General features: G+C 73.8%; 50 protein-coding genes (1 of these 50 running past the window's edge). 30 read left to right on the forward strand and 20 right to left on the reverse strand.

Annotated elements, in window-relative coordinates:
• Positions 1 to 379: 379 nt before the first annotated feature.
• From ACYVOM_RS12710 to ACYVOM_RS12720, 3 genes are all read right to left on the reverse strand, one after another.
• A complete protein-coding gene (locus tag ACYVOM_RS12710) occupies positions 380 to 1,111 on the reverse strand; it encodes a DUF7873 family protein (RefSeq protein WP_460303516.1) in 732 nt (243 codons plus the stop codon).
• 65 nt (positions 1,112 to 1,176) lie between these two features.
• A complete protein-coding gene (locus tag ACYVOM_RS12715; RefSeq protein ID WP_460303517.1) occupies positions 1,177 to 2,973 on the reverse strand; it encodes an ABC transporter ATP-binding protein in 1,797 nt (598 codons plus the stop codon).
• Positions 2,970 to 4,643 carry an ABC transporter transmembrane domain-containing protein gene (locus tag ACYVOM_RS12720; RefSeq protein WP_460303518.1) on the reverse strand — a complete coding sequence of 558 codons (1,674 nt, stop codon included), beginning with the start codon at positions 4,641 to 4,643 and terminating at the stop codon, positions 2,970 to 2,972. Before ACYVOM_RS12720 ends, ACYVOM_RS12715 begins: the two co-directional genes overlap by 4 nt.
• 313 nt (positions 4,644 to 4,956) lie before the next feature.
• Between ACYVOM_RS12720 and ACYVOM_RS12725 the strand changes: the two genes are divergently transcribed.
• Entirely contained in the window at positions 4,957 to 5,811 is an 855-nt protein-coding gene (locus ACYVOM_RS12725; RefSeq protein ID WP_460303519.1) for an alpha/beta fold hydrolase, read from the forward strand.
• Here the strand turns inward: ACYVOM_RS12725 and ACYVOM_RS12730 are convergent.
• The gene (locus tag ACYVOM_RS12730; RefSeq protein ID WP_460303520.1) at positions 5,808 to 6,719 is read right to left on the reverse strand and encodes an NmrA family NAD(P)-binding protein; all 912 of its coding nucleotides are present in this window, start codon (positions 6,717 to 6,719) and stop codon (positions 5,808 to 5,810) included. The genes ACYVOM_RS12725 and ACYVOM_RS12730 overlap by 4 nt on opposite strands.
• A 103-nt stretch (positions 6,720 to 6,822) precedes the next feature.
• Between ACYVOM_RS12730 and ACYVOM_RS12735 the strand changes: the two genes are divergently transcribed.
• On the forward strand, positions 6,823 to 7,410 hold the full coding sequence (locus tag ACYVOM_RS12735) for a TetR/AcrR family transcriptional regulator (protein ID WP_460303521.1): 588 nt from the start codon (positions 6,823 to 6,825) through the stop codon (positions 7,408 to 7,410).
• 30 nt (positions 7,411 to 7,440) lie between these two features.
• On the opposite strand, the gene ACYVOM_RS12740 is transcribed toward ACYVOM_RS12735, so the two are convergent.
• Together ACYVOM_RS12740 and ACYVOM_RS12745 are read right to left on the reverse strand one after the other, a co-directional pair.
• A complete protein-coding gene (locus ACYVOM_RS12740; RefSeq protein ID WP_460303522.1) occupies positions 7,441 to 8,862 on the reverse strand; it encodes a DHA2 family efflux MFS transporter permease subunit in 1,422 nt (473 codons plus the stop codon).
• A 167-nt stretch (positions 8,863 to 9,029) separates the two neighbouring features.
• Positions 9,030 to 9,257, reverse strand: coding sequence for a hypothetical protein (locus ACYVOM_RS12745; RefSeq protein ID WP_460303523.1), 228 nt, complete (start codon positions 9,255 to 9,257; stop codon positions 9,030 to 9,032).
• Between the two features lie 339 nt (positions 9,258 to 9,596).
• Between ACYVOM_RS12745 and ACYVOM_RS12750 the strand changes: the two genes are divergently transcribed.
• The 12 genes from ACYVOM_RS12750 (at position 9,597) to ACYVOM_RS12805 (ending at position 24,093) form a co-directional block, all read left to right on the forward strand.
• On the forward strand, positions 9,597 to 10,073 hold the full coding sequence (locus ACYVOM_RS12750; protein WP_460303524.1) for an MBL fold metallo-hydrolase: 477 nt from the start codon (positions 9,597 to 9,599) through the stop codon (positions 10,071 to 10,073).
• A gap of 37 nt (positions 10,074 to 10,110) precedes the next feature.
• A complete protein-coding gene (locus ACYVOM_RS12755) occupies positions 10,111 to 11,505 on the forward strand; it encodes a sensor histidine kinase (RefSeq protein WP_460303525.1) in 1,395 nt (464 codons plus the stop codon).
• Between the two features lie 222 nt (positions 11,506 to 11,727).
• Positions 11,728 to 12,783, forward strand: a complete 1,056-nt coding sequence (locus tag ACYVOM_RS12760; protein ID WP_460303526.1) for an endonuclease/exonuclease/phosphatase family protein — start codon at positions 11,728 to 11,730, stop codon at positions 12,781 to 12,783.
• A 199-nt stretch (positions 12,784 to 12,982) separates the two neighbouring features.
• Positions 12,983 to 14,182, forward strand: coding sequence for an ROK family protein (locus ACYVOM_RS12765; protein WP_460303527.1), 1,200 nt, complete (start codon positions 12,983 to 12,985; stop codon positions 14,180 to 14,182).
• 190 nt (positions 14,183 to 14,372) lie between these two features.
• Positions 14,373 to 15,452: a Gfo/Idh/MocA family protein gene (locus tag ACYVOM_RS12770; RefSeq protein WP_460303528.1), complete on the forward strand. Its 1,080-nt coding sequence runs from the start codon at positions 14,373 to 14,375 to the stop codon at positions 15,450 to 15,452.
• Positions 15,449 to 16,369: a sugar phosphate isomerase/epimerase family protein gene (locus ACYVOM_RS12775; RefSeq protein ID WP_460303529.1), complete on the forward strand. Its 921-nt coding sequence runs from the start codon at positions 15,449 to 15,451 to the stop codon at positions 16,367 to 16,369. The genes ACYVOM_RS12770 and ACYVOM_RS12775 overlap by 4 nt, the downstream gene beginning before the upstream one ends.
• A 63-nt stretch (positions 16,370 to 16,432) precedes the next feature.
• A complete protein-coding gene (locus tag ACYVOM_RS12780; protein ID WP_460303530.1) occupies positions 16,433 to 17,686 on the forward strand; it encodes an ABC transporter substrate-binding protein in 1,254 nt (417 codons plus the stop codon).
• 33 nt (positions 17,687 to 17,719) lie between these two features.
• Positions 17,720 to 19,735 (forward strand): ABC transporter permease, encoded by a 2,016-nt coding sequence (locus tag ACYVOM_RS12785; RefSeq protein ID WP_460303531.1) that lies wholly within the window; start codon positions 17,720 to 17,722, stop codon positions 19,733 to 19,735.
• Positions 19,732 to 20,499 carry an ABC transporter ATP-binding protein gene (locus ACYVOM_RS12790; protein WP_460303532.1) on the forward strand — a complete coding sequence of 256 codons (768 nt, stop codon included), beginning with the start codon at positions 19,732 to 19,734 and terminating at the stop codon, positions 20,497 to 20,499. The genes ACYVOM_RS12785 and ACYVOM_RS12790 overlap by 4 nt, the downstream gene beginning before the upstream one ends.
• Positions 20,496 to 21,224, forward strand: a complete 729-nt coding sequence (locus tag ACYVOM_RS12795) for an ABC transporter ATP-binding protein (protein WP_460303533.1) — start codon at positions 20,496 to 20,498, stop codon at positions 21,222 to 21,224. Before ACYVOM_RS12790 ends, ACYVOM_RS12795 begins: the two co-directional genes overlap by 4 nt.
• A gap of 26 nt (positions 21,225 to 21,250) precedes the next feature.
• Complete coding sequence (locus tag ACYVOM_RS12800) at positions 21,251 to 22,792, forward strand: GMC oxidoreductase (protein WP_460303534.1); 1,542 nt, start codon at positions 21,251 to 21,253, stop codon at positions 22,790 to 22,792.
• Positions 22,793 to 22,797: 5 nt separating this feature from the next.
• Positions 22,798 to 24,093, forward strand: coding sequence for a C-glycoside deglycosidase beta subunit domain-containing protein (locus ACYVOM_RS12805; RefSeq protein ID WP_460303535.1), 1,296 nt, complete (start codon positions 22,798 to 22,800; stop codon positions 24,091 to 24,093).
• Positions 24,094 to 24,234: 141 nt separating this feature from the next.
• Here the strand turns inward: ACYVOM_RS12805 and ACYVOM_RS12810 are convergent, their stop codons facing one another.
• Entirely contained in the window at positions 24,235 to 26,475 is a 2,241-nt protein-coding gene (locus ACYVOM_RS12810) for a hypothetical protein (protein WP_460303536.1), read from the reverse strand.
• Between the two features lie 4 nt (positions 26,476 to 26,479).
• On the reverse strand, positions 26,480 to 28,264 hold the full coding sequence (locus ACYVOM_RS12815; RefSeq protein ID WP_460303537.1) for an HSP90 family protein: 1,785 nt from the start codon (positions 28,262 to 28,264) through the stop codon (positions 26,480 to 26,482).
• A 533-nt stretch (positions 28,265 to 28,797) separates the two neighbouring features.
• On the opposite strand from ACYVOM_RS12815, the gene ACYVOM_RS12820 reads away from it, so the two are divergent.
• On the forward strand, positions 28,798 to 30,267 hold the full coding sequence (locus tag ACYVOM_RS12820; RefSeq protein ID WP_460303538.1) for a serine/threonine-protein kinase: 1,470 nt from the start codon (positions 28,798 to 28,800) through the stop codon (positions 30,265 to 30,267).
• A gap of 5 nt (positions 30,268 to 30,272) precedes the next feature.
• Here the strand turns inward: ACYVOM_RS12820 and ACYVOM_RS12825 are convergent, their stop codons facing one another.
• Positions 30,273 to 31,238: a GlxA family transcriptional regulator gene (locus tag ACYVOM_RS12825; protein WP_460303539.1), complete on the reverse strand. Its 966-nt coding sequence runs from the start codon at positions 31,236 to 31,238 to the stop codon at positions 30,273 to 30,275.
• Between the two features lie 97 nt (positions 31,239 to 31,335).
• Here ACYVOM_RS12825 and ACYVOM_RS12830 point away from each other — a divergent pair, with 97 nt between their 5' ends.
• From ACYVOM_RS12830 to ACYVOM_RS12840, 3 genes are all read left to right on the forward strand, one after another.
• Entirely contained in the window at positions 31,336 to 32,175 is an 840-nt protein-coding gene (locus ACYVOM_RS12830; protein ID WP_460303540.1) for a dienelactone hydrolase family protein, read from the forward strand.
• Positions 32,176 to 32,366: 191 nt separating this feature from the next.
• A complete protein-coding gene (locus ACYVOM_RS12835) occupies positions 32,367 to 34,094 on the forward strand; it encodes an MFS transporter (RefSeq protein WP_460303541.1) in 1,728 nt (575 codons plus the stop codon).
• Positions 34,095 to 34,224: 130 nt separating this feature from the next.
• The gene (locus ACYVOM_RS12840) at positions 34,225 to 34,962 is read left to right on the forward strand and encodes a carotenoid oxygenase family protein (RefSeq protein ID WP_460304359.1); all 738 of its coding nucleotides are present in this window, start codon (positions 34,225 to 34,227) and stop codon (positions 34,960 to 34,962) included.
• Here ACYVOM_RS12840 and ACYVOM_RS12845 read toward each other — a convergent pair.
• A complete protein-coding gene (locus ACYVOM_RS12845) occupies positions 34,943 to 35,482 on the reverse strand; it encodes a hypothetical protein (RefSeq protein ID WP_460303542.1) in 540 nt (179 codons plus the stop codon). The genes ACYVOM_RS12840 and ACYVOM_RS12845 overlap by 20 nt on opposite strands.
• 333 nt (positions 35,483 to 35,815) lie before the next feature.
• Here ACYVOM_RS12845 and ACYVOM_RS12850 point away from each other — a divergent pair, with 333 nt between their 5' ends.
• Positions 35,816 to 36,406 (forward strand): TetR/AcrR family transcriptional regulator, encoded by a 591-nt coding sequence (locus ACYVOM_RS12850; protein WP_460303543.1) that lies wholly within the window; start codon positions 35,816 to 35,818, stop codon positions 36,404 to 36,406.
• 68 nt (positions 36,407 to 36,474) lie between these two features.
• Here the strand turns inward: ACYVOM_RS12850 and ACYVOM_RS12855 are convergent, their stop codons facing one another.
• The gene (locus ACYVOM_RS12855) at positions 36,475 to 37,077 is read right to left on the reverse strand and encodes a GNAT family N-acetyltransferase (RefSeq protein WP_460303544.1); all 603 of its coding nucleotides are present in this window, start codon (positions 37,075 to 37,077) and stop codon (positions 36,475 to 36,477) included.
• 186 nt (positions 37,078 to 37,263) lie between these two features.
• Between ACYVOM_RS12855 and ACYVOM_RS12860 the strand changes: the two genes are divergently transcribed.
• From ACYVOM_RS12860 to ACYVOM_RS12870, 3 genes are read left to right on the forward strand one after another with little or no spacing between them, the layout of a single operon-like run.
• Complete coding sequence (locus ACYVOM_RS12860; protein WP_460303545.1) at positions 37,264 to 37,941, forward strand: phosphatase PAP2 family protein; 678 nt, start codon at positions 37,264 to 37,266, stop codon at positions 37,939 to 37,941.
• 9 nt (positions 37,942 to 37,950) lie between these two features.
• Positions 37,951 to 38,655, forward strand: coding sequence for a response regulator transcription factor (locus ACYVOM_RS12865; protein ID WP_460303546.1), 705 nt, complete (start codon positions 37,951 to 37,953; stop codon positions 38,653 to 38,655).
• 31 nt (positions 38,656 to 38,686) lie between these two features.
• A complete protein-coding gene (locus ACYVOM_RS12870; RefSeq protein WP_460303547.1) occupies positions 38,687 to 39,973 on the forward strand; it encodes a sensor histidine kinase in 1,287 nt (428 codons plus the stop codon).
• 17 nt (positions 39,974 to 39,990) lie between these two features.
• On the opposite strand, the gene ACYVOM_RS12875 is transcribed toward ACYVOM_RS12870, so the two are convergent.
• Together ACYVOM_RS12875 and ACYVOM_RS12880 are read right to left on the reverse strand one after the other, a co-directional pair.
• Entirely contained in the window at positions 39,991 to 41,145 is a 1,155-nt protein-coding gene (locus ACYVOM_RS12875; RefSeq protein ID WP_460303548.1) for an RNA polymerase sigma factor, read from the reverse strand.
• Positions 41,142 to 41,549, reverse strand: a complete 408-nt coding sequence (locus ACYVOM_RS12880) for a YciI family protein (RefSeq protein ID WP_460303549.1) — start codon at positions 41,547 to 41,549, stop codon at positions 41,142 to 41,144. Before ACYVOM_RS12880 ends, ACYVOM_RS12875 begins: the two co-directional genes overlap by 4 nt.
• Positions 41,550 to 41,767: 218 nt before the next feature.
• Here ACYVOM_RS12880 and ACYVOM_RS12885 point away from each other — a divergent pair, with 218 nt between their 5' ends.
• The 4 genes from ACYVOM_RS12885 (at position 41,768) to ACYVOM_RS12900 (ending at position 45,178) form a co-directional block, all read left to right on the forward strand.
• A complete protein-coding gene (locus tag ACYVOM_RS12885; protein WP_460303550.1) occupies positions 41,768 to 42,580 on the forward strand; it encodes a crotonase/enoyl-CoA hydratase family protein in 813 nt (270 codons plus the stop codon).
• Between the two features lie 185 nt (positions 42,581 to 42,765).
• Entirely contained in the window at positions 42,766 to 43,491 is a 726-nt protein-coding gene (locus ACYVOM_RS12890) for an ABC transporter ATP-binding protein (RefSeq protein WP_460303551.1), read from the forward strand.
• Positions 43,488 to 44,447, forward strand: coding sequence for an aliphatic sulfonate ABC transporter substrate-binding protein (locus ACYVOM_RS12895; RefSeq protein WP_460303552.1), 960 nt, complete (start codon positions 43,488 to 43,490; stop codon positions 44,445 to 44,447). Before ACYVOM_RS12890 ends, ACYVOM_RS12895 begins: the two co-directional genes overlap by 4 nt.
• Entirely contained in the window at positions 44,444 to 45,178 is a 735-nt protein-coding gene (locus ACYVOM_RS12900) for an ABC transporter permease (protein WP_460303553.1), read from the forward strand. The genes ACYVOM_RS12895 and ACYVOM_RS12900 overlap by 4 nt, the downstream gene beginning before the upstream one ends.
• 37 nt (positions 45,179 to 45,215) lie before the next feature.
• Here ACYVOM_RS12900 and ACYVOM_RS12905 read toward each other — a convergent pair whose 3' ends face one another.
• The 4 genes from ACYVOM_RS12905 to ACYVOM_RS12920 form a co-directional block, all read right to left on the reverse strand.
• Positions 45,216 to 45,716: a peptidylprolyl isomerase gene (locus tag ACYVOM_RS12905; protein ID WP_460303554.1), complete on the reverse strand. Its 501-nt coding sequence runs from the start codon at positions 45,714 to 45,716 to the stop codon at positions 45,216 to 45,218.
• 88 nt (positions 45,717 to 45,804) lie between these two features.
• Complete coding sequence (locus tag ACYVOM_RS12910) at positions 45,805 to 46,662, reverse strand: phytanoyl-CoA dioxygenase family protein (RefSeq protein WP_460303555.1); 858 nt, start codon at positions 46,660 to 46,662, stop codon at positions 45,805 to 45,807.
• The gene (locus ACYVOM_RS12915; protein WP_460303556.1) at positions 46,659 to 47,273 is read right to left on the reverse strand and encodes a TetR/AcrR family transcriptional regulator; all 615 of its coding nucleotides are present in this window, start codon (positions 47,271 to 47,273) and stop codon (positions 46,659 to 46,661) included. The genes ACYVOM_RS12910 and ACYVOM_RS12915 overlap by 4 nt, the downstream gene beginning before the upstream one ends.
• 111 nt (positions 47,274 to 47,384) lie before the next feature.
• On the reverse strand, positions 47,385 to 48,212 hold the full coding sequence (locus tag ACYVOM_RS12920) for an SAM-dependent methyltransferase (RefSeq protein ID WP_460303557.1): 828 nt from the start codon (positions 48,210 to 48,212) through the stop codon (positions 47,385 to 47,387).
• 120 nt (positions 48,213 to 48,332) lie between these two features.
• Here ACYVOM_RS12920 and ACYVOM_RS12925 point away from each other — a divergent pair, with 120 nt between their 5' ends.
• Both ACYVOM_RS12925 and ACYVOM_RS12930 read left to right on the forward strand, forming a co-directional pair.
• The gene (locus ACYVOM_RS12925; RefSeq protein WP_460303558.1) at positions 48,333 to 49,220 is read left to right on the forward strand and encodes an oxidoreductase; all 888 of its coding nucleotides are present in this window, start codon (positions 48,333 to 48,335) and stop codon (positions 49,218 to 49,220) included.
• A gap of 15 nt (positions 49,221 to 49,235) precedes the next feature.
• Entirely contained in the window at positions 49,236 to 50,498 is a 1,263-nt protein-coding gene (locus tag ACYVOM_RS12930; protein WP_460303559.1) for an NADH:flavin oxidoreductase/NADH oxidase family protein, read from the forward strand.
• 31 nt (positions 50,499 to 50,529) lie between these two features.
• Here ACYVOM_RS12930 and ACYVOM_RS12935 read toward each other — a convergent pair whose 3' ends face one another.
• The 3 genes from ACYVOM_RS12935 to ACYVOM_RS12945 all read right to left on the reverse strand — a co-directional run bounded on the left by ACYVOM_RS12935 (position 50,530) and on the right by ACYVOM_RS12945 (position 53,396).
• Positions 50,530 to 51,714, reverse strand: a complete 1,185-nt coding sequence (locus ACYVOM_RS12935) for an NAD(P)/FAD-dependent oxidoreductase (protein ID WP_460303560.1) — start codon at positions 51,712 to 51,714, stop codon at positions 50,530 to 50,532.
• A 128-nt stretch (positions 51,715 to 51,842) separates the two neighbouring features.
• Positions 51,843 to 52,790, reverse strand: coding sequence for an RNA polymerase sigma factor SigJ (gene sigJ / locus ACYVOM_RS12940; protein WP_460303561.1), 948 nt, complete (start codon positions 52,788 to 52,790; stop codon positions 51,843 to 51,845).
• A gap of 81 nt (positions 52,791 to 52,871) precedes the next feature.
• Positions 52,872 to 53,396: a CGNR zinc finger domain-containing protein gene (locus tag ACYVOM_RS12945; protein WP_460303562.1), complete on the reverse strand. Its 525-nt coding sequence runs from the start codon at positions 53,394 to 53,396 to the stop codon at positions 52,872 to 52,874.
• 25 nt (positions 53,397 to 53,421) lie between these two features.
• Between ACYVOM_RS12945 and ACYVOM_RS12950 the strand changes: the two genes are divergently transcribed.
• Complete coding sequence (locus ACYVOM_RS12950) at positions 53,422 to 54,366, forward strand: DMT family transporter (RefSeq protein WP_460303563.1); 945 nt, start codon at positions 53,422 to 53,424, stop codon at positions 54,364 to 54,366.
• 222 nt (positions 54,367 to 54,588) lie between these two features.
• Positions 54,589 to 56,357: the 5' portion of an ATP-binding protein gene (locus ACYVOM_RS12955; RefSeq protein WP_460303564.1), read on the forward strand. Its footprint extends 508 nt past the window's final position; only the first 1,769 of its 2,277 coding nucleotides appear in the window; it begins with the start codon at positions 54,589 to 54,591; its stop codon lies beyond the right edge, outside the window.

The following is a 56,357-nucleotide window of genomic DNA, read 5'->3' on the forward strand; positions in this document are numbered from 1 at the left end:
GCGGTGGGCCCCGGGGTTCTACCCAGCCCCGGGGCCCTTCGGTCCGCCCGTGTCCGCCGGCGGATTCGTGGCCGGGGATCAGTCGTAAGGACGGTGTGCTCTGCCTTTGAGCTACCGCGCCAGGTGGAGGCGCAGACCGGACTCGAACCGGCATCCCACCGTGCAGTGTCCCCGATCGGCGACCGGCGGTGAGCGGTGCGTGCTGAGACTGGAGCGAGAGCCTGAGCTTGACGGGGCTGCCTCTGCCACTGGGCTACCCCGGCATGGGTGCCGGGGACGGGAATCGAACCCGCGCTGTCACCGCCTTCAGACTGAGCATCATCCTCAGCTTCTCCGGGCTTGCGCCCGGACCCCCGCGCTCCAGCGGGGGAGTCCTTGATCAGTCGAGCAGGTAGCGGAAGACTGCGTCGCCGACGCGGCGGTCGGTGACGTCGACGCCGTTGGCCTCCTCGCGGGCGTACTTGACGGCGGCGGTCAGCCGCTCGGCGCGTTCCTTGAGCTCGTTGACGCGCCGGGCCGGGAGGGCGCCGGAGAAGCCGACCTTCGTCCAGGTGCCGACGACGACGTCCTCGGTGTAGGTCTCGACCTGGGCGGGGTGCTTGTCCGTCGCCTCGTACAGGACGTGGGCGCGCGGCACCTTCTTCGTCCGGGTCGTCCGGACGGGCTCGGTGCGCCACTGGTCGGCGGAGTCGTCGAACGTCCACGTCTCGGCGGCGTCCAGCACGGGCAGCTTCCCGAGGAAGGCCTGGAGTTCGGTGAGCTGCTTCTCCAGGAACAGCAGGTAGGTGACCGGCACGTCGGACAGGACGGTGTTCCCGTCGACGACGACGTCGGCACGGGCCTCGCAGTTCGCCCAGTCCTTGGTCGCGACGACGTCGAACAGCCGCGCCAGCGACGCGCCCGCCTCGCGCAGCACGTCCTCGGCCCGCACCTGCACCTTGGTCGACTCCGCGGGCAGCGTCTCGCCCTCGTCGTCGTTCGGCTGGTAGGTCCGCGAGATCCCCGACAGGAGCACCGGCTTCTGGAGCCGGCCGTGCGCGTCCGCGAGATCACGCTGGGCCCGGGACTTGGTCCCCTTCTCCACCGCGATGATCTGATTCAGCTTGGTCACATCCCGGACGATACGGAGCCGGCCCCGCCCGTGTCGCCTCATTTTCCGGTCGGGGGCCGGCGGCGTCACGGGGACGGGGCCGCGGACTCCTCGGTCGGGGACCAGGCCGACCAGAGGGCGGCGTAGCGGCCCCGGAGGGCGAGGAGGTCGGTGTGGGTGCCGGATTCGACGACGGCGCCGGCGTCCATGACGACGATGCGGTCGCAGTCGCGGGCCTGGGTGAGGCGGTGGGCGACGACGACCGCGGTGCGGCCCCGGACGAGGGCGGTCGCGGCGCGCTCCAGGTCGCGGGCGCCGGAGCTGCCCGCTTCGGCGGTGGCCTCGTCGAGGACGATGACGGGCGGGTCCCGCAGGAGGAGCCGGGCCAGGGCGAGCTGCTGGACCTGCGCCGCGGTGAGGGGGTGCTCGCCTTCGCCGACGCGGGTGTCGAGGCCGTCGGGGAGGGCCGCGGTCCAGCCTGACGCGCCGACCTCGGCGAGGGCGCCCAGGATCTGCGCGTCGGTGCTGCCGGGGGCGGCGAACCGGACGTCGTCGCGGAGCGTGCCGGTGAAGACGTGGGTCTCCTGGGAGATGATGCCGACCCAGTCGCGCAGGCGGTCGGGGTCCACGTCGCGGACCTCGACGGGGCCCTGCCCGTCGGTGAGGGTCACGGTGCCCTGCGCGGCGGGGAAGGCGCCGCCGAGCAGCCCCGCGAGGGTGGTCTTGCCCGCCCCGCTCGCGCCGACGACGGCGAGGGACGTGCCCGCCGGGACGTGGAGGTCCACTTTCCGCACGACAGGTGCGCCGCCGTCGTAGGTGTGGCCGAGCCCTGCGCAGGAGAGGGCGACGGGCCCCTCCGGCGCGCGCACGACCGGCGCCTCCACCGGCGGGATCATCGCGACGCCGACCACCCGGGCCAGCGCCGCGCCCGCCCGCTGGACGTCGTCGAACGACATCAGCAGCATGCCGAGCGGGGAGAACAGCCGGTGGAACAGCAGCGCCGCGGCGGTCACGTCGCCGACGCTGACGGCGTCGGCCCGCACGAGGAAGAACCCGGTGGCCAGCAGCGCGCTGAGCCCCGCCGCCTCGGCCCCGTTCATCGCCATCCCGAACCGGGAGAACAGGCCGAGCGACCTGAGCGCGTCGTCCGTCGAGCGCTGCGACGCCTCCCGGACGCGCTCGGTCTGCAGCGCGTGCATCCGGTAGGCCCGGACGGTGCCGAGCCCGTGCAGCGAGCCGAGCAGCACCCGCGACCGCTCCGCCGACGACCTGCGCTCCGTCGCGTACAGCGGCCCCGACCGCGCCAGGTACCACCGCAGGGCCAGCGCGTGGATCGGGAAGACGACGCAGAACGCCAGGGCGAGCCGCCAGTCCAGCGACAGGAAGCCGAGGAGCGCCACCGCGACCGTCACCAGCGCGGTGAACACCGCGGCGCCCAGCGGCACCGACTCGACGAACTTCTCTACGTCGTCGGTGACCCGCGAGGCCACGTCGCCGCCGCCCGCGCGCTCCAGCACCGCCGCGTCCATGCGCAGGGCGCGGTCCAGGGTGTCCTCGCGCAGGTCGGCGGCGACCTGGACGCCTAGGCGTTCGGCCGCGCGCTGGGCGAGCGCGGTGAAGACCGCGGTGAGCAGCACCGACAGGCCGACCGCCGCCATGATCCGGACGAGGACCTCGGTCCCGGCGTCCGTCCGGTCGACGAGCAGGCCGAGCAGCAGCGGACTCGCGACGACGCCCGCGCTGGACAGCAGGGTGAACCCGAGCGCGGCCGCGGCCTTGGCCCGGTGGGCGGCCGCCGCGCGCAGCAGGGCGCGCCACGTCGGGCCGGGCGCGGCGATCGGGAGGATCTCCCGCTCGGTGCTTCTGGGGGCCGGGACCGTCATCGGATGACCGCTTTCGTGTAGTCCGCCAGCCGCAGGAGGTCGGTGTGGCGGCCGGTCTCGGCCCTGCCGCCGGCGTCGAGGAAGACGACGCGATCGCACCGGCTCAGCAGCGGCGGGGAGGAGGTGACGACGACCGTGGCGCGCGCCGAACCGGGATGCAGCGCGGCCAGCGCCTCGGCCACCGCGTCCTCGGTGACCGCGTCGACCGCGGTGAGCGGGTCGTGCAGGACGAGGACCGCGGGCGCGGCCAGCAGGGCACGGGCGAGGGCGACGCGCTGGCGCTGGCCGCCGGACAGGTTCGTGCCGTGGTCCTGGAGCGCCGCGTCCAGGCCGGACGAGCGCAGGACGTCGCCCGCGCCCGCGGAGGTGAGCGCGGCGGCCTTCGCGGCGTCCGAGGCGGGCACGGGCTCGGTGTCGAGGGCCTCGCCGAGGGTGCCGCCGAGCAGGTGGACGGCGTGCGGCTCGACGTGCAGGGCGCGCCTGCGCGCGTCCGGGTCGAGCCCCGCCAGCGGCGCGTCGCCCCAGGAGACCGTGCCTTCGGAGGGAGTCCGGGAGCCGTCGAGGAGGCCGACGAACGCCGCCGCGCCTTCGGGAGTGGCCGCCGCGACGCCGATCAGGGCGCCCGGTTCGACGTCGAGGTCGAGATCGCGCAGCGGGCCAGCGGACACGCCGCGCAGGCTCAGCCGTCCGGGCGGAGCCTCCTGCGGGGAGGCGGACGGGGCGTCGAACTCGGCGTAGAGGGCGGCGAGCCTGCGCGCGCTCGCGCGGGACACCGCGAGCTGCTTGATCGCCTCGGAGATCCCGCGCACCGGGTCGGCGAGGAACGACGCCATCGCGACGACCACGACGAGCTCCCCGAGCGTGATCCGCCCGGAGACGGTGAAGGAGACCGCGACGCCCGCCGCGCCGAGGAGCACCACGCCGGTCGCCAGCAGGCCCGACCCGACGACCACGGCGTGCGCCGAGGCCGCCTCGCGCGCCGCCGCCAGCGACGCCCGGCTCTCGCCCCGGTACCGGCGGATCGCCTCCGGCACCCCGCCGAAGCCCCGCAACGGCCGGAGCGCGCCGACGAACTCGGCGGCCGCCGCGGCCGCCCTGCCGCCCGCCTCCTGCCGCCCGTGCACGCGGCTCTCCAGCCACGGGCCGAGCCTGTCCAGCCCGAGCACGAGCACCGGGAGCACGATGAGGAGCCCGAGGCCGAGCGCGAGGTCGATCCGCAGCAGCACGACCGCCGACACCACGAGCCCGGCTCCGGCCGACACCATCCACGAGATGATCCGCACGACGGCTCCGGTCGCGGTCGCGTCCGAGGTGGCGGCCGCCAGGACGTCCCCGGCGCGCCTGCTCTGCTCGCCGCGCGTGTCGCCGAGCACCCTGCGCACCGTTTCGACCCGCAGATGGTGCGCTTCGCGCAGCGACGCCGCGTCGACCATCCAGTATCCGACGGCACCGCCCGTGGCGAGGAAGCAGAACAGCACGATCACCCCGGCGATCGCCCAGGCGAGCCGCTCGGGATCGCCTCCGGCGACCGCAGTGTCGATCGCCAGTCCGATCGCGACCGGGACGAGCGCCTCGCACGTCTGGTGCACGACGGTCGCCGCGCCGCCGATCGCCGCGGGCCTCGCCTGCCTGCGCAGCACCCCCCGGATGAGCACGCCTTCGGCACTCATGACCGCATTCCCCCGACCCTCTCGCGAAGACGTCCCCGAGCCCCGGCCCGTCCGGACCTCGCCCTGCGCGCCAGGTCACCGGCACCGCCCGTCCCCGCCCGCCGAAGGGCCGCGCCACCCTAGCCGATCCACCGCACCCGCCCCAAACGATTTTCCGCCGTCCGGCCCGGCCTCCCCCTGATCGGCTGGGCCCGACCCGCAGGGGCGGCCCGCTTCCGTTCGGCGGGCTTGCCGTCCAGCGGGAACCCCATGGCAGGACGAGGCTCGGTGCGATAGACAGCGGTGGAGTCTTCCGAGCGCGAAGGGGCGGCCGATGTACGCGCGGGTCCGGGGCACGAGCCTGTATTTCGACGTCGAGGGCGCGGGGCTCGTCCGTGAGCGGGGGGAGATGCGGGAGAAGCCGGTCCTGGTGGCGCTGCACGGCGGGCCCGGCGGCGAGCACTCCGCGTACAAGCCGGTGCTCTCCGGCCTCGCGGACAAGGCGCAGATCGTCTACCTGGATCATCGCGGCAGCGGCAGGTCCGCGCGCGGGCCCCGTGCGACGTACACGCTGGAGAACAACGTCGAGGACCTGGAGGCGCTGCGCCTCCATCTGGGTCTGGAGAAGATCGCCCTGCTCGGCGCGTCCTACGGCGGGATGGTCGCGCTCTCCTACGCCGCCCGCTACGGCGCGCACCTGTCGCATCTGGTCGCGGTCGCGACGACCGCGAGCCACAGGTTCCTGCCGCGCGCCCGGGAGATCCTCGCCGAGCGCGGCACGCCCGAGCAGCGGGCGGCGGCCGAGCCCCTGTGGTCGGGCACTTTCGAGAGCGAGGACCAGGTGCGCGAGTACTTCGAGATCCTCGGTCCCCTCTACTCGCTCACCTACGACCTGGCCGAGGCCCGCAAGAAGCCCCGCATCCACAGCCCCGAGGCGCTGAACGAGGGTTTCGGTGGCTTCCTGCGCACCTACGACGTCACCGCCGACCTGCCGCGCATCACCGTGCCGACGCTGGTGATCGGCGCCCGCCACGACTGGATCTGCGCCCCGGAGTTCTCCGTCGAGATCGCGCACGGCATCCCCGGCGCGGACCTGCGCCTGTTCGAGCGCAGCGGCCACAGCATCCTGTCCGACGAGCCCGAGGCGTTCACCGACGCGGTCCGCGGCTTCCTCACCTACAACGCCTAGCCCAGGTTCTCGCGGGCCCATTCCTCGAACGAGGTGAGCGGGAGGCCGAGGGCACGGGCGAACGCGGGGCGGCCCGGCTGCGGCGAGGCGTTGAGCCACTCGTGCGACGCGCCCATCGCGGGCATTCCGGCGGCCAGTGCCTCGGCCTCGGTCATGTCCGGCGCGGACAGCGGGACGCCCATGACGCGGGAGAGCACGTCGGCGACCTCCGTCAGGGACAGGTGGTCGCTCGCCAGCTCCAGCTCGACGCGGTCGAACCGGTCGGGCTCGGTGACCGCGGCGGCGGCGGCCCGCCCGATGTCCGCGACGGCGACGAGGGACAGCTTCACGTCCGGACGCAGGACGCTCACCAGGCCGCCGTCGACGCCGCGCGGGAACAGGAACGCCATGGACGGCAGGAAGTTCTCCATGAAGAAGCCAGGCTTGAGCAGCGTCCAGCGGGGGAATCCGGCGGCGCGCAGATGATCCTGGATCGCGGCCTTCGCGCCGAGCGCGGGCTCCACCGCCCAGCGGCCTTCGGCCCAGTGCGGCGAGCGCGTGTGCTGCCCGGCGCCCGTGACCGAGGTGTGCACGAACTGCCGCACCTGGGCGGCCTTCGCGCCTTCGATGAGGTTGACGCCCTGGGCGACCTCCGCGTCGAAGTCGAAGCCGTCCGCGGTGTAGGGCGCCTGCTGGACGGAGAAGACGGCGCGGACGCCCGCGGCGGCCCGGATGACGGAGTCGCGGTCGTGCAGATCGCCCGGCACGAGTTCGGCGCCGAGCGCCGCGACGGCCCTGGCCGGGGCGGCGGACGGGTCGCGCACCAGCGCCCGGACGGGCACGCCCGCCGCGAGCAGGGCGCGGGCGGTCGCCCCGCCCTGCCTGCCGGTGGCGCCGGTGACGAGGACGGGTGCGGAAGCTGCGGACATGGTTCTCCTCGGGTCGTCTCCCCAATAAGTGGCGGGGCCCGCCACTTATCTTCCGGTACGATATGGCGGACCCCGCCGTTTAGCAATCCCTGGAGGAGACGCCATGTCCGAAGGACGGCGCGCGGACGCCCGCCGCAACTACGCGCGCATCCTCGCCGTGGCCGAGGCGGAGGTCGCCGCCCACGGCTACGGCGCCTCGCTGGAGCAGATCGCCCGTGTCGCGGGCGTCGGCTCGGCCACCGTCCGCCGCCACTTCCCGACCCGCCGCGCCCTGCTGGAGGCCGTCTCCGCCGAACGCGTCACCGCCCTGTGCGCCCGCGCCGAGGAACTCGACCGCCGCGGCGACGGCCGGAACGCGCTCCTCGAATGGCTGGCCGAGGTCGTCACCTACTGCGTCGACGCCCGGGGCCTCGCCGCCGCCCTCTCCTACGACGGCGACCCCTTGGGTGAGAACAGCTGCGCCACGGCCATGGAGAAGGCCGGCGCTCCCCTCCTGCGCCGCGCCGTGGCCGACGGGACCGCCGCCCCGGACGTCACCGTCGCCGACCTGATCGCCCTGATCGTCGGCATCGTCCTGGCCACCGAGCACCACCCGGCGCCCGCCGCGCAGGCCCACCACCTGTTCCGCCTCGCGACGACCGGCCTGGCCCCGCGCCCGGTGACCGCGCCGGACGCGGCGGCCCCGGCCTAGCGCGCCGCCCCGGGCACCGGAGTCGGCGGTCTACGCGGCCGGGCTCGGCATCGCGTCGTCCGGCTCGCGCGACGGGGCGGGGACGCGGGCGACGAGGAAGGCGCAGGCGAGGGCCGCGAGGGCGAAGAGCCAGAAGCTGAGGCGGTAGCCGGAGAGCAGCGTCTCCCGTACCGCTTCCGCCGGAAGGTTCTTCGCGCTCGCGTACAGGACGTGCCGGTCGTCCGGGGCGAGCCGGGAGGAGACGACGGCGAGGCAGATCGCGGGGCTGAGCGAGACCCCGAGGAAGTGGACGGTGAGGCGCACCCCGTTGACGACGCCGAGCCGCTCGCTCGGCACGCCCATGATGAGCACCGTCGTGTTCGCCGTGTAGAAGATCCCGGCGCCCGCCGAGACCAGCACCATGCCCGCGGCGATCAGCGGATAGGGCGTGTCCTCGGCCAGGCCGAGCGCGAGCAGCGCCAGGCCCGCGGAGGCCGCCGCGGTGCCCCACACCGCGATGCGCTGCGGGGCGAAGCGCGCGCCCAGCCGCCCGCCGACGGGCGCGGCGATCGTGCCGGCGATCGGTCCGGGCAGCACCGCGAAGCCCGCCTCGACGGTCGACATGCCCTGCACGTTCTGCAGGTACAGCGCGATGAGGAACCCCGTGCCGACGATGCCGACGGCGCTCAGCGGCGCGGCGAGGTTGCCGAGCACGAACGCGCGGGCCGCGAACAGATCGGGGTCGATGAGCGGCGCGGGGGAGCGCCGCTGGTGCACCGCGAACAGGACGAGCACCAGCGGGCAGAGCAGCAGCGGCACCAGGCGCGGCGCGGCGAGCCAGTCGCCCGAGCCCGCCTGCGAGACCACCAGGACGAGGAGGGCGAGCCATCCGGTGAGCAGCGCGGCGCCCACCGCGTCGATCGGGTCGCGGGACGGGTTCGCGGCCTTCGGCAGGCAGTACGCGCCCCACGCCAGCGCGGTGAGCCCGACGGGGACGTCCAGGAGGAACACCCACTGCCAGCCGAACGTGTCGGCGAGGTAGCCGCCCAGAGAGGGCCCCAGCAGGGGCGCGGCCCCGAGCGCCCCGAGGTAGATCCCCATGCTCTGGCTGAGCCGCTCCTTGGGCACGGCAGCCGCGATGAGCGCCGTCCCGTTGGCCATGGCCATGGCGGCGGCGACGCCCTGCAGCGTGCGCAGCGCGATGAGCACCTCGATGCTCGGCGAGAGCGCGGCGGCCAGGCTCGCGACGGTGAACAGCGCGAGCCCCGTCAGGTAGACCTTGCGCCGGTCGAACCGGTCGGCGAGCCGTCCGCAGACCACCAGCAGCGACGTCTGCACCAGCATGAAGCCGAGCACGACCCACGTCGCCGCGAGCGGCCCTGCGTCGTAGTGCGCGGCGATGAGCGGCAGCGCGATGTTGAGCACGGTCCCGCTGAGCACGAGCATCGTCGTGCCCAGGCTGACCGTGGCCACGATCTGCCACGACGCCTTCGGGGCGCCATCGAACGCGGAGACCAGCGGACCCTCCTGGGTGACGTCGCACCCGGTGCGGGGGACGAGGTTTCCTGGACCGTTCTAGAATAGCGTTCGGGTTCCCTGTCGACCAGATCCCCGGGCGGACCGTGGGGGCGTCTGCGTCGTCAGACGAGCCGGTCGATGATGCGGTGCAGCTGGGCCCGGAACCGCGCCGCGTCCAGTCGGTACGCGGGGGCGCGCCGGTTCGCGTGCCGGAAGAACCTGTCGTTGACGTAGGCGCTCACCGGCCACATGATCGTCCAGCCGACGGAGGTCAGGTCCACGTAGGGCGCAGCCCAGCGGTCCCGTCCGGCGCCTCCCGCGCGGCCCGCTCCATGCACTAGATCGCGCACCCCGCCACCCCCTTCTCCTTCCTCTTCAACGACGGCCGCGCCCCGCGAGGAGCCGGCGAAGAAGAAAGCCTTGGAACGGATCCGACCATCCGCGCCCACCCTCCCGAGTGATGCACATCATGGTTCGGGTCCGTCCGGGTCGGCGGTCCGAACGCGGTCCGTGCGCACGGGGAGGGTTTCCGGCCTGCGGAAACGCATCGACCACGGGGTCGGGGCGCGCGCCTAGGTTTCTACGGGCCCGGCCCGGCCGGAGGACTGCCGCCCGCCTTCGGCGCGGGCTCCTCGCCGACCACTTCGCCGGAAGACCCGACGCCCGGCCTCGCGGGCCTCACCGACCACGTGTGCGCCGCCTTCGCCTACAGCACGAACGTGTTCATGCGCGACTCGGGCGTCCGCGAGACCCGCGCCCTCGCGGACGTCCACGAGATCGACCTGTCGGGCACCGGCGCCACCTACCGGAACACCGCCCCCGACATGAAGCCGTTCGTCGTCATGGAGGACGACCGGGTCCGCGTCAGCGCGGTGCCGGTCCCGCACGGCCCGGCCTTCCCCGCCTTCGGCTACTGGTTCGACACCGCATACGGATCGGTCACTTTCTCGGGCGACACCACCTACAGCACGAACCTCGAACGCCTCGGGGCACGGACGGAAAGGCAAAGAGCATCGGGCACGGGACGGGTCACGCCGCCGCACGTGTCCGGACGGGCCCTGGCGACCGCGTACGGCGGTCGCCAGGGCCACCCGCGCGGGGGGGCGTCGGTCGGGTTTGGTCAAGTGGCGGTGTGGTCGGTGGGGATGGGGTGGGGGGCGGTCTAGAAGTGGGGGTGGAGGCGGGCGACGGGGGAGCGGGGGCGTGGGGGCAGAGGGCGGGGAAGGGCGGCTGAAGCGGCGGCTGGCCCTCGTGTTCGTGTCGCTGCGGGGGCGGATCACACTGCTCTCGCTCGCGGTGTCGGCGATCATCCTGGCGGCGTGCCTGTTCCTGGTGCTCGCGCTGTTCCGGCAGGAGACGCAGTCGCAGGCGGCGCAGGAGGCCGCGCGAACCGCGGTGCGGGTCGCGTCGGAGGTCGTCAAGGCGCCGCTGTCGCAGGAGCAGTTCACGGACGGCGCAGACTACGTGCAGGTCGTGGCCGACGACGGGACGGTCCTGGCGGCCAGCGAGCCGCTGAAGGGCAGGCCCGCGATCACCAGGGCCAGGTCGGACGATCCGGCGGATCCGCGGGCGGACGTCACCGACTGCTCCAACGGCCTCGGCTCCTGCGTCTACATCGTGGGGCTGCGCGTCCGTAACAACGCCTACGGGCAGCCGGTCACGGTGTACGCGGCGGCGCGGGTGGCCGGGGTGGTGGGGGACGAGGCGTCGCCGGTCGGGTTCCGGACGACGGTGATCCTCATCGGCGTGCTCGTGCTGATCGGCGTGCTCACGTGGCTGTCGGCCTACTCGTCGCTGCGCCCGGTCCGGCAGATCACGCGGGAGCTCTCGGACATCACGGCGTCGGATCTCTCCCGGCGCGTCCCCGTCCAGTACAGCGGCGGGAGCGAGCTGCAGGAACTCGCCGAGACGATCAACGACACGCTCGCCCGGCTGGAGGAGGCGACCGACCGGCAGCGGCGGTTCGTCGCCGAGGTGTCGCACGACCTGCGCAACCCGATCGCGGGACTGCTGACCCGCCTTGAGGTGCTGGACGCCGAGGACGAGGACTTCCCCTGGAAGGAGGACGTCCACCACGCGGTCGGCGACGTCGAGCGGCTCAGCTCGATCGTCGAGGACCTGCTGGAGCTCGCCCGGCTGGAGTCCGGGACGCCGCCGCCCACCGAGCGGCTGGACCTCGGCGAGCTCGTCGCCGCCGAGCTGGCGCGCCGCCCGCCCGGCCGCCTGCCCGTCGCCGCCGACCTCACCGCCGACGTCCGGGTGGACGCGGGCAGGCTCCGCGTCGCCCGTCTGCTCGGCAACCTCCTGGCCAACGCCCAGCGCCACGGGAGGACCCGGGTGGACGTCACGGTCGCGGTCGAGGACGGCCTGGCCGTCCTTCGGGTGGACGACGACGGCGCGGGCTTGGCCCCCGAGGACACCGAGCGGATCTTCGAACGCTTCGCCCGCCTCAAGGAGTCCCGCGAACTCGACTCCGGCGGTACCGGCCTCGGCCTGCCCATCGCCCAGGAGATCGCCCGCAACTACGGAGGCACCCTGACCGCCTCCCCAGGGCCCGGCGGCCACTTCACCCTCCGCCTTCCCCTCTCCCCGGGCTGAGCGCGGCGTCGTCGGCCAGGTCGTCCCTTCGCAGGGCGGCAGGGTAGGGGGCGGTGCCTATCGTCGGCGTATTGAAATCCGCATACGCCGGGGCGACGCCGGGTGGTGTCGGATGGTGCGGAGGGCCGAACGCGCCCCGGGGCGGCGGGCGCGGCCCGCGCGTCACGGGGCGGTGCGCCGTGGAGCCTGGGATTCGGCGGTGGCCGGGGGAGTGAGGGAAGAATGACGGAACGGGTGGCGACGGTCGAGGCCGGGCAGGGCGGTGCGGGGCGAGGCGGTGCCGAAGCGACGGCCTCGGGAGAGCGCCGGGCGTGGGCCTGGCGGCGCGGGTCGGTGCTCGCCGGGGCTGCGGTGGTGCTCGGGCTGGTCATGCCGCTGCACGGGTGGATCCCGAATCGGGTCTGGCACCTCGGGAGCCTCGTGGAGACGGTCCTGCCCTGGTCCTGGCTGTTCGTGCCGGTGCTGCTGGCCGGGGCGCTCCGGCGGCGGTCGGCGTCGGCGGTCGTCGCGCTGCTGCTGCCCGTCGTGGCCTATCCGGCCCTCTTCGGCGGGGCGCTCGGCGACAGGTCGCACGGGGGCGGCGACCTCATGGTGGTCGGCCACAACGTCGGCGCGGGCAATCCGGATCCGGCCGGCACCGCCCGCGCGCTGGCCTCCTCCGGGGCCGACGTGCTGGCGCTGGAGGAGGTGACCGAGCAGACCAGGGGCGTCTACGAGGAGGAGCTGGCCGACGGGTACCCGTATCACTCGGTGCAGGGCACGGTCGGACTATGGAGCAGGCTGCCCCTGTCGGACGTCCGGGCGGTCGACACCGCGATGGACGCCGGACCGCTGGGGGACGCGAAGCCGCTCGACGTCAAGCTGCGGTACAACCGGGCGCTGCGCGCCACCGTGGCCACGGCTCACGGCCCGCTGGCGGTCTACGTGGCCCATCTGGGTTCCGTGCGGGTCGACCTGAAGGCCGGTTTCCGGACGGAGGGCCGCGACAGGAACGCCCGGGCCCTCGCCGAGGCCGTCGTCGCCGACCCGAACGAGCGGCTGGTCGTGCTGGGCGACTTCAACGGCACCACCGACGACCGCGCCTTCGCCCCCCTCACCTCCCGCCTGACCTCCGTCCAGGACGAGGCCGGCGCCGGGTTCGGCTTCACCTGGCCTGCGGCCTTCCCCGTCGTCCGCATCGACCAGATCCTGGTCAAGGGCATGATCCCGACCAAGTCCTGGGTCCTGCCCCCCACCGGCAGTGACCACCTGCCGATCGCGGCCCGCATCGCCTGGTGAGCTGAGCGCGTCCGGGGCGCTTGGAGTCCTGCGGCGGGCCTCGATACGGGTTCCGCTGGTGGGGAGAGGGCTTCTTATGCTCATCGGAGGAAGTTCTACACTTGCGGTCCGAGCCCCTACCAGAGGAGTGCCCCCGGTGGCCACCGAACGCATAGACAGTCTCGCCGCGGTGCTCGCTGCCGTTCGGAGTGGGGAAGGTGTGACGCAGCCTTGGCTGACCGGACGGGTGGGTCTCGGGCGCAGCGTCGTCGCGGCGAGGGTCGCGGAGCTGGAGAAGACCGGGCTCATCGTGCAGGACGGGCTTGCCGCGTCGACCGGAGGCAGGGCCGCGCGCCTGCTCAGGCTGCGCCCGGACGCCGGGTCCGTCGTCGCCGTGGACCTCGGCGCCACGAGCATCGCGGTGGGGATCGCCGACCTGCACGGCAGGATCCTGGCCCGGCGCGCGGAGGAGGCGGACATCGGCGCCGGCCCGCAGGAGGTGCTCGGCAGGGTCGAGAAGCTCGCCGACGAACTGCGCCGCGACCTCGGGAACGCCCCGCCAGTCTGGGGCGTCGGCGTCGGTGTGCCGGGTCCCGTCGAGTTCGAGACGGGGTTGCCGATCGCCCCGCCGATCATGCCCGGCTGGGACGGCCACCCGATCCGGGACCGGCTCTCCGAGCGGTTCCGCGCGCCCGTATGGGTCGACAACGACGTGAACCTGCTGGCCATCGGCGAACTGCGCGGCAATCCGGCCGCCGCCCAGGCCGGCGACATGCTCTACGTGAAGATCGGCACCGGCATCGGCGCAGGCCTGATGTCCCGGGGGCGCCTGCACCGGGGGGCGAACGGATGCGCCGGGGACATCGGCCACGTGGCGGCCGCGGAGGCCGAGGGCGTGGTGTGCCGGTGCGGGAACATCGGCTGCCTGGAGGCGGTCGCCGGCGGCGCGGCGCTCGCCCAGGACGGCCGGCGACTGGCCGAGAGCGGCGCGAGCCCGCTGCTGGCCGAGCGGCTCGCCGCGACGGGCAGGGTGCGCGCGCAAGACGTCGTGGCGGCCGCGGACCGGGGCGACGCGGCGGCGCGCGCGTTGCTGACCCGGGCGAGCCGGCTCGTGGGCGCGACGCTCGCGACGCTGGTCAGCTTCTACAATCCCCGCCTCGTGGTGCTGGGCGGAGGGGTCGTCGCCGGCGGCGATCACGTGCTGGCGGCCCTGCGCGAGTCGGTCTACCGCAGGTCGCTCCCGCTGGCCACGCGGACGCTGCGCATCGAGACGACGCGGCTCGGCGACGCGGCGGGCATCAGCGGGGCGGCGCACCTGGTCCTGGACGAACTCTTCGACGTCGGTCGGCTCGTGCGTTGGCTTCCGCAGGGGTCTCCGGTCGGCCTGCCGGAGATCGCCGCGGTGCCGGACCTCTCCTGATCGAGGGACGGGGATCGGCGGCGGCCGAGCCACAGCCCCTGTCCGCTCGGGGGTATTCGTCCGATGGATGGTCGTCATCCTCTTTGGCGATGGTCAATATGCTGCTGGCGCGTTGACTTCCTCCGGTGGGAGGAAGAAGACTTCGGGACCACGAAGAGTGGCATGAGCCACAGGTTCCGAAGGAGGGCTCATGGCCGATCGCGTCCGGGCCGGTGTCATAGGCACCGGCTTCATGGGCACGGTGCACGCCAAGGCGATCCAACGGGCGGGCGGAGTCCTCTCCCGCGTCGCCGGATCGACCGCGGCGTCGTCGCTGGAGGCGGCGGAGAGGCTGCGGGCCGAGCACCGCACCGGGAGCGCGGCGGAGCTCATCGCCTCCGACGACGTCGACGTCGTCCACGTCTGCACGCCGAACGCCACGCACGGACCCCTCGTACGCGCGGCCCTGGAGGCCGGCAAGCACGTCGTCTGCGAGAAGCCCCTGGCGACCGCGCCGGAGGAGGCCGCCGCGCTCGCCGACCTGGCCAGGAGCGCGGGCGTGACCGCGACCGTGCCGTTCGTCTACCGGTTCTACCCGACGGTGCGCGAGGCGCGTGCCCGCGTCGCCGAGGGCGACGCGGGGCAGGTCCGGCTGCTGCACGGCTCCTACCTCCAGGACTGGCTCGCCGAGCCGACCGACGACGACTGGCGGGTCGACCCGGAGTCGGGCGGACCGTCTCGGGCGTTCGCCGACATCGGCGTCCACTGGTGCGACCTCGCCGAGTTCGTCTCCGGGCACCGCATCACCCGCCTGTCGGCGCGCACCTCGATCACCGTGCCCGAGCGCTCGGGCCGCGCCGTCACGACCGAGGACACCGCGGTCGTCATGTTCGAGACCGACCGCGGCGCCTCGGGCAGCGTGACGGTGAGCCAGGTCAGCCCCGGCCGCAAGAACCGGCTGTGGGTCTCGGTCGACGGCGCCCGCGAGAGCCTGGTGTTCGACCAGGAGAACCCCGAGAGCCTGTGGGTCGGCGGCCGCGGGGCCAACGCGCGGCTGATGCGCGGCGCCGACGGCCTGCGGTCCGCCGACCGGTACTCGGTGCTGCCGTCCGGGCACCCGCAGGGCTACCAGGACTGCTTCGACGCCTTCGTCGCCGACACCTACGCCGCGCTCGAAGGGGCGGTCCCGGACGGGCTGCCGACCTTTGACGACGGGCTGCGGGCCGCGCGTCTGACCGCCGCCGTCCTGGACTCCTCCGCCCGCGGCGCCTGGGTGGAGGTGGCGGCGTGAAGCTCGGATTCCTCACCGCCTGCATGCCCGAGCGGCCGCTGGAGGACGTCGCCCGCTGGGCGGCGGACCACGGCTACCAGGCCTTGGAGGTCGCCGCGTGGCCCGCCGAGGGCGACCGTCCCTTCACCGCCTCCCACCTGCCCCTGCCCGGCCTCACCGGCGCCGACGTCGAGCGCGTCGCCGCCCTGATGGACCGGCACGGGCTGGAGATCTCCTCGCTGGCCTTCTACGACAACAACCTCCACCCCGACCCCGCCGAGCGCGCGGCGGTCAACGCGCACGTGCGGACCTGCGTCGAGGCCGCGGCGGCGCTGGGCGTCCCCACGGTCGGGACCTTCGTCGGCCGGCATCCCGGCCGGACCGTCGCGGCGAACCTCCGCGACGCCGAGGAGGTCTTCGCCCCGCTCGTCGACCACGCGGGCGAGCACGGCGTGAAGATCATCATCGAGAACTGCGTCATGGAGGGCTGGCACCCCGACGGCTATCCGGGCAACCTCGCCTACAGCCCCGAGCTGTGGGAGTGGATGTTCGCCCAGGGCCTCTACCTGAACTACGACCCGTCCCACCTGCTGTGGATGGGCATCGACCCGGTCGCCGCGGTCAGGCCCTACCTCGACCGCGTCCCGCACGCCCAGGCCAAGGACGTGCAGCTCTTCCCCGAGCTGCGCGACCGCTACGGCTGGCCCGGCAAGGCGATCGACCGCCCCGACCCCTGGGACGTCGGCTGGTGGCGCTACCGCGTCCCCGGCCGCGGCCAGGTCGACTGGCCCGCCCTCGTCGACGCCCTGTACGAGGGCGGCTTCGACGGGGTCCTCAGCGTCGAGCACGAGGACCCCGTGTGGGGCGGCACCCCCGACCGGGTCGAGACCGGCCTGCGCATCGCCCACCAGACCCTCAGCCCGCTGATCGTGGCCTGACCCTCACCGGTTCGGCCACCGCACCGCCTCTCCACCACCCCAACCCCCACCCCGAGGTCACTCATGCACCGTTCCCTGCACCTGTCCGCCGCGGGCGCCGCCGCGCTCGCGATCCTGCTCACCGGCTGCGGCGAGGCCGCTCCCGGCACCACCACCGAGACCGCCTCGACCGCCTCGATCGACCAGGCGATCGGCACCGAGTTCAGCGGCGGCGCCGCCGGCAGCAAGGCCTCCGGCGCCCCGATCGTCATCGGCATGATCAACCAGGAGGGCGGCACGGTCTCCAACCCCGAGGGCTCGGCCGCGGTCGCGGCCGCCTTCGCCTACATCAACGCCGAACAGGGCGGCGTCGGCGGACGCCCGCTCGAACTCCAGGTCTGCAAGGTCACCTCCACCGAGGAGTCCGCGCAGCAGTGCGCCCAGAAGTTCCTGAACGACCCCGACGTGCCGGTGGTTCTGCAGGGCGGACTGAACGTCGGAGCCGCCGCCGTCCACCAGACCCTCAACGGCGCCAAGCCCAACGTCATCGTCCAGGCCAACCCCGGGCCCGACACCACCGCGAAGAACTCCTACGCGGTGAACCCCAGCGTCGTCGCCTCGCTGCCCGGCGTCGCCACCTACGCCAAGACCAAGGGCTACGAGTCCCTCAGCGTCGTCACCTCCAGCGACCCCGGCAGCCTCGCCATCGGGCAGGCCGCCCAGCAGATCTTCGGCGGGATGCGGCTGACGTCGAAGGTCACCACCTTCCCGCCCGGCACCACCGACCTGACCAGCACCTACACCTCCGCGCTGTCCTCCGACCCGGACGCGCTCGCGCCCACCACCGTGACCACCGCCGACTGCGTCGCCTCGGCGAAGGCGCTGGAGTCCCTCGGGACCGCCACCCCCGTCGTCGGCTCGGCCCTGTGCGCGACGGACCAGATCAAGAGCGCGCTCGGCGACTTCCCCAAGTGGTCGTACGAGGCGTCGGTCCTGTCCCTGTACGCCCCCGACGAGACCGGGCAGCTCGACTTCTACCGGGCCGTCATGGCGAAGTACGCGGGCGCGGACGCGCAGCTCGGCATCAACGCGCCGCAGTCGTTCGGGGCCGCGTTCCTGCTGGCCAAGGCGCTCAACTCGGCCGGTGGCGAGATCACGCCGAAGACCGCCGCGGCGGCCGTCAAGGGCTACTCCGGCGGTGTGGTGCTCGGCACCCCGAAGGTCGCCTTCGGCTCGGTGCAGGGCATGCCGACCCTGAGCGGCATGGCCGACCGGTTCTACACCTACGGCGGCGATGGCTCCTGGGAGGTCGGACCGTGGCAGAACGTCCCGCAGTGACCGCCCGCCCCTCGTGCCAAGGCAGGTGAACCGATGCAACAGATCCTCCTCTTCGCCGTGCTCGGTCTCGGCACCGGCGCGCTCATCGCGGGCCTGGCGCTGAGCCTCGTCGCCACCTACCGTGGCTCCGGCACCATCAACGTGGCGGCGGGCGCGATCGCCATGTTCGCGGCCTACGTCTTCTACGGCCTGCGCGGCGAGGGTTTCCTTCTCGTGCCGGCCCTGAACGTCGCGGGCGGACCGGGACGGGTGATGCCGCTCGTCCCGGCGGTCCTGCTCACCCTCGCGGTCTGCGCGCTGCTCGGCCTGGCCTGGCACTACCTGGTGATGCACCCGCTGCGCCGCCAGGCGCCGCTGGCCAAGCTGGTCGCCTCGGTCGGCGTGCTGCTCATCCTCCAGGCCTACGTCCTGCTGGTCTTCGGCTCGCAGGGCAAGGCCGCCCCGGAGGTGCTGCCCGCCGACCCGGTCCGCCTGCTCGGCGGCACCGTGCCCGCCAACCGGCTGTACCTGCTGGCGGCCGTCGTCGTCCTCACCGCGGTGCTCGCCGCCGCCTACCGGCACACCCGGTTCGGCCTGGCGACGCGCGCCGCGCAGGAGAGCGAGACCGAGGCGGCCCTCGCCGGCCTGTCCGCCGGACGGCTCGCGCTGGCCAACACGCTCATCGCCGCGCTGGTCAGCGGCGGCCTGGGCATCCTGGTGGCTCCGCTCACGCAGCTCGACTCCGGCACCCTCGCCCTCGCGGTCGTGCCGGCGCTCGGCGCGGCGCTCCTCGCGCGGTTCACCTCCTTCACGACTGCGGCGGCGGCCGGCATCGGCATGGGCGTGCTTGCCTCCCTGGTCACCTACGCCCAGAGCAGGCCCTGGTTCCCCACCACCGACGGGGTCCCCTGGCCCGGCCTGACGGACCTGCTGTTCTTCGCGGTGATCGTCGGGGCCCTGCTGTGGCGGGGGCAGAGCCTGCCCGACCGGGGGACGATGGTCGAGCCGCGGCTGCCCAAGGCGCCCGCGCAGGAGCGGATCGTGCGCCCGGCCCTCATCGCGGGCGGCGTGGCCCTCGTCGCGCTGTTCGCCTTCCCCTACGACCTGCGCCAGGCGCTCATCCTCTCGCTCATCGGAGCGCTGGCCTGCCTGTCGCTCGTCCTGCTGACCGGGCTCGTCGGGCAGGTGTCGCTCTTCCAGTTCGGGCTCGCGGGCGTCGCGGGGCTCATCACCTCCAAGCTCACCGAGCACCTCGGGCTGCCGTGGCCGTGGGCTCCGCTGGCGGGCGTCGCGGGCGCCGTCGTGCTCGGCCTGGCGATGGCGCTGCCCGCCCTGCGCGTGCGCGGCGTGCAGCTGGCGATCCTGACGCTGGCGGGCGCCGTCGCACTGGGCGGCTTCGGCTTCGGCAACTCCCTGTGGGGTGTGCCTGCCGCGGGGGCGCCGGTGGCGTCCCCGACGGTGCTCGGCTTCTCCCTGGGGACCGACTCGCCCGTCCGGGCGCTGGACGGGTCGCGGCCCAGCCCGCTGTTCGGCGCGGGTGTCCTGCTCACCCTCGTGCTGGCCGCGATGGCCGTCGCCGCGTTGCGCCGCGGCACGCTGGGCAAGCAGATGCTCGCCGTCCGCTCCAACGAGCGCGCCGCCGCGGCGGTCGGCATCTCGCCGGCCCGGGTGAAGCTGATCGCCTTCGCCCTCGCGACCGTGATCATGGCCCTGGCCGGAATCGCCTACGCCTACAACTTCGGGTCCGTCGACCCCAGCCGGTACACGGTGTTCAACACCCTGTCCCTGGTCGCCTTCGCCTACCTCGGCGGGATCACCACCGTGCGCGGCGCGGTCCTCGGCGGCCTGCTCATCACCCAGGGCCTGTTCAGCTACGCCCTGAACACCTACCTGGGGGTCTCGGTGACCTTCCAGCTCGTCATCGCGGGCGTGCTGCTGGTCTTCACCGTCATCACCAACCCTGACGGCATCGCGCTCGCGCCCACGCCGCGATGGCCCGGCCGCCTGGCACGGCGCCTGCGCGGCACGGCCCGGCCGCGGGTCGCGCCCTCGGAAGGAGGCCCGCGATGACCGACCTGCTCACCACCGACCGGCTCGGCGTCCGCTACGGCGGGAACGTCGCCCTCGACGGCGTCTCGGTGCGCGTCGGGCACGGCGAACTCGTCGGCCTGATCGGGCCGAACGGCGCGGGCAAGACCACCTTCATCGACGCGCTCACCGGGTTCGCGCCCAGCACGGGCGCGGTCACCCTGGAGGGCGCCGACCTCAGCGGCAGGTCCCCGCACCGGCGCGCCGCGGCGGGCCTCGGCCGGACCTGGCAGGGCGCCGAACTCTACGACGAACTGACCGTCCGGGAGAACCTGGAGGTCGGCGCCCACCGGCCGACGCTCGCGCAGGCCGTCAGGGAGATCGTCACCGGGCGGCGGCCCGCGCTGCCGTCCGTCGACAGGGCCGCGGAGCTGCTCGGCATCGGCGGCATCCTCGACCGCAGTCCTGACGACCTGTCGCAGGGGCAGCGCAAGACCGTCGACGTCGCACGGGCCCTCACCGCCGGCTCGCGGATGCTGTGCCTCGACGAGCCGGCCGCCGGACTGGACTCCGCGGAGAGCCTCCTGCTCGGTGAGCGGCTCCGCCGCCTCGTCGCCGAGGGGACCTCCCTGCTGCTGGTCGACCACGACATGGGCCTGGTGCTCGGCGTCTGCGACCGCATCTACGTGCTCGACCTCGGCCGCGTCATCGCCGAGGGCACTCCCGAAGAGATCCGCCGCTCCCCGGAAGTCATCGAGGCCTACCTCGGCGCCGAAGGGGCCGACGACCAGGAGGTCGCGCCATGACCGGGACTTCGCTGCTCGAACTGCGCGGGCTCACCCTCGGATACTCCTCCGCGGCGGTCGTGCGCGACCTGGACCTGACGGTCGGCGCGGGCGAGGTCGTCGCCCTCCTCGGCCCGAACGGGGCGGGCAAGACCACCACGGTCCGGGCCGCCTCTCGGCTGCTCGACCCGATGGCCGGAACCCTCTGGTTCGAGGGCGCGGACATCACCGGGCTGTCCGCCGTGCAGACGGCCCGCGCCGGGCTGGTCCAGATGTCGGACGACCGCAGTGTCTTCCGCGGCCTCACCGTCGAGGAGCACTTCCGGTTGAGCCACGGCAGGGTCCGGCTCGACAGGGACATCGCCTATGAGTACTTCCCGGCCCTGCGCAGGCTCGCCAAGCGGCGCGCAGGGCTCCTGTCGGGCGGCGAGCAGCAGATGCTCGGCCTCGGCCGGGCCCTGGCCCGCAGACCGCGGGTGCTCATGGTCGACGAGCTGAGCCTCGGCCTCGCGCCCGTGATCGTCCAGCAACTCCTGCCGATCCTGCGCCGCTACGCCGACGAGACCCGGGCCGGGGTGCTGCTCATCGAGCAGCACGTGCAGATGGCCCTGTCCATCTGCGACCGCGGCTACGTCCTCGTCCACGGGGACGTCGTGCTCCAAGGCGCGGCCGCCGACCTGCGCGGCGACCGGCACCTGCTCGCGGCCAGCTACCTGGGCGGCGAAGCGGGCCCCGCCTCCTCCTGACCACTCCTTCGATCCGAACGGAAGCCATGTCCAGAGTCCTCCCCGACCGCGTCGACGTCGCCATCGTCGGCAGCGGCCCGTGCGGCGCCGCCTACGCGCGCGTCCTCAGTGAACTCGCGCCCGGCGCCGTGATCGCCGTGTTCGAGGCGGGGCCGCTCCTGGCCGACCCGCCCGGCCTGCACGTCAAGAACATCGCCGACCCTGCCGAGCGGGCCGTCGCCCAGCGCCGGTCCGAAGGCCCCCGCCCGCTCGGCGACGGCACCGCGACCGACCCCATGGACGGCTACGCCGACGACTCGCCGCGGCTCGTGCGGCCCGGCACCTTCCTGCTGTCCTCCGGATATCGGCAGCCGGGGGAGGACGGGCTGCCCGGCGCCGCCATGTCCAGCAACGTCGGCGGCATGGGCGCCCACTGGACCGGCGCCTGCCCGCGGCCCGGCGGCTCCGAGCGCATCGGCTTCCTGCCCGACCTCGACGAGCTGCTGACCGAGGCCGAACGGCTGCTCGGCGTCGACCCGCACGCGTTCGACGACGCGCCGTTCGCCGACGAGGTCCGCAAGCGCCTCGGCGAGGCGCTCGACGGAACCCGGCCCGATGACCGCCGCGTCGCGCCGATGCCGCTCGCCGTCCGCAGGGGCGCCGACGGAGCCGTCTTCTGGTCGGGCTCCGACGTCGTGTTCGGGGAGCCGACCCGGGCCAACCCGAACTGCACGCTGCTGCCCGAAGCCCTGGCGGTCCGGATCCTCGTCCAGGACGGCGGCGCAAGGGGACTGCGAGTGCGGGACCTGACCGACGGCACCGAGCACGAGGTCGCGGCCCGGCGCGTCGTCGTCGCCGCGGACGCGCTGCGCACCCCGCAGCTCCTGTGGGCCTCAGGGGTGCGGCCCGAGGCGCTCGGCCGCTACCTCAACGACCAGCCGCAGACCGTCTTCGCCGTCCGCCTGCGCGACGTCTCCTCGGCCGCCGCGGACGGGCCGCCCGCCGCGGAGACGGCGATCACGCCGCAGAGCGGGGTGAGCTGGGTGCCGTTCACCGACGCCGAGCCCTTCCACGGCCAGGTCATGCAGCTCGACGCCTCCCCGGTGCCGCTGGCGCCCGACGACGCCCCCGCCCCCGGCACGATCGTCGGCCTCGGCTGGTTCTGTGCCAAGGACGTCAGGGCCGAGGACCGGGTGGCCTTCGACGACGCCGAGGCGGACGGCTACGGCATGCCCGCCATGCGCATCCACTACCGCCTCACCGAACGGGACCACGCGACCATCGCCGCCTCCCGCCGCGCCGTCCGGCGTGCCGCCGAGGCGCTGGGCGACCCGCTGGGCGACGAGCCCCTGACCTTCGCGCCGGGCGCGTCCCTGCACTACCAGGGCACCGTGCGGATGGGCGCGACCGAAGACGGCGCCTCGGTGTGCTCGCCGGCCTCCGAGGTCTGGGGCGTCCGGGGCCTGTACGTCGCGGGCAACGGCGTGATCCCCACGGCGACCGCCTGCAACCCCACCCTCACCGCCGTCGCGCTCGCCGTGGCGGGCGCGCGCGACATCGCCGCGCAGCTGACCGCAGAAAGGATCTGAGCACCGTGCTCGACCGCAGCACCATCCAGGGCCGGGGATTCCGGAACGTCGTCGAGGACGGCCGCGTCACCGGATTCCAGCTCATGCTCCGCAACCCCAACTACCGGGGCACCGCCGCGAGCCTCCTCGACGGCGTCGACGTCGTCGTGGACGGCGAGCGATGGGACGCGGAGATCCCCCTGTGGACCCTCCAGGGCCGGACCTTCACGCTCGACGCCCTGCGCGCCACCACCGACGCGCGCTGGCAGCTGGACGAGCCGGCGATCATCACCGTGCCGAAGCCCGGCGGCCTCGCCCCCGGAGTCCACACGATCGAGGTGACCGTCCACCTTCGGCGGCCCTACTTCCCGCCGCAGGTCTCCCGCTCGGCCTTCCGCGACGCCGCGACGGGGGTGATCGTGCCGGACGCGCCGGCCGGCGGTCCCCGCTACGGCGTCTCGCTCTACAGCTACTCGGGCGACATGTACACGTCGATGACGCTCGAGGACGCGATGGCCGACATCGCCGACCTGGGCGCGTCCGGCATCGAGATCCTCGGCGAGGGCAACGTCCCCGGCTACCCGGAGCCCTCTGCCGCGTGGATCGACTCCTGGCACGCGCTGCTGGAGAAGTACGCGCTCACCCCCACGAACTACGGCTCGTGGGTGGACACCGCGATGTGGCACGACCGCGACCTCACCGCGGCCGAGGGCGCCGCCCAGATCGAGCACGACCTGCGGTTGGCCTCCCGGCTCGGCTTCACCTCGATCCGGCCCAAGTTCGGCGTCACCTCCTTCGACCTCGACCCGCACCCGATCTGGCGGGAGGCGACGGAGCGGGCCCTGGAGACGGCGGCCGAGCTGGACCTGGTCATCTGCCCCGAGATCCACAGCCCGACCCCGATCAAGCACCCCGTCACCCAGGGGTATCTCGACTTCATCGAGCGGACCGGATCTCCCCACTTCAAGCTGCTCATCGACACCGGCATCTTCCAGACGGTGCCCGTCGACGACGGCCACGAGGGCGTCGACCCGGAGAAGGGCAAGAAGCGCCCGGCGTTCCTCGAACCACTGGCCGTCCCCGCGTCCGACCTCGCCGAGATCCTGCCGCACGTCCACCTGATCCAGGCGAAGTTCTTCGAGGTCGACGACTCCCTCACCGACCTCCACATTCCCTGGGCCGACCTCCTTCCCGTCCTGCACGAGGCGGGCTGGAGCGGCTGGCTGTCCAGCGAGTACGAGGGCCGTCGCACCCCCTACCGGGGCCGCGACCAGGTCCGCCGCCAGCACGCCCTCCTCCGCACCCTCCAGCCCCCACGCTGACCCCACCGAGACGGGCCCCGCCCTCTGTCGTTCACGGGGCCCGCTCTCCTCGCCGTCGACGGCGTCGCGAACCCGTCGGTCGCCGAGCCCTTAATGCCGTGGCGGCGAGTGACGGGCGCCGGTGAACCCGCGGGAAGGCGCCTACGGGGGCGCGGAGTCGGCGGCGATCTCGGCGAGAAGGGCGCTGAGGGCGGGGCTGCCGAGGAGGGAGTTCCACCGGGCGGCCATGAGGGCGGTTCCGGTGCGGAGGGAGGCGGCGAAACCCGCGTAGGTCCACTCGTCCGCGGGGGTGCCGCAGACGGCGTCGAGGCCTGCGGAGGCGATGCGTTCGGCCACGCCGGAGGCGGCGGCGCACGCGCGCAGGACATCGATGCCGCCTGCGGCGTCGTCGCGTTCGACGCGGAAGAGGGGGAGGTGGCGTTGGATGAGGGCGGCGCCTCGTTCCAGGTGGCCGGTGCGGGCGCAGAACTCCAGGTGGGCGGCGACCTCGCCGGGGTCCCGGGCGGCCTCCCAGGTGTCTTCGTGGATCGCGCGGGCCTGCGCGAGGCGTCCGGCGCGCAGGTGGGCGGTGAGCAGCCATGGGGCCGCGGACGGCTCCTCGGTGAGCAGGGTGTCGGTGAGGAGGGTGGCGGCGGCGTCGGCGTGGCCGAGGTCGAGCAGGTGGCGGGCGCGGCGGACGGTGTGGGCGCGCGTGCCGTGCGCGGGGGAGTGCGGTAGGGCGTCGAAGGCCGCTTGCGCGGTCCGGGCGGCGGCCGGGTCGCCGCATCGCACGGCGAACTCCAGCTCGCACCAGCGCAGGAAGTGCAGATCGTCGGTGCCGGGCCTGTGGTGGCGCTCCACGGCGCGGACCAGGCCGCGGATCTGCGCCGCGTGGACGGTCGGGAGGGTCAGCGCGAGGTCCAGCGCGCGAGGGACCGCGCGCCAGACCAGGTCGAGGGCTTCGCCGTCCAGGACGCGGGTCCCGGCGTCGTGCCCCCGGACGAGTTCCACGAGCGTGGCGAACAGGTCGAAGCGCCAGTCGTCGTTCATCGCGTGAAGCTCCGCGAGGAGCGCCACCCGGACGCGGTGCGCGGCGTCGTCGTCCCGCGCGCCGACCGCGCTCTGCAGCAGGCGCTGCAGGCGCACGACCCGGGCCGACCGGCGTTCGAGGGCCCGCGCGTCCGCGAGCCCGCCGACCAGGTCGGCCTCCGCGCCCGGCAGGTGCGCGCACAAGGGCGGCGTCGCGCGGTGCCGCGGAGGTGAGACGTCCGGGGGCAGCGGCAGCGCGTCGGTGACGGGTTCGGCGTGCAGCAGCGCGAGGATCCGCTCACTCAACGAGGCGGTGCCGTTCAGTTCGTCGATCCGGAGGGCGCGGTCCACCGCCTCCCAGTACAGGCGGGAGGCGAGCGCGGAGTACGACCACGCCGCGAGGAAGTCGCACCGGGGATCGGCGCAGTCGCACTGCCAGAACCACTGCCGGTCGAGGTCCCGCGCCATGACCCGTTGGCACAGCAGCGCTGCGGCGGCCGCCGTCCACGTGTGCTCCACCGAGGAGACCCGGCCGGTGACGTGCCCGAGGTTGCGGTGCAGCACGTCGAGGCCGCGCTCCTCGTTGCCGGTGAGCGCGCAGAACTCCAGGTGCGCGGCGGTGTCCTCCACCTTCATGCCCGGCCTGGCGTAGACGCGCTGGTGCGCGGCCGCCGCCTCCGCCAGGCGTCCTTCGCGGAGGAAGGGGACGACGAGGTCGTCGGTGCGGAGGTCCCCGTGCGGCCCGGCCATGCGCGGGGCGAGCAGCTCGACGGCCCGGTCGGGCCGGCCCAGCCGCAGCCACATCACGGCCCAGGTCTCCGCCGCCTCGCCGCGCAGGTGCTCCGTCGGGACCGGGTGGCGGCGCACCCGGGACCAGAGCCGCTCGACCGCCTCGACGTCCCCGCGGCGGGCCTCGGTCTTCATCCGGTAGTTGTCGATCGCGTGGCGCGTCGCCCCCGCGTCCGGCGGGCAGTGCCGCGCGAGTTCGTCCAGGAGGCGGTGGATCCGCGGCGCGGGCTGCGGATAGAGCCAGATGTAGGCGTCGACGACGAGGAAGAGCTGGTTCCACATCGCGGTGACGTCGCCAGGGTCGAAGAGGTGCGGGTCGGCGTGCCAGGCCAGGAGGCAGGTGCGCAGCAGGGGGAGGACCTCCGCGAAGAAGTCGCCCTCGCCGTCAGGCAGCGGCCGGTAGCGCATCGCCCAGGTGAAGGACAGCCTGACGCGGAAGAGGAGGCCGGGGTCGCCGAGTGCTTCGGCGTCCGGCAGGATCGCGCGCATCGCCTCGACGTAGAGCTCCCCGCCGGGGCCGCCGTCCTGCTCGTCCAGCCTGTTGGCCGCGTCGAGACGGGCGAGGACGCTCTCCCTGGTCGTCATCGCCTCACCGCTGGCGGATCGCGTGCTCGACCAGGCCGAGGAAGGCGCGGTTCACGCCCGCCGCGTCGGCGGGGCGCAGCGGGCGGTTCCCGGCCAGCAGCGCGTACCCGTACAGGGCCTCGGCCGACAGCCGGACGACGTCCTCGTCCAGGGTGCTGGTCAGGCGGGCGACGAGCGGGTGGCGGTGGTTGAAGACCAGCAGCGGAAGGGCCCGCGCCGTCTCCTCGGGGACGGCGTCCGCCATCAGCTCCGCCCAGATCCCGTCGTCCTCCTCCCGGACGGCGCGCAGGCCCGCCGCGCGCCTGGCGTCGCTCCCCTCCAGGAACAGGACGGGCAGGGCGACCGGCGAGAAGGAGCGCAGGACGGGTTCGCAGCCGCGCGGTTCCAGGGCGGCGCGGGCGATCCGCAGGAAGTCGCGCGCGGCGAACTCCGCTGCGGGGTCCAGCGCGTCGAAGCGGGTGGCCAGGTCGTCGGGGTCGAGGCGGCGGACGGCGAGGCCGGGATCCAGCAGGGGAAGGCGCCGCAAGATCTCGGCGCGGTAGGAGTAGCCGCCGTTGACGAGGCCGAGCCCCTGCGCGGCGGCGATGCCCGCGAACTTGTGGAACTCCGGGACGGTCGCGGTGTAGTACACGACGCGGTGGCGGCGCCGGAACTCGCCGAGCGTGAACTCCCCTTCGCTGGTCTCGAACGGCACCCACTCGTCGGCGATCCGCAGCATCTCGGTGTCGTGCGGGGCCAGCGCGAGGACGCCCCGGTAGTGGACGCCGAGGAACGCCGCGAGCCGGTCCGGCGCCGTCGCCGCCAGCTCCACCAGCCAGCCGCGCAGCCGGGCGCCGAGCGCGTGGCGGGCGGCCTCCAGCAGATCGTCCTCGTACAGCTGCTCCCGGCTCGCGGTGGGGCGCAGCTCCGCGGTGTCGATGACGCAGCGGACGAAGAAGCCCCAGTCGGGCACGAGCCCGTCGACCTTCTCGCCCAGCAGCATGCGCTTGAGGTAGACGCGGTGCGCGGGCCGCTCGCCGGGCGCGGTCTCGAACGGCAGCACGTAGGCCACGCCGGTCAGGCCCGCCTCCGGCACGTCGAGGTCGATGACGTCGAAGGGGCGCGCGCCGAGGAGCCGCTCGCCGTGCGCGAGGAGGGCCTGCCTGCGCGCGCCGGGATCGGGATGCGGGGCCTGCCACGGCAGGGCGCCCTCGGTGAGGATCTCCCGGCCCACCCGCACCTCGCAGGGCAGGAGCGCGCCGTAGTGCCGGACGAGCTCGGTGACGGTCGACGCGCTCAGCCAGTGCCCGAAGTCCCGGCGCGGCCGCAGGACGACCGTGGTGCCGGGCTCGTCGCGCGCCGGGCCAGCGGTGACGGTGTAGCGGCTGTCGGCGTGCCCGCGCCAGACGACGGTGGGGGCGTTCCCGCACCGGGTGATCACTTCGATCTCGTCGGAGACGAGGAAGCAGGACAGCAGCCCGATGCCGAACTGGCCGAGGAGGTCGCGCCGGGCGAAACCCAGTTCGTCCCGTTTCGCGGAGCCGCCGATGGTGGCGAGCAGCTCGTGCACCTGCGGCTCGGTGAGCCCGATGCCCGTGTCGTGGATCCGCAGCGCCCCGTCCGGTGAGGCGTCGGCGGGCTCGATGCGGATGAGGGTGGGCACGTCCGGCCCCTCGACGGCGCGGCGCGCGGTGATCGCGTCGACGGAGTTCTGCAGCAGCTCCCGCACGTACACCCGCGGACCGCTGTAGAGGTGGCGGCTCAGAACATCGACGATGCCGCGCAGATCGACCTGGAAGACATGCTCCACCCCTCCACCGTACGAGCCCGATTCCTCACCCGTCGCCCCTTCCGCCACATCCGTCCCTGTCCCGGATCTGTACGCTGCGGCAAGGCCGTCCACGACGGCGCTTCGGTGACCATGGACCGCCCCTACCCGTCCGACCGGAGTTCGCTGACGGCGGCGGAGTGAAAGCTCGCCGACGACCACCCCTACATCCTCAGCGTCCTGTCCGAGAAGGAGTCCGCCCGCGTCGAGACCCGCCGCATGGTCCTCGGCTACACCATCGCCGCGGCCACCGCGGTCTTGAGCGCCGCCGCCTACGGCAGGGCCTATCACCTTGCCGAGAAAGACCCCGGCCGCCGCCGCTGACGTGGCCGCGGTCGAGCAGGACCCTGGCAGCCGTGGAAGCCCTGTCCTTCCGGAACCCGGATCGGGGGTGCGGGGTGGTGAGCGGAAGGGATGATCCGTCATGCACCCGTCATTTGCCCTAGACGTTGGAGACGGTCCCGCGTTCCGTGGCACGATGAGGCTTTCATCGTGATCAAGGCGTGGGAGGCGGGGTGTCGGACGCGCAGGGTACGGCCGCCGGACGCGAACTCGGTGGCAGGTACCGGCTGGAGTCCCTGATCGGGCAGGGCGGCATGGGCCAGGTGTGGCGGGCGACCGACCAGCGGCTCCGCCGCCAGGTCGCGGTCAAGATCCTGCCCGCCGAACTCGCCGTGGCCGCGGGCGGGCTGGCCCGGTTCGAGCGGGAGGCCGAGGCCACGGCCGCGCTCCAGCACCCGGGCATCACCACGGTCTTCGACATCGGGCAGGAAGACGACGGGCTCACCTACCTGGTGATGGAGCACCTCGAAGGCGAGGACCTGCGCGCGGTCCTCGACAGGCACCCCGACGGCCTGCCCGTCGCCGACGCCGCGGGCTTCGCCCGTCAGATCGCCGAGGCGCTCGCCGCGGCGCACGCGCGCGGCATCGTGCACCGCGACATCAAGCCCGCGAACCTGTTCGTCCTCGGGGACGGGCGCCTCAAGCTGCTCGACTTCGGGATCGCGGGCCTGTCGGAGGCCGCCACCCGGCTCACCCGCGACGGCGGCTCGGTCGGCACCCCGCTGTACATGGCGCCCGAGCAGTTCAAGGGCCAGGCCCCCGACGCCCGCACCGACCTGTACGCGCTGGGCGGCGTGCTGTACGAACTCCTCACCGGCACGCCGCCCTTCTCCCCGGCGTCCGGACTGCCGGGACTGCTCTACGCGCACCTGCACGAGCCCGCCCCGTCCGTCGCCTCCCGCCGTGCGGACGTCCCCGAGCACCTCGGGCAGCTCGTCGCGGCGCTGCTGGCCAAACCGCTGGAGGAGCGCCCGCAGGACGCCGCGGCCGTCGCCGCCTACCTCGCCACCGGGTCGTGGGGGCCGTCCGGCGCGGTCGCGCCGCCGCCGTCGGGACCGCTTCCGCCGCTCGGCGCCCTGCCGCCGCCGACCCCGCCCCCCGGCGCGGCCACCCTCCCGCCGCCGCCCAGGCCGATGACGCTGCAGCCGCCCATGTACCCGACGATGCCGCAGGCTCCGGCGAAGAAGGGCGCCTCCGACGCGCTGATCGCCGTGGGAGCCGTCGTCGCGGTGGGGGCGCTCGCCGGCGTCGTCCTCGTCGCCGTGAAGGGTGTGCCGTGGGGCGACCAGCCGTCCACCCCGAGGGCCGCACCCACCGGCGTGGCCACGACCTACAGCCCCAAGCCCCTGCCGGACCGCACGATCGTCTACTCCGTCACCGGGTCGGGCAAGACCTCCCGGGTCAGCTCCACGGACGGCAAGGGCGGCATGTCCAGCAGTGAGGTCAGGCTCCCCTGGACGAAGAAGTTCAAAGTCAAGTCCTTCACCTACCTCAGCCTCATCGCCGTCAGCGGCATGGACGGCGGCTCCGTCCACTGCGAGATCACCATCGACGGCGAGGTGCTCCAGGAAGCCGACGGCTCCGGCCAGTTCTCCTCCGCCAGCTGCCAGTACTACCCCGGCATGTCCGCCCAGCCCCGCTGACCCCGTCAGGCGCGGCGGAAAGCCGTGCGGTACTCGCGGGGGCGGCGGCCGGTGCGGTGGGCGAAGAGGGCGGCGAACGTGCCGGGGTCCCGGTAGCCGACCGCGGCGGACACCGCGGCGACGGTCTGGTCGGTGGTCTCCAGGAGGTGGCAGGCGCGGCGGACACGCGCCGACTGGAGGTAGGCCAGGGGGCTCTGGCCGGTCTCGTCGGCGAAGCGCCGCAGCAGCGTCCGCGTGCTCACGTGGAACGCGTCGGCCAGGGCGGCGAGGTCGTAGCGGGCGGCGAGGTTCTGGTCGAGCCGGCGCATCACCCTGCGGGAGAACTCGTTCCCGGGCTGCGGGAGGAGCCTGGCGTCGACGTACGGGGTCTGCGACGAGCGGGCGTCGTCGAGGAGCGCGATCCGCGCGGTCGCCCGCGCCACGCGTGCGCCGCTGTGCCGGCGGATCAGCTCCAAGGCGAAGTCGTACATGGCGCTGAACGCGGCGGTCGTCGTCACGCCGCCGTCGGTGACGACCAGGCGTTCGGGGCGGACCTCGGCGTCCGGGCAGCGCCGGGCCAACTCCTCCGCGAGCAGCCATGCCGTCGTGGCCCGGCGGCCGCGCAGCAGTCCCGCCTCCGCGAGCAGGAACGCGCCGACGCAGACCGAGACGACGGCTCCGCCCGCGTCCGCGTGCGCGCGGATCGCCGCGACGTCGGGGGCGAGCGGCGCGAGCTTCGCGTCCGGGTCGAGGCCGGGCACGAGCTCGCATCCCGGCACGACGAGGACGTCGACGGCACGGAGCGGCGAGACGGCCAGCGCGACGCCGCCCGACGCGATGACGCGGCGGCGGGGCGAGACGATCGCCACCTCGTATCCGTCGTGGTCCGGCCCGGCGACGTGCGCGGCCATCGTCAGGAGGTCGGGTATCCCGAACACCTCGGACGCGAAGCAACCCGGATAGGCCAGAACACCGACCCGCAAAGCGCTCATTTCCGTCTCCTGCCCGCCCGGTCTTTGGCGGGATCACCCTCGCATATGGCGATCTGGCCTGTCGTCCCGTCCCGGGGGAACGGCCCACACTGTCGCCATGAACGCAGCCAGTGGACGTCTTGACGACGCGATCACGGACTTCACCCGCCGACTCGTGGACGTGGAGGGGGTGGTGAAGACGGTGTACGTCGCGGGTTCCGGGCCCGCCGTCGTCCTGATGCCGGAGATGCCCGGCATCAGCCCCGACGTCCTGCGGCTGGCGCGGTGGGTGAGGGACGCCGGCCTCACCGTCTTCGTGCCGTCCCTCTTCGGGACCGACGGCGCCCACCCCACGGCCGAAGGGGGCGCGGAGATCATGCGGCGCGCCTGTGTCAGCGCGGAGTTCCGCGCCTTCGCCGGAGGCGGCACCAGCCCCGTCGCGTCCTGGCTGCGCGGGCTCGCGCGGCTGGCCCACGCGGAGTGCGGCGGTCCCGGCGTCGGCGCCGTCGGCCTGTGCTTCACCGGGAACTTCGCCCTCACCATGCTGCTCGAACCCGCCGTCATCGCCTCGGTCGTCAACCACCCCTCGCTGCCGCTGGACGACCCCGCCGGACTGGAGATCGGCGACGACGACGCGCGCGACGTAGCCGAACGCGTCACACGCGAACGGCTGAAGGTCCTCGCCTACCGCTTCGAGGACGACCGCTGGTGCACCGGCCGGCGCTTCGCCGCCTACCGGGCCCTCCTCGGCGACGCCTTCGACGGCCGCGTCCTCCCGTCCGGCTCCGCCGCCGCCGACCCGCCCCCTTTCTTCCGCGACGTCGTCCGCTCCCCGCACAGCGTCGTCACCGCCCACTTCGTCGACGAGGAAGGCCACCCCACCACGCAGGCCAGAAACGAGATCCTCGCCTTCCTCACCGACCGCCTGGCCATCCCGAACCCCTCGCCGGACGCTTGACGGCCGCCCCTGTCCCGGGCGGCGTGGACTCTCCGGGAGCCGTACGGCGGCGCCTTCGCCCCGTGCGCCCTCCTCGCAGGCACGGTAGGCGGAGATGGTCGCGGAGGTCCTGGCCGGTTCTGCTCCGCATGTATATAATGAGATTATACATAACGCCATTATGTAGTTTGGCGGCGTGCAGAGGAGGGGCGATGAGTGGATCGGGTGGCGGGGTCGCCAGTCCGTTCAGGCAGCCGAAGGCCGTCTGGGCCGTGGCGTTCGCGTGTGTGATCTCGTTCATGGGGATCGGGCTGGTCGATCCGATCCTGCCGGCGCTCGCGGAGAGCCTGGAGGCCTCGCCCAGCCAGGTGTCGCTGCTGTTCAGCAGCTATCTGATCGTCACGGCGGTGGCGATGATCTTTGTGGGGTGGGTCTCCAGTCGGATCGGGGCCAAGCGGACGCTGGTCATCGGACTTGCCGTCATCGTGGTGTTCGCCGGATTGGCGGGGACGACGGGGTCGATCAACGGGATCGTCGGTTTTCGGGCGGGGTGGGGGCTGGGGAACGCGCTGTTCATCGCGACGTCCCTCGCGGTCATCGTCGCGTCGGCCAGTGGCGGGTTCGGCGGGGCGATCATCCTGTACGAGACGGCCCTGGGGCTGGGCATCGCCGTCGGGCCGCTGCTGGGCGGGCTGCTCGGTGACATCAGCTGGCGCGGGCCGTTCTTCGGGGTCGCCGCGCTCATGGCGATCGCGCTGATCGCGACCGTCACCCTGGTCCCGGCCACGCCGAAGCCCGCGCGGCCCACCTCGCCGATCGCCCCGCTCAGGGCGCTGCGGCACCGCGGGCTGCTGACGATGGGCGTCGTCGCGCTGATGTACAACTGGGGCTTCTTCACCATGCTGGGCTACGCGCCCTACCCGATGGAGCTCGACGCCGTCCGGCTCGGCCTGGTCTTCACCGGATGGGGTCTGCTCGTCGCCGTCTTCAGCGTGTTCGGCGCGCCGCGCCTGCAGGCCAGGTTCGGCACCGCGCCGACGCTCTACGCCAACCTCGCGGCGCTCGGCGTCATCATGGCGGTGATCGCCGCGTGTGTCCGGACGCCCTCGGTGGTGATCGCCGCCGTCATCGTCAGCGGCGCGTGCATCGGCGTCAACAACACCCTCACCACCCAGGCCGTCATGCTCGTCGCACCGGTCGAGCGGCCCGTCGCGTCGTCCGCCTACGGCTTCCTGCGCTTCATCGGAGGCGGCATCGCGCCCTACGCCGCCGGAAAGCTCGCCGACGCGCACGGCCTCGGCCTTCCCTTCTACGTCGGCGCCGCGTCCTTCGTGCTCGCGATCCCCGTCCTGGCCACCGGCCACGACCTCCTGCGCAAGGCAGAATCACAGCCCGCCGACGCCGAAGCCGTCACGCCGTCGTTCACCCCGGTCGGCGCCCCGACCGGTGTTTCGGCCGACGGTCCGGCCGTCATCGTCGCGGTGTCCGGCCACGACCGGGCCGCCGAGACCGTGCTCGCCGCCGCCCGCGTCGCCGCCGACACCGGCGGCCCCCTGGAGATCGTGCACGTCCGGCAGGCCGCCGTCGTCGAGGAGCAGACCGCCGACACCGAGACCGCCGACGCCGCCCGCGCCGCCGTGACCGCCCACCTCGACCGGGTCACCGCCCAGCGCGTCCCCGCGCACGGCCAGGTCCTCACCAGCGTCGGCGACCACGCCGCCGCCGCGCGCGCCCTCGCCCAGCACGCGGCGCGGATCGGCGCGCGCACCATCGTCATCGGCCGATCCCCGCGCGGCCCCCTCGCCCAGTTCGCCGACGGCGGCTTCACCGCGGCGCTCACCCGCACCGCCCCGTGCACGATCCTCCTCATCGACCCCGACCACGCGCCCCGCCCCGTCACCGGAGCCGACCTCGAAGGACTGCGCACCGGCGCGGCCTGACCGACCGGGGGAGGCCCGCCCGTCCCCCGGCGAAGCGGAGGCTCGGCGGCGGTCAGCGCGGGACGCTGCTGTCGAGCGCGGCGAGGCACAGGCGGGTGCAGCTCTCGGCGAGCACGACTTCGGCGGCCGGCTGCGCGGCCTCGGCGCGTTCTCCGCGCACCCCAAGTGGGACCCGGCGAACGGCGAGATGTTCAACTTCGGCGTCGCGTTCTGGCCGACGCCGCGCCTGAACTGCTTCAAGGTCGACCGGACGGGACGGCTGGCGAAGCTCGCGTCCGTGCCGGTGCCGCAGATGCCGTGGAACCACGACTTCGCCCTCACCACCGAGCACCTCCTGTTCGTGCTGGACCCGATCCAGCCCGACCTGCGCCGCCTGCTGACCGCAGACGGGCCGATGATCGACGCGCTCGACCACCACCCCGACCGCGCCACCCGCTTCCTGCTGGTGCCCCGCGACGGCGGCAGGCCCCGCTTCGTCGAGCACGACGCGCTCCTGCACGTCCACATCACCAACGCCTACGAGGACGGCACCGACACCGTCGTCGACCTCGTCTCCTTCGAGGACTGGGAGACCCTCAAGAGGGACCTCTCCGATTTCCGGACCCGGTTCGTCGACCTGCCGCCCAGCCGTCTCTTGCGCTACCGCATCACCCCTTCCGGCAAGGTCATCGAGCAGGAGCTCGCCCCCTGCCACGGCGAGTTCCCCCAGTTCGAGTCCGGTACCCCGCGCCAGCCGCCCGCCCCATCCCAGCCCCGCCCTCCTGACGGACCGCCCGCCTGTGCCGGTGCGCCCTGCCGGCACAGGCGGGGTGGGGTTCAGCCCGCGTCGGGTCGGCTGAACCGGGGGGTCACAGGCCGGGGCCGGTGAAGGTGTACTGACCGCTGACGTTGATCGTGGCCGGGCAGAGCCCGCTGAGGATGCCGCTGCCGGAGATCTTGCTGATGGAGGAGCCCGAGAAGGTGACGGCGACGGAGCCGCCGCTGAAGGCGCCGGTGGAGCCGGTGATGGTGCCGCCGTAGAGGCAGTTGACGAGGCTCGGCACGACGGCGCGCACCCGGAACCCGGTGAAGCTGGACGACGCGCTCGGCGCGAGGTTGCCGCCCCAGGGGGTGTTCTCGGGCGTGACGGAGAGGTTGGAGACGCCGTCGGCGGTGCAGCCGCTGATGGAGGCGGTGCTGACGACGAGGGCGTCGTTGGTCGCGTTGACGCTGCCGGTGAGGTTGGAGGAGGTGCAGACCGCGTTGGCCAGGGAGACCGTCAGCGGCTGGGTGAGGGTGGCCGAGACGGATCCGCCGGTCCAGGGGGTCGCGCTCGCCGCGGTGGCCGTCAGGGCGACGGCCGCCGCGCCGGCCGCGGCGGACGCGGCGAGTCGGGTGGTACGGGACATGGGTCTCCTCTTTCAGGAGCGGGCGTGGGGCGCCCAGGGGTGGGGGACGGCCTGGCGAGGCCGTGAGGTCGGCGCGGCGAGGCCGCGCCGGGGGATCCGTCCCGCCTATGTCGGGTAGGCGGCGGTGAATCCGCGGCTTCTAGGGGGCTTCGGGTTCTCGCTTTCCTTTCAATGATGTGAAGTCTCTTAATGAAAGGTAACAAAGCGGGAGAATCCGTCAAGGGCCCGGCGCGCCGCGATCCGCCGGAAATGGCGCGTCGGCGGATGGGCGTTGTAAGAGAGGAGGGCCTGCCTGGGCGCTCCGGCCCGTGACGTCCGGGGAGCTGGGGGATCATGTCGGAGGACCGCGGTACCGAAGGAGTCCTGGACGTCGCGCTGCGGTTGTTCGCCGGCCTCGGGTACGACGGCACCAGCACCGAGATGATCGCGGCCGCGGCCGGGGTCGGACCGGACCAGGTGCCCGGAGGGCGGAACGGGGCCTATGAGGCGATCCTCAGACGGTTCCGTGACCAGCAGATGGCCATGTACGAAGAGGTGCCGGGCGTCTACACCGAAGGCGGGCTGCACGGCGTCCTCGACCTCGTCCTCGACTTCTACCTCGATCATCGCCTGGAGCTGCGGGTCTGGCAGTACCGGGGGCTCGAGGACGCCACCGACGTCCCGTGGGCGGAGGAGGACTACCGGACCCCTGTGGCCCGGCGGCTCTTCGAGGTCGTCGGATCCCTGGAGAAGCTCCCCGACCCGGACATGTGGGTCAGCCTGGTCACCTGGAGCCTGACCGGGTTCGTCAGCGGCGGCATCATCTCCCCGCGGCCGGGCCCGACCACCCCCGACGATCTGCCCGCGAGGCTCCGCTTCCGCGCCTTCATGCACCGGCTCATGGACGCCGTCGGCCCCGTCGACCGGGGCGACTCCGCGTCCTGAACGGACCGCGGCAGCGCCTCCGGAAGCGTCCCGCCCGGCCGTCGGTGGTCGCGCCGGCGAGGCCGCGCTCAGGAGACGCGCGCGGTGAGCGAGGCCTTGACGTCGGGCCATTCGGCGTCGATCACGGCGAAGACCGCGGTGTCGCGGAGCAGGCCCGTCTCGCCAGGGGCCCAGGACGGGGCCCAGTTGCGCAGGACGCCTTCGAAGCGGGCGCCGAGGCGTTCGATCGCCCGCCGGGAGCGCTGGTTGCGGGCGTCGGTGAGGATGTCGACGCGGGACACGCCGAGCGCCTCGAACGCGTGGGTGAGGAGCAGGAGCTTGGCCTCGGTGTTGATCCCGGTGCGCTGCGCGGAGCCCGCGAGCCAGGTGCCGCCGATCTCCACGGCGTACGGGTGCGCGCGGTCCGGCAGGGTCCGCGGGTTCAGGAACGTGGTGCAGCCCACGGCGCGGCCGTCGGCCTGCCGGATCTGGGCGAACGGCGTCCAGCCGGGACGGCCCAGCCGCGTGCGCACGTCGTCCTCGGCCTCGGCCGCGCGGGGCACCAGCGTGAACCCGTAGGACGAGCGGTCCTCCTCGGCGGCCCGCGCCAGATCGGGCGCGTGCCGCAGCGCCAGCGGCTCCAGCCGCACCCGCGCCCCCTCCAGCACCGGAACATCAAGCCGCAGGTCCATCCGCGCCGCTCCCTCCCCGGCCTCCCCGCCGGGCCGTCCGCAGATCATCGCGAGCCCGCCCCGGCCCCGTCAAACGCGCGCCGCCGCACCTGTGGGCGACCGCCGCGGCGCTGATCAGCGCGCTTGCCGGACGCTAACCTTCCGCTGGCTAGCTTGAGCGCGAACCCGACTGAACAGGACATTCGGATGCGCGAGCTCGCCATCGACCCGCCCCAGGCACCCCGACCGTGGTCCGTCGCGGTGGGCATGCTGCTGGGCTTCCTGACGCTGCTCGTCGTCGAAGGGCGGACCGCGCCGTTCGACCTCGCCCTCCACGACTGGGCGATGACGCACCGGCCACCGTGGGCCGAGTCCGCGGCGAGGCTGCTGACCGACACCGCCGTGGGCCTTCCCGTCGCCCTGCTGGCCCTCCTCGCCGGAGCGGTCCTGGCCGGGGCCGCCGCGTCAGCGCGGCGCAGGGCCGTGTGGGCGCTCCTCGCGCTCGCTGCGCTGCTGGCGGGCGCGCTCGTCCGGCGCGGGGCGGGGGAGCTGATCGGCAGGGCGCGCCCGCCGCAGGCCGACTGGGCGGTCTTCGCCGCGGGCAACGCGTTCCCGTCGGGGCACACCACGGCGGCGACCGTCGTCGCGGTGCTGCTGGGCGCGGCGTTCACCCGTCCAGGGGTCCGGGTGCTCATCGCGGCCTGGGCCTTCGGCGTCGGCCTGACCCGGATCTGGCTCGGCGTGCACTGGCCCGCGGACGTCCTCGGCGGATGGTGCCTGGGTCTGCTGTGGGGCGCCGCCGCGGTCTGGTTCCTCAGGAGCGGCCTGCCGGATCGGCTGGCCGGCCGGAACCGCCGAGACCACCGCGACCGCGCCTCGGCATAGCATGACGCCATGGCCCGGCTGCTCGTGGTGGAGGACGACGAGACCATCGGCGACGTGCTCGAATCCCGGCTCCGCGCCCAGGACCACGACGTCGTGTGGGAGCGGACGGGCCTGGGCGCGCTCAAAGCCGCCGAACTCGTCCAGTTCGACCTCGTGCTGCTCGACCTCGGGCTGCCGGACGTGGACGGCGTCGAGGTCTGCAGGCGGCTGCGCCGGATCCAGCCCGCGTGCGTCCTGGTGATGCTGACGGCCCGGCAGGACGAGATGGACGTCGTGCTCGGTCTGGAGGCCGGCGCGGACGACTACCTGACCAAGCCGTTCGGGTTCGCCGCGCTCCTCGCCAGGGTCCGCGCGCACCTGCGGCGGGGCGCGCCCGCGACCGTCGCGGACGGGCGGATCGCCGTCGGCGACCTCGTGATCGACACCGCCGCGCGGCGCTGCACGGTCCTCGGCCGGCCGCTGGAGCTGCGGCCCAAGGAGTTCGACCTGCTGGCGCGGCTCGCCGCCGACGCCGGCACCGCGCTCACCAGGGAGACGCTCATGGACGACGTGTGGGACCTGCACTGGCACGGCTCCACCAAGACGCTCGACGTCCACGTGGCGGCGCTGCGCGGGAAGCTCGCCGCGGCGGCCGAGGAACGCGGGGCCTCCCTTCCCGGGATCGCCACCCTGCGCGGGCACGGATACCGGCTGGAGAGTCCCTCCGGTCCCTGACACGGGCGGCGGGGCGGGAAAGGGGACCGGGGTGCGGAAGCGGATCGTGCGCCTGAGCGTGCTGGCGTCGGTGCTGGCGATCAGCCTGTTCGGAGTGCCGCTGGCCGTCGGGGCGGCCCGCTACTACCTCGCCGACGAGCGGGGGGAACTGGAACGCGTCGCCACCCAGGCCACCCTCGCGATCTCCTCGCAGGTCCTGCGCGGCGCCGTCGTCGCGCTCCCCGAGATCGACGACGAGGCGTCGCTGGGCCTCTACGACGCCTCCGGCCGCCGAACCGCCGGGGCCGGTCCCGCGACGGGCGACGCGGCGGTCCGCGACGCGCTCGGCGGCCTCGTCGAGAACGAGGACGGCCCCTTCGACTTCGTCGTCGCGATCCCGATCGTCGGCGAGAACGGGACGGTGGCGGTCGTGCGGGCCACGGAGTCGCGCTGGGAGGTGTACGGCCAGATCGCGGGCACGTGGCTGCTCATGCTCGCGATCGCCGGAGTCGCGGCCGGGCTGACCTGGCTGCTGGCCCGCGGGCAGGCCCGTCGCCTCGCCCTGCCGATCGAGGATCTCGCGGCGACGGCGACCCGGCTGGGCGAGGGCGACTTCAGCGTCCGCACCCGTCCCAGCGGCATTCCCGAGGTCGACGCGGCGGCCGCCTGCCTGGACGCCACGGCGGAGCGGATCGACGGTCTCATCACCCGCGAGCGCGCCTTCTCCGCCGACGCCTCCCACCAGTTGCGGACGCCGCTCACCGGCCTGAAACTCCGGCTGGAGGAGGCGTTGGAGGACCCGGCGAAGGACAGAACGCGGACGCTCGCCCAGGCGATCGGCACCGTAGACCGCCTGGAGGACACGATCGCCGACCTCCTCGCCCTCGCCAGGCACCGGCCGGACCGCGACCTGCGCCTCGACGTGCCCGCGCTGGCCCGGGAGATCGAACACTCCTGGCACGCCGACGGCCGCGCCGCGTCCCGCCCGCTGCTCGTCCGCCTCGATCCCGACCTGCCGCCGAGTACCGCCTCCGCCGCCGCCGTCCGCCAGATCCTCGCCGTCCTCCTCGACAACGCGTTCCGGCACGGCGCCGGCACCGTGACGGTGACGGCCCGCGACGCCGCCGGCGCCCTGGCCCTGGACGTCTGCGACGAGGGCGACCTCGCCTCGGCCGACGCGCTCTTCGACCGCGCCCCCACCCGCGAGGGCCACGGCATCGGCCTCCCCATGGCCCGCTCCCTCGCCGAGGCCGAACACGGCCGCCTCACCCTCACCCGCCCGTCACCCACCACCTTCACCCTCCTGCTGCCCGGAGACCGGGAGAGCGAAGGCGGCTGAGGCCCGGGGAAGGTCCGTCAGGGGCGGCGACTGTTGAGGCGGGCGGCCTGGCGGGTGAGGTGCAGGCGCTCGGCGGAGTTGGGGGCCTGGCGGGCCGCTTCGGCGTAGAGGCGGGCGGCCGTGGCGGGGTCCCCGTCGCGTTCGTGGAGGTAGGCGGCGACAGCGGCGTAGCGGGGGAGCGAGGGGTCGAGGTCCGCGAGGGCGGCGAGGCCGGCGCGCGGGCCGTCGGCCTCGGCGAGGGCGACGACGCGGTTGAGGCGGGCGATCGGGCTGCCGGTGAGGGCGACGAGTTCGTCGTACCACTCGACGATCTGGACCCAGTCGGTCTCTCCGGCGGCGGGCGCGTCGGCGTGCAGCGCCGCGATCGCCGCCTGCGCCTGGTACTCGCCGAGCCTGTCGCGGGCGAGCGCGGCCTGGAGGATCGCGACGCCCTCGGCGATCGCCCGGGTGTCCCATAGGGCGCGGTCCTGCTCGGCGAGGGGGACGAGGTCGCCCTCGGGGGAGGTCCGGGCGGCGCGGCGCGCGTGGTGCAAGAGCATGAGCGCGAGCAGCCCCGCGACCTCGGGGTGGTCGACCGCCGCGGCGAGCCGATGGGTCAGCCGGATCGCCTCGGCGGCCAGGTCGACGTCGCCGGAGTAGCCCTCGTTGAACACGAGGTAGAGGACGCGCAGGACGGTGGCGACGTCACCGGGCCGGTCCAGGCGGGTTCCGGTGACGGTGCGCTTGGCGCGGCTGATGCGCTGCGCCATGGTCGCCTCCGGCACCAGGTAGGCCCGCGCGATCTGGCGGGTGGTGAGCCCGCCGACGGCGCGCAGCGTCAGCGCGACCGCCGACGACGGCGTCAGCGACGGGTGGGCGCACAGGAAGTAGAGCCAGAGCGTGTCGTCCGTCTCGGGCACCGGGCCCGGCGCGGGCTCCTCCTCGACGAGTTCCTCGCGCCGGTGCCGGGCCGCGTCGCCGCGGGCGGCGTCGAGGAACTTGTGCCAGGCGACGGTCACCAGCCAGCCCTTCGGGTCCCGCGGCGGGTCGGCGGGCCAGCGCCGGACCGCCTCGACCAGCGCGTCCTGGACGGCGTCCTCGGCCGCCGCGAAACCCGCTCCGCGGCGGACGAGGACCCCGATCACGCTCGGGGTGAGGCCCCGCAGGAGGGCCTCGTCGAAGGGCGTGGTCACTCCGCGGTGGCGGGCGGCTCGGTCAGGAACGGGCGCACCTCGAGCCACTCGTGGATCGGCGCGCCGCCCGCCCCGGGCGCGGCCGACAGCTCCCCGGCCAGCTCGACCGCGCGCTCCCAGGTGTCGACGTCGATCACCATCCAGCCGGCGATGAGGTCCTTGGTCTCGGCGAAAGGGCCGTCGACGACCGGCGGGCGCCCCTCGCCGTCGTAGCGGACGAACGCGCCCTCCTGGGACAGCGCCTGGGCGTCGACGAACTCGCCGGCCTCCTCCAGCCGTGCCGCGAAGTCCCGCATGTACTGGACGTGCGCGGTGATCTCCTCAGGCGCCCACTTGTCCATCGGCACGTCGTTCACCGGAGCCGGCGCGCCGCGGTAGTGCTTGAGCAGCAGGTACTTGGCCATTGTGTCTCTCCTCGCAGGCGGTGCGACCCATCTTGGCCGCTTCCACCCCGGGGACGGAGCCGCCCGCGCGTTCTCGACATCCCCTGCCGAAGTTTTTTCCGATTCTCGCCGGGGCGCTCGGCAGGGGGGCGAAGCACCAGGTTCCGGGCTTGACGGTGGAGCATGACGGGGTCTAAGTGACAGAAGTCCAGGTTGATGTGACGAGGAGAGGAACGCGCATGACGGATGCGTCCGAGAGGGTCACCGTGGCGGTGGCCGACGGGGTCGCCGACGTCCGGTTGAACCGGCCGGAGAAGCGCAACGCGCTCGACCCGCAGACGTTCACGGCGCTCGCGGCGGCGGGGGAGCGGTTGAAGACCGAGCCCGGCGTGCGCGTGGTGGTGCTGTCGGGGGAGGGGCCGGACTTCTGCGCGGGGCTGGACTTCACCGCCTTCCAGGCGATGCGGGACGGGCAGCCGCTCTTCGCGCCCACGCCCCTGCCGCCCACCGACGGGCCCGCGCGGGCGGTCGCCCAGCGCGCCGTGTACGTGTGGACGGAGCTGCCGGTGCCGGTGATCGCCGCGGTCCGCGGCAACGCGCTCGGCGGCGGCCTGCAGATCACCCTCGGCGCCGACATCCGCATCGTCAGCCCGGACGCCAGGCTCAGCGTCTTCGAGACGGCGTGGGGCCTCATCCCCGACATGACGGGCACCCAGCTCCTGCCCGAGCTGGTCGGCCGCGACGTGGCCAAGGAGCTGACGTTCACGGCCCGCATCGTCGGCGGCGAGGAGGCCGCCCGCATCGGCCTGGCGACCCGCACCGACCCCGACCCGCTCGCGGCGGCGTTCGCCCTGGCCGCCGAGATCGCCGCCCGCAACCCCCACGCGATCCGCGCGGCCAAGCGCCTCCTGAACCTGGCAGGCCGCACCGACCTGGCCACCGGCCTCGCCGCGGAGCAGAAGGAGATCGCCGCCCTCATCGGCAGTCCGAACCAGGTGGAGGCCGTCACGGCCCGCTTCGAAAAGCGTCCCCCGCGCTTCGAGGACGGCTGAGCGAACCCCACGGGCGTCGCCCGTGGGGTTCAAGGGTTGTCTTATCGGGGGATCGGAAGCACCGTCTCGGCAGCGGGAGGAAAGTAGGCTACTTTTCATACTTGATTGACATGAAAAGGGGTGATGGGGTGCCTGTCGTCCCCGTGGCCGTGAGTCTGCGCGGCGTGGGTCGGAGCTTTCCGGCAGTGGGTGGGACCGGGCGGCGTGCGGTGCTCGACGGAATCGACCTGGAGATCGCTCCGGGGGAGATCGTCGCGGTGCTCGGGCCGTCCGGGTGCGGCAAGTCGACGCTGCTGCGGCTGATCGCCGGTCTCGACACGCCGTCCGAAGGGCGGGTGCTGCTGGACGGGCAGGGGGTCGAAGGCGTCGATCCGCGGACCGCGATCGTGTTCCAGGAGCCCCGGCTGCTGCCCTGGCGTGACCTCACGGGCAACGTCGCGCTCGGCCTGCCCAAGGGCCGCGGGCGCGAAGAGGCCGAACACTGGCTCGACCTCGTGGGGCTCGCCGACTTCCGCGGGCACCGGCCCCGGCAGGTGTCCGGCGGCATGGCCCAGCGGGTCGCGCTGGCCCGGGCGCTGGCCCGCGACCCCGGCGTCCTGCTCCTCGACGAGCCGTTCGCCGCGCTCGACGCCCTCACCCGGCTGCGCATGCAGGACCTGCTCGACGACGTGCGCGGCGACAGCACCGTCGTCATGGTCACCCACGACGTCGGCGAGGCCCTGCACCTCGCCGACCGGATCGTCCTGCTCAGGACCGAAGCCGCCGGCGCGGTCGTCCACTCGGTGACGCGGATCGACGAGCCCCGCCCCCGCGACCGGGGCGGTCCCGCGCTCGCGGCGCTCAGCGCCGAACTCCTCGAACAGCTGGGCGTGCCCAGCCACCATCCGCGAGAACAGGAAACAGCCCGATGATCAGAATGACCGCCGCGCTCGCCGCCCTCACCCTCCTGGCCGCCGGCTGCTCCTCCGGCGAAGGCGACAAGCCCGAGGTCAAGCTCGACTACGCCTACTACAACCCGGCGAGCCTCGTCGTTCGCGAGCAGGGCTGGCTGGAGAAGGACGGCCTCGACGTCACCTGGGTGCTGTCGGCGGGGAGCAACAAGGCCAACGAGAACCTGCGGGCCGGCACGATCGACGTCGGGTCGACGGCCGGGGCCGCCGCGCTCCAGGCCAGGGCGAACGGGACGCCCATCAAGGCGATCGAGATCTACAGCCACCCCGAGTGGACCGCCCTGGTCACCGGCAAGGACTCGCCCATCACTTCCGTCGCCCAGCTCAAGGGCCAGAAGGTGGCGGCGACGAAGGGGACCGATCCCTACTTCTTCCTCCTCCAGGCGCTCCGCGAGGGCGGCCTGTCCAGTACGGACGTCGAGGTCGTCAACCTCCAGCACGGCGACGGGCAGGCCGCCCTCAAGCGCGGCGACGTCGCCGCCTGGGCCGGGCTCGACCCCATCATGGCCACCACGGAGCTGACCGACGGGTCCAAGCTGTTCTACCGGAACACCGAGTTCACCTCCTACGGGTTCCTGAACGCCCGCGAGGCCTTCATCAAGGACCACCCGGATCTCGCCCAGAAGGTCGTCGACGCCTACGAGAAGGCCCGCGAGTGGATCGCCGCCCACCCCGATGAGGCGGTCGCGCTCCTCGCCAAGGAGTCCGGGGTGACGCCGGAGGTCGCCAAGGTGGTGCTGACCCAGAGGACGGACCTCACCGTCAGCCCCGTCCCCGGCGACGCCCAGCGCACGGTGCTGGACCGGATCCTGCCCGTCCTGGTCGAGGAGGGCCAGGTGAAGGACGAAGGCTCGGCCAAGACGGCGCTGGACACCCTCTTCGACCCGCAGTTCGCGCAGAAGGCGGCCGCCTCGTGAGGCTGCCGGTCAAAGGCCTGGTCGTCCCGCTGGCCGCCCTCGCCCTGTGGCAGGTCGCGGTGACGACCGGGCTGTACGGCAGGGAGCAGCTTCCGCCGCCGTCCGATCTCGTCGCGGCGGCCGGGGAGCTCATCGGGCGCGGCGAACTCTGGGAGCATCTCGCGGTCAGCTGCCGGCGCGTCCTCATCGGATTCCTCCTCGGCACGGTCGCGGCCCTGGTGCTCGGCGCGCTCGTCGGGATGGTCCGGCCGGTGCGCGACCTCGCCGGTCCGAGCATCGCCGCGGTGCGGGCCGTGCCGTCGCTGGCCTGGGTGCCGCTGCTGGTGCTGTGGATGGGGATCGGCGAGGGCCCCAAGATCACCCTGATCGCGATCGGGGCGTTCTTCCCCGTCTACACGACGGTCTCCGCGGCCCTCGAACACGCCGACGCGCACCTGCTCGAAGTGGGCCGCGCCTACGGCCTGCACGGCCCCGCGCTCCTCGGCCGGATCCTCCTGCCGAGCATCGCCCCCGCGGCCTTCGCGGGCCTGCGCCTCGGCCTGGCGCAGGCCTGGCTGTTCCTGGTGGCCGCCGAGCTGATCGCCTCGGCCGTCGGCCTGGGCTTCCTGCTCGTCGACAGCCAGAACACCGGCCGCACCGACATCCTGCTGCTCGCCATCATTCTGCTCGCCCTGCTGGGCAAACTGACCGACGCGGTCCTCGGCCTCGTCGAACGGCGCGTCCCGGCCTGAGCGCCCCGCCGCGGAGGCCGCGGCGGGGCGCCCGGCGCTACTCGACGACCTCGGCGCGCTCGATGACGACGTCGTTCAGGGGAACGTCCCCGTGCCCGCCCTGGGAGCCCGTCGGGACGGTCTTGAGGGCGTCGACGACCTCCCGGCCCTCGACCACCTCGCCGAAGACCGCGTAGCCCCACCCGCGCGGCGTCGCGGAGGTGTGGTCAAGGGCCGGGTTGTCGGTGACGTTGATGAAGAACTGCGCCGTCGCCGAGTGCGGCTCGCTCTTGCGGGCCATGGCGACGCTGTAGGCGGTGTTCTTCAGCCCGTTGTCCGCCTCGTTCTCGATGGGCGCGCCGGTCGCCTTCGGCTTCAGGCCCGGCTCCATGCCGCCGCCCTGCACCATGAACCCGTCGATGACGCGGTGGAAGACCGTCCCGTCGTAGAACCCGTCGCCGACGTAGCCGAGGAAGTTCGCGACGGTCTTCGGCGCCTTCTCCGCGTCCAGCCGGATGACGATGTCGCCGAGGCTGGTGTGCAGCCTGACCTTGGACATGGGCGTCCCCACCTTCTGATGCGTAGACGAAAGAAGGCACCCATGATGGCAGGAGCGCAGCCCGATCCCGTCATCGTCGCGCCGGGATTCACGCGTCCGGCAGATCGAGGAGACGCGAAGGGTGGAGGCCGTCGACGGCGCCGATGAACGGGGGGTGGATGCTGTAGCCGAGCATGCGGCGGATATCGGCGGAGACGGCGCGGACGGTCTCCCGCGAGGTGGACAGGGCGAACGCCTCCTGGGTGCGCAGCCACGGCTCGCAGTACTGGGCGGTGGCCGCCAGGCGCGCACGGCCGGTGCGGTTCGCGCCGCCGCCGTGCCAGAGGGTGCCGAGGAACAGGACGCACGATCCGGCGGGCATGACGGCGGCGGCGCGCGGGTCGGCGTCGGTCGGCCGGCGGCCGTCGGGCCAGCGGTGGCTTCCGGGCACGACGACGGTGGCGCCGTTCTCCTCGGTGAAGTCGTCGAGCGCCCACACGGTCGCCACGGACAGCGCCTTGCGCGGCCTGGGCACCGGGTAGAAGCCGTCGTCCGGATGGAGGATCTGGGCGTCCTCGCCCGGCTCGATGTTGATGATCTGCAGCTGGGAGAGCAGGTAGTTGGGCTGGAGCAGCCGGTCCAGCAGCGCCAGCACGCGCGGATGGTCGATGAGGCGGTCGGTGGCGCGGGTCTTGCCGAGCACGCTGTACAGCCGCTGGGTGCGGTGGCCTTCGAACGCGTTGCGGCCGCGTGGGCCCAGCAGCGGGGCCACGGCGGCGCGCACCCCGTCGAGGTCCGCTTCCGACAGCAGGCCGGGCAGCACCACATGGCCGTCGCGGCGCAGCGCCGTCAGGTCCGCCTCCAGGGTTGCGGGGTCGACGCCGCGGTCGCCGCCGTGGTCGGAGCGGTGCGTGCGGGCCAGATCGGTGGCCAGGTCCTCCAGCCGGTTCACCTGCGGATCGGTCATGACTCGTGCCCTCTCTCCAGGGGAGCGCCGACGGCTCCGGTGACGAACGCCCACAGTTCGGCGGTGACGCGGGCCCGGTCCGGCCGCGGTGTCCGCCCGAGCGCGAGCGCCACGGCCTGCTGCACGCCGCCCAGCACGGCGGCCGCCAGCAGTTCGGGATCCCGGTCCGCGGGCAGGTCGCCGTCGCGCTGCCCGCGCGCCATGTTGGCCGCGCCCATCTCGACGGCCCGGTGCCGGCGCGGCACCTCGATGTCGGTGACCGCCGCCTCGTGCCCGAGCCGGCCGAGGATCGCCGGCGCGAGCGGATCGTCGTACAGGTGTCCCACCCACGCCTCGACCCGCGCCCGCTCCCGGTCGTGCCAGCGCGCGCCCGGGAACTCCCGGACGGACGCCGCGGCGTCGAGCCGGTCGTAGAACTCGCCGACGACCGTCGCCAGCAGACCGCCGCGCGTCCCGAAGTACCGGTACGGCAGCCCGGCGCTCACCCCGGCCCGCCGCGCGACCGCCGCGACCTCCACATCCCCGTGGGCGGCGAGCTCCGCCGCCGCCGCGTCAAGGATCCGCCGCCGCGCCGCCTCACCGCGCGCCGACCACCGCCCCGCTTCGCGCATGGTCCCGAAACTAAGTTGAACTCAACTCATTCTTCAAGGGCCCGCCGGGCGGAACCCGTGGCCTGTGCCGGTCTCGGGCGGCCGGGCGGGGGCGTCCCGTGGAGGAGGTGATCAGGGCTTGCGGCCTATGGCGCCGACGCTCCAGAAGGCGTCGGGGGCGGTGTCGCGGGAGAGGGGGGAGGGATTCCAGTCGGGCAGCGGGACCAGGCCGGGGGGAAGGAGGTCGAGTCCGTCGAGGAGCGCCCGGATCTGGGCGAGGGAGCGGACCTGGCCGCGGCCCTCGTCGAGCAGGCCCTCATCGGTGAACAGCCTGGTCATGTCCGCGGCCTTGCGCTCGGCGGGGTCGCGGACGACGTGGACGAGCAGGAGGTGGTCGCCGGGGGAGAGGCGGTCGACGAGGCGCCGGGCGACGGCGGCGGCCGTGGTGTCGTCCATGACCGCGAGGATGTTGCGGACCAGGACCGCGATCGGCTTCGCGCGGTCGATGAATCCGGCGAGTTCCGGATGGTCGAGGACGCCGTCCGGGTCGCGGGGGTCGCCCTGCACGGCGCGGACGAGAGGGCGGCCCGGTATGACGGTCTTGCCGCTGTTGTCGAGGATCGCGCGTCCGTGGACCACGACGACGGGGTCCTCGTCGACGTAGGCGACGCGGGCGGGCGCGCCGAGGTCCTGGAGGATCTCGTGGGGGCTGCCGCAGGTGGGCAGGCCGCAGCCGATGTCGACGTACTGGTCGATGCCCTCCTCGGCGAGCCGGGCGATCGCCCGCTGGAGGAACCTGCGCTGCTCGGCGATGATGACGGGCAGGTCGGGCGCGATTCCGAGGAGTTCGTCGCCCACCTTCCGGTCGGCGGCGAAGTGGTCCTTGCCGCCTTCCAGGTAATCCATCACCCGGGCGAAATTGGGAACTCTCCCGTCAATCCGGTGCACAGGCTCGCTCATCCCCCGAAGCCTAGACCTTCCGCCCGTCGCTGTCTCACCGAGCGTCGGCCGCGACGTCACCCAGAGGCACGGCGGGGCGGGCCCTCGACAGGCGGTGACGGGGTCGGCATGCTGTGGCGCATGAGCAAATGGACGGCTGCGGACATCCCCGATCAGACAGGTCGCACCTTCGTCGTCACCGGGGCGAACAGCGGGCTGGGGCTGGAGAGCGCGCGGCGGCTGGCCGAGCACGGCGCGCACGTGATCATGACGGCGCGCGATCCGGAGAAGGGACGTGCGGCGGCGGCGGGCCTGCCCGGCTCGGTGGAGGTTCGCACCCTCGACCTCGCCGACCTGGAGTCGGTCGCCCGGTTCGCCGCAGGCGTCGAGCGCGCCGACGTGCTCGTCAACAACGCGGGCGTGATGATGACACCGCGCCGCACCACCGCGCAGGGCTTCGAACTCCAGCTCGGCACCAACCACCTCGGGCACTTCGCGCTGACGGCGCTGCTGTACCCGGTGCTGCGCGCCGGATCGGCGCCCCGGATCGTCACCGTCAGCTCCGGCCTGCACAAGCGCGGCAGGATCGACTTCGACGACCTGGCCGCCGAACGCTCCTACTCGCCGAGCCGCGCCTACGCCCAGTCCAAGTTCGCCAACGTGCTGTTCGCGCTGGAGCTCGACCGGCGGCTGCGCGCGGCGGGCGACCCCGCGATCAGCGTCCTCGCCCACCCCGGCTACTCGGCCACCAACCTGCAGACGTCCGGACCGACCGGCCTGCTGAGCCTCGGCGGCCGCATCGGCAACCTCCTGCTGGCCCAGCATGTCAGCAAGGGCGCGCTCGACCAGCTGTACGCAGCCACCGCCCCGGGCGTCCAAGGCGGCGAGTTCTACGGCCCCGACGGCCTCGGTGAAAGCCGCGGCCACCCCGTCCTCGTCCGCCCGGTCCGCTCCGCGACCGACCCCGAGACCGCCCGCCGCCTCTGGGACGTCTCGGAGAAGCTGACCGGCGTCTCCTTCCCCCTCTGACCCCGAGGAGGAGTCTTGGAGTCCCACGTGCAACCCCGGGAAGGGCGGCTGAGCGGGCCGCTCGTCCTGAGGTCCGGGCAGGTGCTGCCGAACCGGGTGATGAAGTCCGCGCTCAGCGAAGGGCTCGCCGAGTCCGGCGGAGCGCCCGGCGTCCGGCTGGAGACGCTTTACCGGCGGTGGGCCTCGGGCGGCTACGGGCTGACCGTGACGGGGAACGTCATGGTCGACGGGCGGCACCTGGGCGAGCCGGGCAACGTCGTGGTGGAGGACGAGCGCCATCTCGCCGCGCTGACGCGTTGGGCCGACGGCTGCCGGGCCGGAGGCGGACCCGTCTGGGTGCAGCTCAACCATCCGGGACGGCAGGCCAACCGGCGGGTCGGGCGGAACCGGCCCGTCGCGCCGAGCGCCGTGGCCGCACGCGTTCCGGGGGCGGCAAGACCCCGCGCGCTCGACGACACCGAGATCCGCGACATCGTCCGGCGGTTCGGGGCGTCCGCCGCGATCGTCGAGGCGGCGGGGTTCGACGGGGTCCAGATCCACGCGGCGCACGGCTACCTCGTCACCCAGTTCCTCTCGCCCGCGGCGAACCTGCGCGACGACGCCTGGGGCGGCGATCCCGAGCGGCGGCGCCGCTTCGTCCTGGAGGTGCTGCGCGCGGTGCGGGCGGCGGTGAGCCCCGGCTTCTCCGTCGGGATCAAGCTCAACTCGGCGGACTTCCAGCGCGGCGGGTTCACCGAGGAGGAGTCCCGCGGCGTCGTCGGCGCGCTCGCCGCGGAGGGCGTCGACCTCATCGAGATCAGCGGCGGCTCCTACGAGGCCCCGGCGATGATGGGCGTGATGGCCGAGTCGACCCGCGCGCGGGAGGCCTACTTCCTGGACTACGCGCGGACGGTGCGCGCCGTCGCCGGGGACGTCCCGATCGCCGTCACCGGAGGGTTCCGCACCCGCGCGGCGATGGAGCGGGCGCTGGCCGACGGGGACTGCGACCTGATCGGCCTCGGCCGTCCCGCCTGCACCACCCCCGACGCCGCCGACGCCCTCCTCGTCCGGGGCCGGGACCGCCTCGACGTCCCGCAGATGCGCATGGGGGCCCGCGCCGTCCTCGGCCGGCTCACCGACCTCCGGCCGCTCGACAGCGCCGTCGACCTCCAGTGGCACGCCGACCAGCTCCACCGCATGGCCGCCGGCCGCGATCCCGACCCGTCCCGCCCCTGGTGGAGCAGCCTTCTGTCCATGCTCAGCACAGGTCCCACCGCCCTCCGCCCCCGGCGCTCCTGAACGCGGTCGCGCCGGGGCGTGGAGGAGAGGGTCAGGCCGGCGCCTCGACCGGGGCGGCGGTCTTGCGGGCGGTGCGGCGGGTGCGGGTCGGCAGGCCGAAGGTCGGGTTGGCGACGCTCCAGACGGCGCCCTTGCAGATCAGTTCCTTGTAGAGGGCGGCGACGCGGCCGGTGAGGGCGGCCGGGACGGCCCGGTCGTCGGCGGTGACGAACTGGATGACCGCCTCCTTGCGGCCGAGCGAGACGCACTGCTGGAGGTAGCGGATCGGGACGTGCGGGAGCTTGCCGCCGGTGAGGCGCGCCGCGATCGCGTCGGCGGCCTGCAGCGCGGTGAAACCGCCCGAGGCGCACGACATCCGGAGCGGCTTGTCGCCCGGGCCCATCGCGTAGGCGGCGTCGCCGACGGCGTACACGTCGGGGTGCGAGACCGAGCGCATGGTCGCGTCGACGACGATCTGCCCGGTGTCGGCCACGTCCAGCGAGGTGGCGGCGGCGATCGGGTGGACGGCGAAGCCGGTGGTCCAGATCGTCGCGGCCGAGGGGATCGAGCCGCCTTCGACGAGGACGGCCCCGGCCTCGACCCCGGTCACCGCGGTGTGCTCGTGGACGGTGATGCCGAGCGCTGCGGCGACCTTCCGCAGGTGCGCCCGCGCCTTCGGGGCGAGCCAGTCGCCGAACCCGCCGCGGGCGGCGAGGGCGACCTTCAGGTCGGGGCGGGCCTCGGCGATCTCCGTGGCGGCCTCCAGGCCGGTGAGCCCGCCGCCGACGACGACCACGGACCGCCCGGCGTCGAGGCCCGCGAGGTGCTCGCGCAGGCGCAGGGCCCCGGGGCGGCTCGCGACCTCGTGGGCGTGCTCGGCCGCGCCGGGGACGCCGTGGTCGGCCCACCCGCTGCCGAGGGCGTACACGAGCGTGTCGTATCCGAGTTCGTCCGCGCCGTCGGCGCCGGTGACGGCGACGACCTTGCGGTCGGCGTCGACGGCGGTCACGCGGGCGAGGCGGAGCGCGACGCCGGTGCCCGCGAACAGATCGGCGAGCGGGCGCGGCTTGAGCTCCTGCCCGGCGGCCAGCTGGTGCATCCGGACCCGTTCCACGAAGTCGGGTTCGGCGTTGACGAGGGTGATCTGGACGTCGTCGCGGTGCAGCCGCTTGGCGAGGCGACCGGCGGCGGTCGCTCCGGTGTATCCGGCGCCGAGGACGACGATGCGGTGCTTCATGGCCTTTTCTCCTGCTCTGTAGCGACTTCGCAACTTGAGCCGGACAGGCCGCCGATTCCTGACGGATCTCGGACGTGATGTGGGCCACATGTTCGCCAGGTGGCCGTCAGGCGCCCGTCAGGTGCCCGTCACCAGGCCGTGAACAGGGGCTCCCCGTGGTCTTCGGTGGCGGCCCACTGCGCGGTCGCCCGGGTGAGCTTGTCGGGATTGACCTGGTTGCGCAGTGCGGTGACGCCTTCGGCGGTGACCTCCAGGCACATGACCCCCACGACCCGGCCGTCGAGGACCGCGACGACGGCGGGGTCGCCGTTGGCCGTCCAGGCGTACACCTGCGGCGTGCCGCCGACGATGGCGCGCTTGGACGCGGCGGGCTTGAACAGCCCCCGGACGAACGTCGCGACCGCCAGGGCCCCCTCGAACGCCTTGGCGCGGGCCGGCACCTTCCCGCCGCCGTCGCCGACCGAGACGGCGTCCGCGGTGAGCAGCCGCACGAGCGGCTCGGTCCGTCCGCTGGCGGCCGCCGCGAGGAACTCCTCGACGATCCGGCGGGCGCTCGCCGCGTCGATCTCGGTGCGGGCACTGCCGTCCGCGAGGTGCCCCTTGGCGCGGTGGAGGATCTGCTGGCTGGCGGCCTCGGTGGTGTCGAGGATCGCGGCGATCTCCCGGTGGGGGTAGTCGAACGCCTCCCGCAGCACGTAGACGGCGCGCTCGTTCGGCGACAGGCGCTCCATGAGGGTGAGCACCGCGAAGGACACCGATTCGCGCTGCTCGGCGGTGTCGGCCGGGCCGAGCATCGGGTCTCCGGCGAGCAGCGGCTCGGGAAGCCATTCGCCCACGTAGGTCTCGCGCCGCGCCCGCGCGGAGGACAGCTCGGTCAGGCACAGGTTGGTGAGCACCTTGGTCAGCCAGGCCTCCGGCACCTCGATGCGCGCGGGGTCGGCGGCCTGCCAGCGCAGGAACGTCTCCTGGACGGCGTCCTCGGCCTCTCCGGCGGAGCCGAGGAGGCGGTAGGCGATGGCCTGAAGGCGACGCCTTGAGGCCTCGAAGCGGTCGACGTCCGCCGCGCTGAGGGGCATGGCCCACAGCTTAGAGGTCGCGCAGAGGGGCACAAGTGCGCGCTCGCCCTCTGCGCATCCCTCCTCGGGGGCGTCGGCGCTTCAGCACCCGCTCTGCCGTTGTCGTGTCCGGTAGCGGCTGACGTTCACGGCGTTCGCGCACCGAACGCTGCAGAAGCGACGGCGGCCGTTGCGTGAGGTGTCCAGGAAGACGAGCGGACATCCGCTGCGTCCGCAGTGGCCGAGCCGTCCGCCGGCGCCGTCCGCGACCAGGTGGGCGAGTCCGGCGGCGGTGAGCGCCTTGACCCGCGCGGCAAGGGGCGCGTGCAAGGGGGCGTAGTGGAGGTGGTGGGCGAGACCGTCGTGGCTGACGAGGCGGGGGCGGCAGTCCGCGGCGATGAGGAGGGCGTCCACCAGGGTCGCCTGCCGCGCCGCTGTGGTCTCGAAGACCTGCCGGAGCCGGAGCGTCCACTGCCGGAGGTCCTCGACCATCGCGTCGTCGGCGGTCGCCTGATGCACGTCATGGCCGCTCAGCAGTTCGGTGAGCCATGACGCGTGGGGTGAGGGCTGATTGACGAGCGCCGCGGCTATGGAGGCTCCCGCCGAAGTGTAAGTGTTGAACTGCACAAAGCAATTACAGCATCGTGATCCCATGGACGCGAACATGGAGACGGTCACAGCGGAGAGCAGCCGCGCCGGCGGCGGTGAGTCAGCCTTCGGTAGGGGGATGGCCAGCGGTCTGATCGCGGTGGCCATGTGGGGACTCGCCCCGGTCGCCACCCGCGCGATCGTCACCGAACTGCCGCCGCTGCACCTCGCCGCGCTGCGCACGCTCGCGGCGGGCGTCGTCCTGCTGCCATGGTGCGTGCCCGTGCTGAGACGACTCGACCGGGCCACCGCGGTCCGCCTCGTCGCCGCGGGTCTCCTCGGCATGGTCGGCTACACCCTGCCCGTGGCCCTCGGCATCCAGTGGCTGCCGGCGTCGACCGCCGCACTGATCCTGGCGACCGAACCGATCTGGATCCTGGGCCTCGGCCGGGTGTTCCTGGCCGAGTCGGTCTCCGCCTGGGCCTGGGGCGGGTCCGCTGTCGCCTTGGCCGGGATCGCCGTCCTCGCCGGTCCGGACGCCCTGCACGCCGAGTCCGGAGGCCGCGCGCTCGCGGGCTTCGGTCTGGTGATGCTGGGCACCGCGCTCTTCGGGGCGTACACGATCGTGCTGCGCCCGCTCAGCCTCGCCCACGGCCCTCTGGCGGCCACCGCGGCCTCCACGGCGGTCGGAGCCGTCCCCTATCTGGCACTCACCTGGATGATCCCCGCGCACCGGCTCGCCGCGCTGCCGGGGGCGGCCTGGGGCCAACTGGCCTTTCTCGCTCTCGGCAGCACCGTGGCCGGCATGCTGCTGTGGAACCTGGCCGTGGCCCGGTCCGGAAGCAGCCGGGCCGGCCTTCTGCTCTTCCTGGAACCTCTGGTCGGCGTCGTCGGGGGCATCGCCCTGCTCGGCGAGCGCCTCTCGGCCGGAAGCGCCCTCGGCGGGGCCGTCATCATCCTCGGCGTGACGATCGCGTGGGCGGCCCAGCGCCGAGCGGGAACGGGGTGAGGAATCCCGTGGCCGTCCTGCCGACCTGGACCCGATCGCGGTCGACGGGTCGATCACCAAAGCCCTTTGGAGGCGGCGAGGCGGGCCCGTCCGCTTCCTGCGGTACGCGCCCGAGACGGCTGACCTCAGGTGGACAAACGATCTGTTCGTGCGGGCCGCCTGGCAGAGTGGAACGCCTCTTCTGCCGGTGGAGTTCTCCGCCCTGTGACTCGGGAGGCACCGATGCCCGAGGGGATCGCGTCGCCGTTCGTGAGCGAGCTCCAGCGGATGCTGGCCGACCGCGGGATGTCCTGGCGGAGGCTCGCGGACCTGATGGGCTACCACCCGAGCTGGCTGAGCAAGGTGCGGCACGGGTCGCCGCCGTCCGCCGACTTCGTGCGGCGCTGCGACGAGGCGCTCGGGGCCGGGGGAAGGCTGATCGCGCTCGCGGCGGTGCGGGACGTCCTGCGGCCCGCCCAGATCCCGGTGCCGCCCGCGCGGTTCGTGGGACGGCAGCGGGAGCTGCGCCGGATGCGGGAGGTGCTGGTCGGACGGGCCGGGGAGGGGACGCCGCGCGTGGTGATCGTGCACGGCCCGCCCGGCGCGGGCAAGACCGCGCTCGCGCTGCGCTGCGCGCACGAGCTGCGCCACGCCGACGGCGGGCACTTCCCGGACGGCGAGCTGTTCGTCAACCTGCACGGGTACTCCGACAGACGCCAGGCGATCCGGGCCGAGGACGTCCTGGAAGAGCTCCTGCTGGCGCTGGGCGTCTCGCCCGGCGGCGTTCCGGCGGGCGGCGAGCGGCGGGCGGGCCTCTTCCGTTCGGTGCTCGCCCAGAGCCGCGTGCTCATCGTCCTGGACAACGCCTCGTCGTCGGCGCAGGTCGAGCCGCTGCTGCCCGGCGCGCCGGGCTCCGGCGTCGTCGTCACCAGCCGCAAGATGCTCGCGAGCACCGCGCTGCAGACCGAGGCGGCCAGCGTGGAACTCGGCGCGGTGACCCGCGCGGACGCCGTCGCGATCCTCGCGGCGGCGATCCCGCCCGCGGTCAGCGCCGCGCAGCGGCCCCAGCTGGAGACGCTCGCCGATCAGTGCGGCTGCCTCCCGCTGGCGCTGCGGATCGTCGCCGAACGGCTCGTCGTCAGGTCGAGCCGACAGATCGGCGACCTCGTGGAGGAACTCTCCGAGCAGCGGCTGGACGCCCTGTCGTCCGGGGACTCCCCGCCGCTGCGCAGCGTCTTCGAGTGGTCGTACCAGGAGCTCGCGCCGCCGGAGCGCCGGATGTTCCGGCTGCTCGGGCTGCATCCGGGCGCGGAGTTCGACGACGGGGCCGCGGCGGCGCTCGCGGGCGTGCCCGTGGTGGACGCGCGCCGCCTTTTGGAGCGGCTGCGGGCGGTGCACCTCATCGAGGACGCGCCGCACGGCCGCCACCAGTTCCACGACCTGCTGAAGGCCTACGCCGACGACCGGGTGCGGGCCGACGAGACCGAGGCCGAGCGGGTCAGGGCGCAGTACCGGCTGAGCGCCTGGTACCTGCGCTGCGCGGCGGCGGCAGGGCGGCTCCTCGCGCCGTTCCGCCGCAACGAGCTGGGGCCGCCCGACGCGCCGGGGGTTCCGGTCCCCGAGCTGCGCGACGCCGCGCAGGCGCTGCGCTGGTGCGACCTTGAGGCCGAGAGCTTCACGCCGGTGCTCGCCGTCGCCGCGGATCTGGGCTTCCACGAGGTGGCCTGGAAGCTGGGCGTCGCCCTGTTCGACTACCTGCGGCTGCTGCGCGTGCCGGGGCGGCTGTGGCTGGACGCCACGGGCACGGCGCTGCGCGCCGCCCGGGCGGCCGGCGATCCGTACGCGCAGGCGTGGGTGGAGACGAGCATGGCCGAGGCCTGCCGCTGGCTCGGGCAGTACGACCGGGCGGCGCGCCTGTTCGAGCGGGCGCTGGCGGTGCGGCGGCTGATCGAAGACCGTCCGGGCGAGGGGTGGACGCTGGCGGGTCTCGGGTTCCTCGCGGTGGACCGGGA

This window comes from Actinocorallia aurea (genome assembly GCF_054783995.1).

Excerpts from the sequence above, each read along its gene's own strand:
- ACYVOM_RS12715 (WP_460303517.1), bottom strand. The coding sequence starts at position 2,973 with ATGACGGTCCCGGCCCCCAGAAGCACCGAGCGGGAGATCCTCCCGATC.
- ACYVOM_RS12720 (WP_460303518.1), bottom strand. The coding sequence starts at position 4,643 with ATGAGTGCCGAAGGCGTGCTCATCCGGGGGGTGCTGCGCAGGCAGGCG.
- ACYVOM_RS12725 (WP_460303519.1), top strand. The coding sequence starts at position 4,957 with ATGTACGCGCGGGTCCGGGGCACGAGCCTGTATTTCGACGTCGAGGGC.
- ACYVOM_RS12730 (WP_460303520.1), bottom strand. The coding sequence starts at position 6,719 with ATGTCCGCAGCTTCCGCACCCGTCCTCGTCACCGGCGCCACCGGCAGG.
- ACYVOM_RS12735 (WP_460303521.1), top strand. The coding sequence starts at position 6,823 with ATGTCCGAAGGACGGCGCGCGGACGCCCGCCGCAACTACGCGCGCATC.
- ACYVOM_RS12760 (WP_460303526.1), top strand. The coding sequence starts at position 11,728 with ATGACGGAACGGGTGGCGACGGTCGAGGCCGGGCAGGGCGGTGCGGGG.
- ACYVOM_RS12770 (WP_460303528.1), top strand. The coding sequence starts at position 14,373 with ATGGCCGATCGCGTCCGGGCCGGTGTCATAGGCACCGGCTTCATGGGC.
- ACYVOM_RS12780 (WP_460303530.1), top strand. The coding sequence starts at position 16,433 with ATGCACCGTTCCCTGCACCTGTCCGCCGCGGGCGCCGCCGCGCTCGCG.
- ACYVOM_RS12785 (WP_460303531.1), top strand. The coding sequence starts at position 17,720 with ATGCAACAGATCCTCCTCTTCGCCGTGCTCGGTCTCGGCACCGGCGCG.
- ACYVOM_RS12790 (WP_460303532.1), top strand. The coding sequence starts at position 19,732 with ATGACCGACCTGCTCACCACCGACCGGCTCGGCGTCCGCTACGGCGGG.
- ACYVOM_RS12795 (WP_460303533.1), top strand. The coding sequence starts at position 20,496 with ATGACCGGGACTTCGCTGCTCGAACTGCGCGGGCTCACCCTCGGATAC.
- ACYVOM_RS12800 (WP_460303534.1), top strand. The coding sequence starts at position 21,251 with ATGTCCAGAGTCCTCCCCGACCGCGTCGACGTCGCCATCGTCGGCAGC.
- ACYVOM_RS12810 (WP_460303536.1), bottom strand. The coding sequence starts at position 26,475 with ATGACGACCAGGGAGAGCGTCCTCGCCCGTCTCGACGCGGCCAACAGG.
- ACYVOM_RS12825 (WP_460303539.1), bottom strand. The coding sequence starts at position 31,238 with ATGAGCGCTTTGCGGGTCGGTGTTCTGGCCTATCCGGGTTGCTTCGCG.
- ACYVOM_RS12830 (WP_460303540.1), top strand. The coding sequence starts at position 31,336 with ATGAACGCAGCCAGTGGACGTCTTGACGACGCGATCACGGACTTCACC.
- ACYVOM_RS12835 (WP_460303541.1), top strand. The coding sequence starts at position 32,367 with ATGAGTGGATCGGGTGGCGGGGTCGCCAGTCCGTTCAGGCAGCCGAAG.
- ACYVOM_RS12845 (WP_460303542.1), bottom strand. The coding sequence starts at position 35,482 with ATGTCCCGTACCACCCGACTCGCCGCGTCCGCCGCGGCCGGCGCGGCG.
- ACYVOM_RS12850 (WP_460303543.1), top strand. The coding sequence starts at position 35,816 with ATGTCGGAGGACCGCGGTACCGAAGGAGTCCTGGACGTCGCGCTGCGG.
- ACYVOM_RS12855 (WP_460303544.1), bottom strand. The coding sequence starts at position 37,077 with ATGGACCTGCGGCTTGATGTTCCGGTGCTGGAGGGGGCGCGGGTGCGG.
- ACYVOM_RS12860 (WP_460303545.1), top strand. The coding sequence starts at position 37,264 with ATGCGCGAGCTCGCCATCGACCCGCCCCAGGCACCCCGACCGTGGTCC.
- ACYVOM_RS12865 (WP_460303546.1), top strand. The coding sequence starts at position 37,951 with ATGGCCCGGCTGCTCGTGGTGGAGGACGACGAGACCATCGGCGACGTG.
- ACYVOM_RS12880 (WP_460303549.1), bottom strand. The coding sequence starts at position 41,549 with ATGGCCAAGTACCTGCTGCTCAAGCACTACCGCGGCGCGCCGGCTCCG.
- ACYVOM_RS12885 (WP_460303550.1), top strand. The coding sequence starts at position 41,768 with ATGACGGATGCGTCCGAGAGGGTCACCGTGGCGGTGGCCGACGGGGTC.
- ACYVOM_RS12895 (WP_460303552.1), top strand. The coding sequence starts at position 43,488 with ATGATCAGAATGACCGCCGCGCTCGCCGCCCTCACCCTCCTGGCCGCC.
- ACYVOM_RS12905 (WP_460303554.1), bottom strand. The coding sequence starts at position 45,716 with ATGTCCAAGGTCAGGCTGCACACCAGCCTCGGCGACATCGTCATCCGG.
- ACYVOM_RS12910 (WP_460303555.1), bottom strand. The coding sequence starts at position 46,662 with ATGACCGATCCGCAGGTGAACCGGCTGGAGGACCTGGCCACCGATCTG.
- ACYVOM_RS12915 (WP_460303556.1), bottom strand. The coding sequence starts at position 47,273 with ATGCGCGAAGCGGGGCGGTGGTCGGCGCGCGGTGAGGCGGCGCGGCGG.
- ACYVOM_RS12920 (WP_460303557.1), bottom strand. The coding sequence starts at position 48,212 with ATGAGCGAGCCTGTGCACCGGATTGACGGGAGAGTTCCCAATTTCGCC.
- ACYVOM_RS12925 (WP_460303558.1), top strand. The coding sequence starts at position 48,333 with ATGAGCAAATGGACGGCTGCGGACATCCCCGATCAGACAGGTCGCACC.
- ACYVOM_RS12935 (WP_460303560.1), bottom strand. The coding sequence starts at position 51,714 with ATGAAGCACCGCATCGTCGTCCTCGGCGCCGGATACACCGGAGCGACC.
- sigJ (WP_460303561.1), bottom strand. The coding sequence starts at position 52,790 with ATGCCCCTCAGCGCGGCGGACGTCGACCGCTTCGAGGCCTCAAGGCGT.
- ACYVOM_RS12950 (WP_460303563.1), top strand. The coding sequence starts at position 53,422 with ATGGACGCGAACATGGAGACGGTCACAGCGGAGAGCAGCCGCGCCGGC.